Here is a 57,671-nt window from a genome sequence, read left to right on the forward strand (position 1 = left end):
CTTCCTTCAGAATCTGTAACTGGCACCTCTCCTAGATCATATTTGATAGATAGCTTAGCTACTACCTCTTGGTCATCTGTTGGGCTTACTGATGCTGTTATAGGCTCTGTGATAGATTCGATAGTCGCCTTTTTATTTCTAATAAGATCGGCTATAAATACAAATCCTATTAGTACTAAAGAATCATCTGTAACCCAGATTTGCTCTAGCTTTTCAGCATCTAAATCAGAATTCATGACCTTTTCCATAGCCTTAGCTGGAGATTCACTAGATTTTACAGATAGGAAGTTAACTGTCATTATAGAACCAACAGATTCTTCTGGATAGCCTAATAGCTCGTTAATAATAGTTCTCCTGGAATCTTCGATATGGCTTGTCATTAGCTTTTGAACCATATTTGCAGGTAATTCCTGGAGGGTATCTACAAGCTCATCTTCGTCTAGTTCTTTGATTAGGTCCTTAATATTTTCTTCTGATAAAATAGATAGGATCCTATCCTTATTTTCTGGTCTTAATTCTGTAAAAGCATCTGCCAAGAGATCCTTGTTTAAAAGCTTAATCCAAATTGCTACAGATTTTTCTGGCAAAATCTCTAGCTTATCGGCGATATCTACAGGGTTCATTTGGTTGATTTCTTCTTGTAAGTTTTTAAGATTATCAACATCATATCTTCTCTCTGCCATTTTTACCTCATTTCTCTTTTATGTATAATGGCAAAAAGAATCGCCACTATACTAGTATCCTATTATCTTAAAATCCGGGTCGGGCACAGCCTTATCCATTACTCCTCCTTAAACAAATTTGCCTATACCTTAATAAAGATATAGGCCTAATCTCATTTCTTATCTGTTCAGATTATACAGTTTTTATCTTTAAAATTCAATTTATGCAAATATTTTATCAATCAATACATCTACTTCTTTTAGAGACCTTATCTCATAGTCAATATCTAAATTCAATGTATTTTCCAAAGCATTTGGATTAAACCAAACAGTCTTAATCTTAGACCTAATACCTCCAAGCATATCTGATGTTAGAGAATCACCTATAATTACATAATCATCTAGATTTCTTGAACCTATATGGTCAAATACATAGTCAAAAAATCTCTCATCAGGCTTTTCGTATCCTACAAGTTCCGAAATAAAAGATTTGATAAAAATTTTATTTAGGCCTGACCCATCAAGCTTGCCTCTTTGGGCTGTAAGCGAGCCATTTGTCACAGCATATTGGTCATACTTGCCATGGAGTTTTTCGATAATCTCCTTACCATATGGATTAAAGACATAGGTCTTACCAAGCTCTTCTTGGTAGGTCTTATTAAAATCGATTGCTATAGATTCATCTATACCGTAATCAGCAAAGAAATTTTCAAATCTTCCCACAAGGACCTGTTCTCTACTTACCTCGCCTCTTTCAAGCCTTTCCCAATATGACTTATTTATAAGCTTATAGGTCTTAATCATTTCATCACTTGGCTTATCCAAACTATATATATCAAAACACGCAAAAATAGCCCTAGTCTCTGCCAGGTCAAAATTTAAAAGTGTACCATCTATATCCCATAAAATTTTCTTCATACAATCTCCTTACCTATTTATCTTACCACAATTTAAAGCTATAACTATTTACAAAATTCTTTATAAGTGATAAGCTTATTTTAAAAGAGAGGTGCTTATGAAAAAAACAATAAAAATATTACTTGGCCTTGTAGGTATCATCTTACTAGCCTTTATCCTTCTTTTAGTTTATCTGATGATTACAGAATATAAACCAAAAGATGTAGAAGAAATAGCAGTAACTGGAAGCAAAGACCAAAAACTAGAACAAGACCACGATTACAAGCTACTAACATGGAACATAGGTTATGCTGGCCTAGATAAGGACACAGATTTCTTTATGGATGGGGGCAAGATGGTCTTTCCTATATCAAAAGACATGTAGAAAAGGCCCTAACTGGCATAGCAGACTCCATAAACAAAATTGACCCAGACCTATGTCTGCTCCAAGAAGTAGATAGCGACTCCAAGAGGACCTATCACATAAATGAAGTCGAATTTTTCGACAATAAATTAGACGGTATTTCAACCTTCGCCTACAATTACAAGGTAAATTTCGTACCAATTCCCTTCCCTCCAATGGGCGAGGTAAATTCAGGAATCTATACAAATTCCAAATACCAAATCGAATCATCCTTTAGATACCAACAACCAATCCCACACAAGTGGCCTGTAAGGCTCGCCAACCTAAAAAGAGGCTTCAACGCATCCTACCTACCAATCGAGGGAACTGATAAGCAATTAGTCCTAGTAAATGCCCACCTGGATGCCTACGAATCAGGCTCAAATGGAAGGCTTGCCCAGACCAAACAAATTCTAGCCTTCATGGCAGAAGAATACAAAAAAGGCAACTACGTAATAGTAGGTGGAGACTTTAATCAAGAACTAAGAGAAGGTCACAAAACAGACACACCAGAAGACATGTGGCATCCATCACCATTCCCTTATGAGTATATGTCAGATGATTTTAAAACAGTCTTTGATGAAAACACAAACTCCTCAAGACTCAACCACAAACCATACGACCCAAACGACTCCTACGAATGCATAATAGATGGCTTTATAGTCAGCAAAAATGTCACAGTAAATAAAGTCGAAGGCCAAAAACTAGGCTTCGTAAACAGCGACCACAACCCAGTCCTCTTGGAATTCAAACTAGAAAAAGAAAATAAGTAAGACAAAGGCCCAAAGCATGATGCTTTGGGCCACAATTTTATAGATCAAGCCTATAAAGTTCATTTCCGCACTCTTTAAAGCCAAATTTACTAAATAAATTAAGACTAGGTTCATTAAAATCATAAATCTCAGCCTTTAAATATCTAAGTCCCTTATCTTTAGCATAATCGATCAAACTTTCCAAAACAAGAGAACCAAGACCCTTGCCCCTATAATCCTTATCAAGAACAAGAGCAACCATATTATCATCAAAAATAGCACAATCACCAATAAGCTTATTATCATATTCTATATAAAATAAGTCCCCGTGCTTAGATAAATAAGTATACATCCTAATAAGGTCATCCAGATCATAAGCTTTCTGGACTCCATCAACCATCTTCACAGTAAGTGGGTCTATGTACCAGGCCAAACTTATATCATAAGCAGGGAAATAATCTATTATTTCGATCTCTTTCATAAGTTTTTAAACCCTATACCAATCATTATCCAGAAGCTTTTCTATATTTTTTTCATTATTTACAAAAATCTTGCCCTTATATGGGATTTCGTATTGGTAGACTTTGCCTAGGTGGTTGATTTTAAGGATATTCTTATATGAATAGTCTATGCTTATATCCTCTATCTCATTCCAGGCCATGAATAGGAAGTCTTTTTTTAGTGAATTTGACATTTCTGATTCATAGATTCCCTTTGGGCCAAAATGTAAGATAAAGGTCCTGGTGCTGTCAAATACATAATACAAATTGCTTAACAACAATTTTATAAGACCCTTAGCGGCAGAATTATGCTTAAAAGCTACTAGATAGGCTCCCTCATCTCCAAAGGCTTCTTTTACTTTTTCCTCTATTTCTTCATTTGTATTAAATAATAATCCCATAATTTCTCCTATTTAAAAATAAATACTTCCTTGATGTCCTTATCAAAAACCTTGCAAATCTTATAGGCTGTCTCAAGGGTCGGGCTTATAGTATTATTTTCATAAGCCATAATAGACCTGCGCTTAAGACCTACCATTTTTGCCAGGGCATTTTGAGAAAGACCCAATTCCTTCCTAAATTCCTTGATCCTATTATCTATTTCTACTTCTATCATAGAAAGCCCTTCTTTTTTGTTACATTTATAGTACTACTTATGTTACTTTTATAGTACTATATCTATAAAATTTATACAAGTATAAATAAAAAATCTCTAAACATTTTCATGCAAGAGATTAAAAAATTATAAATCGAAATATTTTTTTATACCGGAAAATTATGTGTTCATAATTAGTATTAATAGCAAAACTTGCATCAAAATCATGAGAGGCAGACCCATTTTATAATAAGCCTTCTCGGTCTTATGCCTAAAAACCTTCATACCAATAAGACCGCCGATAGACCCTCCAATAAAAGATAGGCCTAGCAAGAAACCATTTTTAAGTCTCCGCTTATTTCTATTTGCCCTGTTTTTGTCAAAGCCAAAGGCTAAAAAGCTTATAAGATTGATAAGCCCTAAATAAATCAATAAGTAAGGCTTATCCTCAAAAAATCCGACAAAATCAAAAGAAAGACTCGCCATATCCTTTCTAAAAAGCAAGAACAAAACAAGCTCAATCACAAAGCTAGCAAAGGCAAAAACCTTCAGACTAAGCCCATCCTTAGCTGTATTCCTATCAAAGATTAAAATCGCAAGGATAAGTCCCAAGGACCCACCACAAATCCCTAGCAAATAAAGAATTAAGGTCAAAATATTTTTTAAAATTCCAGTCCCAAGATTCTTATAAAGAATATATAAAACAAGTCCTAGTATATTGATCAGACCAAGATAAACAAAAATTTTATCCATCAATCTTCTCTAATCTAAAAATATTAATCACATCAGCATCAGGACAAGCAAAACGCACATCCCCAGCCCTAGACTTAGGAAGTTTTCCCCCATAACGGAGAATATCCACCATAGGAAATAGAGTATGCATAGCAAGAGAACAAAACTCTCCCCTATCAGTATCAAAATCCCAAGTTTGTCCAATCTGATATCCCTTATGACAAGGGCAATCCCCCTTCTTATCAACTAAAGTAATTTTAATTTTTGGTCTCATAATCTTCTCCTAACCAATACCACCTACAAAAATTGAGCCATATAAAATGGTAGGTAGTATATGTCCTTTTCCTTCTTAAAATCTTTATTATGGATCACATACTTATTTACAATATTCTTGGAATATTTTTTGGAAAATTCATCCAGTGATGTGTGCTTCCTATAATTAGAAGATTTTACCTCTACAGGGCTAATCTTATTAGCCTCTGTTATCAAATAATCTATCTCATAAGTCCTCTTTGCAGTCTTGCCATAATAAGTATGGTAAAAGAGCTTATATCCTTTAGCTGCGAATGTTTGTCCGACAATATTTTCATAAAGCAGACCTAAATTAGATGACAATTTATTAGAAAGGATCTTCTTATATATGACATTATCTGTAAAATCCCTATCCTTAAACATAAGAGTAACCATTAGCCCAGTATCAGCTAAATAAATCTTAAACTTATCAAGGTTTAAATTTCTAGATAGGCCCGTGCTAGGATCATTGGCATTATAGGCTATCAGTACGGTTTTAGACGCTTTAAGCTCAGAAATCTCTTCTAACAAATCACTAGCCCTTGAATTTTTAATAACGCTTGACACTTGATACCTAGATGAAGCCCTAGCCAACTCAGCAGGTATCGAATCAAAAAGTGTAGATATTTTTCCACTTGGATCAATCTTATAAAAGTCCTGCTCATAAAGATTAATTATATCCCTTTTAATTTGGTCCACCATCCTAAAATTATTAGTATCAATATAAGCCTTGATAGCCTGAGGCATACCACCCACAAGCATATAAAGCCTAAAAAGCCTCATCATATTCCTATTAGCATCCTCACCAAGAGGCTTTTTGCTAGTGAAGAATTTTTCAAGCATATTATTAGTTACACCTTCACCAGTAGCCCATAAAAATTCCTCAAAGTCCATAGGAAACATCTCAATTTTCCTCTCTTCACTAGGAATTAAAATACCTACAACATTTTTCTTGATTGAAATTAGTGACCCAGTCTCAATATAATCATACCTACCATCGGCAACAAGCTTTTTTATAGATTGACGAGCAAGAGGATTAAATTGAACCTCATCAAAGATAATCAAAGACTCTCTCTCATGGAGATCTACACCATAGTTTAATTGCAGCTGTAAAAATAAATAGTCCAAATCATTAACATCTTTAAAAAGATCAATAATGTGGCCTGGTGCAAAAGCAAAATCAATCAAAATATAGGACTTATACTCAGCCTTAGCAAACTCTTCAGCAATAGTAGATTTCCCAACACGCCTAGCTCCTTCAATCAAGAGAGCTGTAGTCCCTTTGGAAGAATCCTTCCAATCTAGAAGGTCCTTATAAATCTTTCTTTTAAACATATAAACCACCTATCTTACAAATACGCATTATAATTTATATCATTATACCACAAATACGCAATAGAATAAATGCCATTTATCTACAGATACGCAATAGAAATAATACGATTTTACCGCAAATACGCATTAAAAATAAAAAAATATAATTATCACCTAAAATTCGGACAGAAGTTTTCGCAGAAAACCACCTTTCCCTTGCTTCGAGCGAAGTCGAAAAGTCTATTAGAATTACTATGCTGTCATTATTTATTCAAATCAAAGAACAACTATATATACTCTTCGCAAAAGTAACATTTTGTTCGTAGTATTTCTAATAATTTAAGTGTTCGTAATAGTTTTCTCCACTCGCAAGCTCGGTCGAAACAAGGGAAAGGTAGAAAGCTCGGACGTCATCAACCTCCCTTCTCGAACGTAGTGAGAGAACTCATAGCTATTTACATATAGAGTTCTATATTTACATCGGCATTAGGTAAATATGAACAACACCCTATAACAAAAGAAGTTTTCGAAGAAAACTACCACTTCCATAATTCTTCTAAAACAACAGATTCCTCCACTACGGTCGAAATAAGGGAAAGAGAAGGTATCTATATGAGCGGAAGAAAATATGACGTGGCAAAGAAAAACAACAATCTCGGTTCTCATTATTTATTACATTCATCGCTCAAATAGTTTCTTGTTGAAGTCGACTAAAAAGGGGCTTAAATAGCACCCAGCACTTATTTTCCATTAGCAACACTTACTATTGCATCAGTTAAAACCTTTGAAAAATTAATATTTAATTTATTTCCTAGATCGTTCGACCATTTAGGAATTGATAGGGTTTTTTTCACAAGTTCCTGGCTTGCAAAATAGTCCTTCAAGTCTACATATACCATTGATACAAAAGACTTATCCTCATCATAGTAGCCATCAAACTCTGGATCATCTTTAAAAGGAAATTCATCTTTGATTGTTAAATCCTTAATTGATGATTTGCTTGGAAGTCTGCCTTGTGTTTCCACAAGGTCACTTGCTAATATTCCTAGATAATCACTCGCCATAAATAAGGCATCTTCAATAGTATCACCTTGTGTACCTGCCCCTTCCAAATCTGGAAAGTAAACAAAGTAACCACTTTCTTCTGGTGTATAATAAAAAATTGCAGGATAAGAAACTAACATAATATACCTCTCCTTTTTTAGGAATTGGGACTATAAAAGCCCCGCATCCTTTAAAATACCACGCTCAGTTCCCTTTTTAAGTTCACCATGTGGTATGATAATAGGTCTTGGAAGTCCGGGCTTAGTCATTTTTACATGACTCCCTTTACCTCCATCTACTTTTATAAAACCATGTTTTTTAAGTAGCTTGACCATTTCATTTTGTGTCATCGGCATTTTTATACCTCCTGACACATTTATTATACTACGTATTAATACGTGGTGTCAATTCTAACTTCATCGAATGAACCTATTTCAATATTTTTGCAAAACAAAAGATTTCTCCACTCGCTACGCTCGGTATAAACACGGGTAGGCAGGGAAATTCGTTGCATTATAGTAAAATAAAAAAATCTGGATCGTCACTGCTCTCCTTCTCAAACGCAGTGAGAGAACCCATGGTTCTTTATGTATTTGGTTCTGTAACTACATCGGTATTAGGTAACTATAACCATAGCCTTATAACAACAAAAGTTTTCGAAGAAAACATCTCCTTCGCTTTCATCGACCTAAGACAAGCCCGTCGGCTCTCAGAGACATGTCTATTAGAACTTCTAGTCGTTATTACTTTCTTAAATCAAAGCACAACTACATATACTCTTCGTATAAGTAACATGTCGTTCATGGTTTTTCTTAAAATTTGAGTATACGTAATAGGTTTCTCCACTACGGTCGAAACAAGGGAAAGGTATAAAGCTCGGACGTCACCAACCTCCCTTCTCGAACGTAGTGAGAGAACTCATGGTTCTGTTTATAGATGATTTGGTAATTACATCGGCATTAAGTCTATATTGCTATCACCTAATATAACAATAAAAGTTTTCGAAGAAAACTATCTCTACCAAAATTCTTCTAAAACAACAGATTTCTTCACTCGCAGGCTAGGTCGAAACAAGGGTGTTGAAATATAGCTCGGACGAAACAAGGGAAGAAAGAAAACTCAGTTGTCGCCACTAACCTTCTCGAGTGAAACGAGAGAACTCATGGTTCTTTTAATAAAGGGTTCTGTATCTACATCGGCAATAGGTAAATATAACCATCACCTTATAATAACAAAAGTTTTCGAAGAAAACTATCTCTACCAAAATTCTTCTAAAACAACAGATTTCTCCACTCGCTAGGCTCGGTCGAAACAAGGGTGTGGAAATACAGCTCGGTAGAAACAAGTAAGCAGAAAAAAACTCCCCAAACCACAAGGGTCTGAGAAGTTTGTCTTATCTTAATAAGTCTGATCTGATGTAGCCTTCACGGCCGTTAAATCTTACCTTGGACCAAGCTACTCCGTCTTGGTAGATTTCTTCTATGAAGTCAACTTTACTTTCAGCTGGCACTGACAGAATAAAGTTTTCTTCAAATGAAGTTGGGCCCTCTCTTAGGTTGGCTAGAACATTTGTTGTCCTAGTTTGCTGATTAGGCTGATTATTATTAGTTTGAGCTTGGTTTTGCTCAGGTTTTTCAGCTGGCTTTTTAGCTTCTTCCTTCTTAGGCTCTTCTTTCTTTTTTTCTTCCTTAACTTCTTCGGCTGGCTTTTCTTCCTCTTTGCCTTCTATATTATCAAATACAGACTCTACTTTTACATCTCTTTTCTCATATACTTCTTCCTCTTTGCTGCATGATGCAAGCAAGGCAAGGGCACAAAGAGTTAAAATTATATTTCTTAATTTCATTTCTTTCTCCAAAAATCAAATATAGATCTTTTCTTCTTTTTAGCTTCCTTAATCTGGTCGTATCCTGAACCTATATACTCATCATCCAAAATCTTTTGTGGATTAGTCTGAGATAGGATTTTAAATTTATCCTCCCCAATTATATCAATTATTTCTCTTTTTTCATCCTTGATATTTGGGCTTCTCCACTCTGATTGGTGGGCATCAGTCCCTAAGAAATGGACCATATTTCTCTCAAGTAAAGTCCTTGTGGTCCTTTGACTTGAGACTATCGATGAGTAATTGACCTGGATTAGAGCACCCATCTTGATGAAATCTAGGAGATAGTCAGGATTTTCCTTGACATAGGCATATCTTTCAGCATGGGCAATGATTGGAACCAAGCCCTCCAGCTGAATATTAAAAATCAAATCCTTAAGGAATAGGGCCTTATTCATAAAGGGCAATTCCAATAGGACATATCTGCTATCAGCAAGTTTGTTTAGACTACCATCATTTATAAGCTTGACAGTATTAGGCTCTACCTGGATTTCATGCCCTGGATATATCTTAAAATCTATGCCTCTTTTTGCAATCTCTGCATTAAGAATGGCAGCTTTTTCTCTAATCTCGTCAGGATCAACCATATATCTAGACCTATCGAAGTGGCTTGTGGCAATAGTTTTTGTAAAGCCATTAGTCAGGTATATTTCTACCATCTTCAACGATTCTTCAATCGATCTAGACCCATCATCCACGCCATAGATAATATGGCAGTGTGTATCAATCATTAATAGTATCCCTTATAATTAAATTCTTTGACATCAGCAAAGGTAAGGATAGCACCAATAACCTTGGCATTAACCTTCTTTAGATTATCAAGTGCTCTAGATATTTCTTCCTTTTTGGTGTCGTTGGATTTAATTGCAAAAATCATACCATCGCAGAAGGTAGACACAATTGATGCATCTGTAAATAGACCTACTGGAGGTGTGTCTATAAATACATAGTCAAAAGACTGGGATAATTCATTGACCAAGTCTTTGATATGGTTAGAAGCCAAAATCTCAGCTGGGTTAGGTGGTGTAGGACCTGAAAGAAGCAAGAATAGATTCTCTTGGCCCTTATCCCTATAAAGAGCTCTATCAAGCTCAAGCTTGCCTGTAATAACATTGGTAAGACCCACGTTATTATCAATACCAGCCACACCCCCCACCTTAGGTGCCCTAAGGTCGAAATCTAGGAGGACAACCCTCTCGCCATTTTCGGCAAAAGATTGGGCAAGTTTATAGACTACAGTAGTCTTACCCTCACTAGGCTTAGAAGAAGTCATAGCAATTATTTTATTTTTGTGATCAATATCTGCAAACTGGATATTAGTTCTAACAGAACGAATAGCCTCATCATATAGACTTGAATTGTAATATGAATGTTTTTTAGCCATAATCTCCCCCCCTACTTTCTTACCTTGTGCTTATCAGGAATAAGACCAAGCACAGGAATATCAAATGCCTCAGTCACTTCTTCACTAGTTTTAACCCTAGTATTAGATAGCTCCATAATAAGGGCAATACCAATACCTAATATAAAACCAAGCATAGCACCAATAGCGGTATTTCTCATAACCTTTGGAGAAGATGGCTCTTCAGGCAAGGTCGCCTTATCTAGGATTTGAACATTGTCCACATTCATAATCTGAGTAATAGAATCCTTAAAGATCATAGAAGTCTCATTGGCAATATCTGCTGCTCTTTGAGGAATGGTGTCGACAACCTGGACAGAAATAATCTGAGTATCCTTCACAGGCTCGATAGATACCTTATTAGAAAACTCCTCATAATCCATATCAAGGTTAAGGTTAGCAATAACCTTATCAGCAATCCCTCTAGATTTAACAATCTCAGAATAGGTAGAAACTAGAGCCCTATTCGCATTAATCTGACTAAGCTCCACATCAGCTTGCGGATTATTTTGATCAATATTCTGTTTAGAGCTGCTAACAATCATAGAAGTATTAGCCTCATACTTTGGACTAATCACATACTTAGAAAGCCCAAAAGCCCCCGCTCCCGCCAGGATAGCAAGAATCAGAATAAGTAAGCTATGCTTAAGAATCTGCTTACCCAATTCCAATAAATCAATTTCTTGTTCGTTCATTAAAATCTCCTCGTAAATATTTCTTTGTATAATAATTTTAGTATGAAAAAATACTATATCTAACTACTATTTTATAATAAATTGACCTAAATTTCAATGATTATTTGTATTTATATCAATAATTCATCCATTTTTATAATTAATTCTACTAATGTAATGTGATTAATCCGTTATATAATCAAAGTTATTTTAAATAACACTATTTTAAAATTTTATCTATAGCATATTATTTTTGACGTTTTAATTGACTTTATGTCCTCTTATAATATGATATAAATAATCAAATGAAAGGAAATAGATATGAAAAAACTATCACTAGATAAATTAGCAGATACTATTAGTATAAATAGAAAAAAATTAAAGATAACCCAGCAAGACTTGGCTGATAAGACGGGTATAAACCGATCTATGATTAGCAGAATAGAAGCAAGTGACTATATGCCAAGTATAGACCAGCTCCTAGCTATAGCAGAAGTTCTCGATTTCGAGCCTGTGGACCTTTTTATAGAAGAGAAAAAATCACAAGCTCATAAGCCACTAGATAAAAAATATAAAATAGCTGTCGCAGGCACAGGCTATGTAGGTATGTCTATAGCTACCCTACTAGCCCAACACAATTCTGTAACAGCAGTGGATATCATTCCTGAAAAGGTAGATATGATAAATAAAAGGATATCCCCTATTCAAGATGACTATATAGAAAGATACCTAGCCGAAAAAGAACTAGACCTTGTGGCCACACTTGATGGAGAAGCAGCCTATAAGGATGCTGACTTTGTAATAATAGCAGCTCCGACAAACTACGACAGCAAAAAGAACTTCTTTGATACATCAGCTGTAGAGGATGTAATAGAATTGGTCCTAAAAGTCAATTCTGATGCTATGATGATTATTAAATCTACCATACCAGTCGGATATACCAAGCATATAAGGGAAAAATATCAGACAAATAATATAATATTTAGCCCAGAGTTCTTAAGAGAATCCCAAGCCCTCTATGACAATCTATACCCATCTAGGATAATAGTATCCTGTGATGATGACTCAAGAGAAGCGGCAGAAATATTTGCAACTCTCCTAGAAGAAGGAGCAATAAAATCAGATATAGATATCCTATATTTAGGATTTACTGAAGCAGAAGCAGTCAAGCTATTTGCAAATACTTACCTTGCCCTAAGAGTCTCCTACTTCAACGAACTAGATACCTATGCAGAAAGCAAAGGCCTAAATACAGAAGAAATAATCAAAGGAGTCTGCTTAGACCCAAGAATAGGCGACCACTACAATAACCCATCCTTTGGCTACGGTGGCTATTGCCTACCAAAAGACACAAAACAACTCCTAGCTAACTTCGACCAAGTCCCACAAAACATGATATCAGCAATAGTTGATGCAAATAGTACGAGAAAAGACTTCATAGCTGATCAAGTATTAGAAATAGCGGGAGCTTATGCAGCAAATAGTAAATGGGACCCTGAAAAAGAAGAAAATAAAATAATAGGTGTATATAGACTTACAATGAAATCTAATTCAGACAACTTCCGCCAATCTTCTATCCAGGGTGTCATGAAAAGAATAAAGGCAAAGGGAGCTGAAGTAATAATCTACGAACCTACCCTCAAAGATGGAGAAACATTCTTCGGGTCAAAAATAGTAAATAACATGAATAAATTCAAAAAAATTAGTGAGGCAATAATAGCTAATAGGTATGATTCAGAATTAGATGATGTAATAGACAAAGTATATACTAGAGACATATTTAAAAGAGATTAATAAGGAAAATTATGAACAACATAGACTTAAAAAATAAGACAATATTTATAACAGGGTCTGCTGGCTTTATTGGCAGCAACCTTGTTTTAGAACTTTTAAAAACACAATCCCCTATAAATATAGTGGGAATTGATAATATGAACGATTATTATGATGTAAACATAAAAAAGTGGAGACTAGAAAAAATTGAAAGATGTTTAGGAACTCATGATGATTCATCCTATACCTTCTACCAAGAAGATTTAGCAGATAAAACTATTATTGATAAAATATTTAAAGATCATAAGCCAGATATAGTTGTAAACCTAGGTGCACAAGCAGGAGTACGTTATTCAATCTCAAATCCAGACTCCTATATCCAATCAAATATGATAGGTTTTTATAATATTCTTGAAGCCTGCCGCCATTCTTACGATAATGGAGCAAAAGGAGTAGAGCACTTAGTATACGCCTCTTCATCATCTGTATATGGATCAAATAAAAAAGTACCTTATAGTACAGATGATAAGGTAGATAATCCTGTGTCCTTATACGCAGCAACAAAAAAATCTAACGAACTAATGGCCCATGCCTATAGCAAGCTTTATAATATCCCATCAACAGGCCTAAGATTTTTCACAGTATATGGCCCAGCAGGAAGACCAGATATGGCATATTTTGGATTTACAAACAAACTCCGTAATGGAGAAACCATAAAAATATTCAACTACGGTAATTGTAAAAGAGACTTCACCTATATCGATGATATAGTAGAAGGGGTAAAAAGAGTAATGCAAAAAGCACCAGAAAGAAAAAATGGTGAAGATGGATTACCAATCCCACCATACAAGGTATATAATATAGGAAATAACAATCCAGAAAATCTCCTAGACTTCGTAGAAATACTACAAGAAGAGCTAATAAGAGCAAAAGTCCTACCAGAAGATTATGACTTTGAATCTCACAAAAAATTAGTACCAATGCAACCTGGCGATGTACCTATCACATACGCCGATACAAAACCACTAGAAGAAGATTTCGGTTTTAAACCTGATACCAGTCTTAGAGAAGGTATTAGGAAATTTGCTGAGTGGTATAAAGATTTTTATAAAATATAACTTTACTTCAAAAAGCCACCATGTAACTCTAGTTTTCATGATGGCTTTTGTTAAACGTATATATATTTCATATTTTTTCAAATTCATTCTTTCTATCTTCTAATTTAAGGGATTTCATTTCTCTAATCCATTTTAAGACATCTTTTGTATTTTCACCAAAGCCTCCTTTACCATGAGCCATTTCAATCAACCAAATGGATCCACCATTTACATTTGCTTCAATTAGAACTGGCTCACCATCTTCATCGATTGTAAAGTCCCAATTATAGGATCCTAGCTGTGGTAATGCTTGATGCATTCGTTTAGCCGCCTCAATCACTTTCTCTACCCCAACTATCTTATGACCCTCGAATATAAGTTTTGTATCTGGATGTTCATTAAATTTATCACAAAACTCCGTAAAAGCAGTTTTATGCAAAATACCGTCATTGTCTAATGCAATGAATATGCCTCCTGCATGGGCATTATCAATATTAGCATTACCTCTACCAATCCTCATAATAACAGGCATAGCTTCAATTTTATTATTCCATCTATACGTTATTATTCTAAATGTATTAACACTCTTTGGGTATATTTCTTTTATAGATTCATGACAGGATATAACTTCTTGAATAACAAAATTACTACCTAGATTGCTTAGAACATCCTCAGCCTTCTTATTGGTTAAAGTATCAATCCCATTTCTAAAATTAGCAATAAAACAATCACTACCACTATCTGAATCAACAGACGGTTTAATGAATACTTTGCCTAAGTTCGATAATTTATTAGTAAATTCAATTTTAGATAACAAACTATAATTATTGTCTCTATATAGCCCATAACAGCATGATAATAATATTTCAGGAGTCTTGATACCTACAGATTTAGCAATTAATGGCAATAAATTCTTATCCTCTATAGCTTTTGAATAATCCTTATTTATATTCATAAAGTGTTCAAATTCAGGAATAAATAAAAGCTCAGGAAAAAAATTCTCATCAAAATTTCCAGTATAAGCAGTGAAATATTTATGCCAATCTAAAGATACTTTCTCTCCATAGTTATTTATATATAATTCATTAACTTTTTTAATCTGATCCTCTGTTAAATGAACCTTCCCTAAAATATTTTGTCTTCTTTGATCAGATATTTTATTTATTTCATTTTTTCTTGATCTTCGAATCCTATATTTACCATATAATTCTAATATCATATTTTTTAGGTTACTTCGTAATCTTATATTCATAAAATCTCCTATTACAAAAACTATTATATTACAAGATTGACTTTATGCTTTCCTTTATTTTTTCAATTAGTTTTATAATGTAACTCTTGTAGAAAATCGCATTTATAAGCAACGTCATAAAAATACCAACAGCGGTTACTATAATTGCTTGTAATATCCATGAAATCCAAGAACCTGCATATATATTAAGTAACATATACGCTATTATAAATAAGATAATCATTAATATATCTACTGACATTTGTTTAATAAATAATTTCAGCGACCAGTAAATTATATTTCTAGAATTATAATATGCCATCCAAATAGTTTGATATAACATAGCAATAAATGTTCCTATTGCAACACCAACTAATCCTAAAGTATTAACAAGCATTATAGATAAAACTATATTTAAAATAGCAGCGATTATATAGTTATTCTGAGTTTGTTTATAATGACCAGCTGCTAATATCATTAGATTGTATGGTAATCTTAAGCATCTTACTGCATTCGCTATAACCATTAAAAAAGCAAATAATGGCTGAATATATTTCGCATCCCTAATACCTAAAGTATAAATTTCGACAAAAGGCAAAATCAATACTAAAGTAACTCCAAAAATTAAAATTGTAGCTGTATGGACTGTCCACTCAACCCGGCCAAAAATATCCTTTAACTTTTCAAATTCTTCTTTTGCAAGTAATTCTCCCATCAATGACTGCATTCCTCCAGCCATTGATACGAGAAGTACTCTGATTCCTTGAGTTATCATATTATAAACGGAATAAATTGATACTGAACTAAGTCCAATAAACATTGTAAGAATAATACTGTCTGTTCCATCCAGTATAACAGCAGCAACATGTTGAGCTATTCCATTCCATTTTTGTTTTATAGGCTCTCCTGAGTATTTAATACTCCAATCTATATTGTAATTTTTCTTAACATATATAGAAAGCAAAAATGGTCTAAACAGATATATTAAAGATGTAGTTAGCTTTACTATATGGATAGAAGCCCCTAATTTTATTAATATAAAACAGGCTATAGTGTTTAATATCAATGTAACAGTTTGGATATTAAAAGAAAAATACCCTCTTTGATTTGCAGTTATGAGCAAGCTATTAACAATTCCAAAATAATATTGAGCAAATGAACTTATGCTTATTACAAGAATCATAGTAGCAGTATACAAGAATCCAAAGTTACTTTTAGCTACTAGTGGATATACTCCCATAAGTATAATTACATAAACTAAAAGAATTCTTGCTAGTCTAGAAAAGAACTTCTGACCTGATACTACAATCTTGCTGATTTCAACATGATCTTTTTCTGCCAATGGCTTGTATAGAGATGACTCAATTACAGCTCCTACTCCCAACTCCAGAAATGCTATTATAGCTAGAAATTGTGTTATAGAATTAATTAATCCATTTACCTCGGATCCATATGTATGTAGAATTAATCTAGGTACTATAAATCCACAAATAATTGTAGTCAATTGAAATATTAATGATGAACTTGTGTTAAAGGCTAAAAGTTTTCTTCTATTCATTAGGATTATTTCCTTATATCATTGAGTTTTAGCAGGTAGATTTATCCAACTACCTAACTTAACATCCCATTCAAATGGTTCAATTTTATCAAAGCCACTCCCATCGAAAAATGTTAATTCTCCAAAATAAATCTTATCATTGCTTAAATATAAATCCACCCTAACATGTGGTATTCCTTCAGATAAAATCTCTGCAATTTCTTTCATTTTATCAAAATGATTTGGTTTAGATGGTTTTACTTTAGCATTAGGCATATTAAATGTGAAATCTAACCAATTGAAATCCATATCAAAAAAATCTCCCGTTGTTTCTTTATCAGTATTCCTATCCTGATATATTCCAACTACTTTTGCTTTACCATCAAAACAGTAAAATTTATAATCTCTCAAATTTGTACCTGTTTCATCGGTCATGTATTTTTCAGCAATAATCTTTCTAGAGACATCTTTATACGGCCATTCCCTACCTAATAAGTAGTAATCTTGTTTTAAGCCTTTTCTCAAGTTTCTTTTAACTTTTTTTATATCCAACTTTGATTTATCTTTACATATACACAATCCAAGACCCGAATTATGATTACACTTTAGTACAAACTGGTTTGGAAGAGATTCGAAATCAATATCATCAGGATTATCCCAGACACCAATCAGTGGAATAAGATATTCATCTCCAATTTTTTCGGATATATAATCTCGCACTTTGTACTTATCAACCATAATAGTATATTCTGGTTTTCTATTATAAAGTTTTAACCATTGTAACTTTTCATTGAATGTTGTTGGGTTATCTAAATTCAATCCATACCCCATAGATGCATCAAAAAGCTTTACTAAAAATTTTGCATCGTCCGTGTCACTCAATATTCCGAGTTTAGAATTTACCCTAATTCTAACCTTGGGATTAATTAAATAATTTATAACATTTTCAAAAACATAACTCATACTAATTCTCCTCAATAATTTTAATGAATGTATTTTTATATGAGCTCTAACGATTTACATAAATGATTTATATGGAACCACTCCCAACCCATTATTAAATAAACCATATATATAAAGTGCTGAGAATATAAAAGTAAATATAATTATGTATAATCTTCTATATTTAGACTCATATACAATATTAGGTATTGATAAAGTAAATAATATTGAAAAATAATTTGTAACTCTAGTAAATAACGAAAATGATATCGCACCCATTTGTATATAAATGGCTCCAAAAGAAGACTCATATCTCATAATTTCACTGTTAACTTTATTTTTCTTTAATAATACGCCTATAAAAATTACAATAAATGCATAGAAGAATAGAAGTTTAATTCCTTCACCACTAACCGCCACATTAGAGTAATTATTACTATACAAATTATATATTTTAGGTAATAACATACTAAATCCTAAATAAGATAAAAGTATATATATAATATTTAATTTAAAAGATGTCGATTTTTTTCTATTATACGATAATACATATGTCAAATAAAAAAATATTGCTGTTTTATGGAACGAAATAGCTAATAAAACTAAGATAAAATATTTTATCAATTTATTTTTTTCTAAAAACCTAAAGGCTAGAAAACATAAAACACATGCAATGGATTGGCGTAAAATACACATATTGAAACCAATAAATTCTAATCCAGAATATATCAAAAAACTTAATGCCGGATATTTTGAATCCTTATATATAATAATTGAGAAAATACCAAAAGTTATACAAAATACGATAACTTCAAATATTCTAAAATTTCCAGTAAATAATGCAATAATTTTATTTAACAGAACATAACCCGGATCATAAATATGATTTGTAATAAAAAATTTCATACTAAAGTTAGGGTATAAATTTGAAAAGTAACTTCTGTAATTAATAACATCAACACCAAGTTCTTCATGCCTAAATATCCCAATTGAAAGTATTAATAAAAAACACACTATAAAACTTATATCTCTTAATTTTATTCTGTAGTCAAATATTCTTATATTTTTAAATGTTGTTTCTAAAAAAATATTAAATAATAATACTAACAGAAGTATAAAATATATCTTCAAATAATTCTCCTATAAATATTTTAATGATAAATTACTCATTTAATTTTAGACTTTCTAAATATTCTATCCAAGAGTTTAAAACAAAGGTAGATTTATACTGATTTGCATTTTTTTTACTTTCTTTAGAATACTTATCTTGTAATTCCTTATCTTGTAAAACATCTATGATAGCAGAGCTCAATTCTATATAACTACCTGTTTCTACTAAGAGTCCACTTTCATCATCATTTATAAGCATTCTAGGACCTCCACATGGGCAGTCAGTTGATATAGATGGGACTCCTGCTGTTAGTGCTTCCATAAGAGCATTTGGCATTCCTTCATAATCTGAAGATAAAACAAAAATCTCAGCTCTACTAAGAACACCAGGTATATCATTTGAATTTCCGCATAATTTTATATTATTACTCAGCCCCTTTTTATCGATAATGTTTTGCAATTCATTTCTTAATGATCCCTCACCATATATATATAACTTAGCATATTTACATTTTTTAACAACTATTTCAAATGCATCAATAAGCATCTTATGATTTTTTTGCTCTTCAAGTCTTCCGCATGTGACTATCGTATTCTCTTCAATGTTTCTTTGAATCTTAAAAAAATCATCTTTAACAGCATTATAAATTATCTTTGATTTTCTCTGTAGTTTTTTTGGAAACCAAGCTTGAGCTTCATGGGTTTGGAATACACATCCATCAGCTATAGGCATTATATAGTTACCAACAAACTTACCTAATTTACCTGCATATTCTTTTTCTGGATCATTTCTTACTGAAACAATACATTTTGTTTTTAAACCTATGGAAGACAATATAGCTCTAAAGTTTGCTTCAGCCATAAATGAAATTAAAAAATCAGGGTTTTGGGTCTCAAGTATTTTCCTTAGCTTGTGAATAAGGAAAAAATTTCGTTTTATCCTATTTCCAGTATCTTGTTTGTCTAATAAATTAATCCTATTTATGTTTTTAGGAAAATCATATTCATTGTTACCTTCAAAGGTTGTAATTACTGTCGTTTTGTAATTTTGTTCGTGAAATCCAGTTGCCAATTGTAATATTGCACGTTCTGCTCCACCTTTTTCTAGGTTATTTATATAAAATACTATATTTGGTTTTATATCCATAATATGTCCTTAAAATATATACTTATATTTAGTAAAATCACAAATTCAAATAAAAATTTTGCAGAGACTTCGAAACTTTTATAATATTGAACTCACTATCAACTAATTCATCATACAAATTTTTATGTTTAATATTCTTTAAACTCAAAATTTTATTTGCCCATTTTTTTAAAGAGTCGTTATTGTTTATAGGGATAAATTCTAGATTTTCAGTATATTTTACCTCTTTTGTAATTTGATCAGAAGCTATACACTGTAATCCTGACGCTTGTGCTTCAACTAAAGAAACAGGTAATCCCTCATAAAGTGATGGAAGTATAAACACATCGAAAGCTTGTAATACTCTATTGATATCATTTCTAACACCTAAAAAAGTTATCTTATTCTCTATTAATGTACCCCTAATACTTTCATATATATTTTCTTTTACACCTTTTCCAGCAAGAACTAAATTAGCGTTAGAGTCTTTTTCTGCAATTATTTTAAATAATTCAATAATAAATTTGTGATTTTTAGGATAAGTATAATTAGCTACATGACCTATAACAAACTTATTGTTCAAATTTAATTCATTTCTGACATTCTTCCTAATACTTTCATCAAAAATGAACTTTTTCATTTCAATTCCATTATAAATGATTGAAAAATTAGAATTCTTACCAAATAACCACTCCCCTGACTCTGTTGAGCAAGCAAAATTATAATCAGAGAATTTTACAATATCTCTATGTAGGTAATCCACGATTATTTTTTTAACTCCAGTCCCTGATGATGTTGAATGGCTATGTGCTATTGTTATCAATCCATATTTCTTTGCAATCTTTAGATAAATGGATGCAGTACTATCTAAATGGCCATGAATAATTTGCCACTCTCCTTTACTTAGGAGCTTATTCCATGAAATTTTATTATCTATTATATTATAAATCTTGAATCTAGGAAGGTGATAAATTTTACCTCCCAGGCTTTGTATTTCATCGTCATAATGGCACCTATTATTGGTATGAACAGCAAAATCAAATTGCACCTTTGTCCTATCTATGTTCCTATAAATATTCATTATTAGAGTTTCAGCACCACCTCTATCCATTCCACCAATTACATGCAATATTCTTTTTATATTACTCACAATATCTCCTAATTTTATTTCTTGATATTATAAAGTAGAATTATAAATATATCTTAATTCTTTCTCTACAATTAGCGAATCATACTTTTTTATTTTTTTTAAATTATATTCTCGCATATTTAATCTCATATCTAAGGAGTCAACTAATCTCATAATTCTATCGTTTAATTGATGCTTATCATTAACATCAATTATAAATCCTCCTAAATTATCATCAATAAGGTCTCTGTTTCCTCTGATATCAGATACAATACACGGAAGTCCACATGCCATTGCTTCCATTACTGATCTAGGGAGTCCTTCTCTTAGTGATGTAAGCAAAAATATATCTGATGATTTCATTAATTCTATAATATCATCCCTGTAACCAAGAAAAATTATTTTACTTTCAACACCCTTTTCTTTAGCATATTTTTTAAGTTCGACCTCACTAGGCCCAACTCCACATATCAAATATTTAATGTTTTCTTGATCCTTAACCAAAGATAAAGCGTCTATGACAGCTTTATAATTTTTATTCTTTTCAAGTCTCCCAGCAGATATTAATACAGTATCATCAAATTTCAGTCCTAATTTTTTTCTAATCTCATTTTTTGATACATCAATGTTTTTGATACTTATTGTATCAATACCTACTCCATGTACTTTGAAAATTTTACCATTGTTTTTTAATTTAAAATTTTTTGCTGCTTGATAATCCTCTTCATTTATAGTAATAATCACATCAGTAAATCTAGCCAATATTTTTTCAGAAAATTTGAATACTAAATTTTTTAAAAAAGACTGCCCTTGAAAAAAATGAAATCCGTGAACTGTATATATTATTTTATCAACATTGTATCTTGTACCAACTAATCTCCCTATTAGGCCACCGATAGGAGTATTACAATGAATTACGTTTATATTGTTATTTTTTATTACTTCACTTAGATTCTTATACGCTACTATATTATCCTTAATATTTAGCAAGTCCCTATACGTATGAGAATCAAACATTTTTACTGGCAATTCACATTTTAGCTCATTTGGATTACTCCTATTTATTCCAAAATATACCGTATACCCCATGTCAATAGCAGCTTTTAAGCATGGTCTACTAACGTTCGTTAATTTTACATCTGTTCTACTTAATTGTTCTTGTACTGTTGGTTTAGGACTATTTGATAAAAACACATATCCCTTCAATTCATCTCTCCTCGAAAAAAAACTCAAATTTAATGGTTCTTATTGCTCTTTCAGCAATAGATATAGCATCTTTGGGATTCGAAGCTTGCGATATTACAAATCCTGCTCTATCTCCGCTACACTTTATATCATTGAGATTTTCATTAACTTTTCGAACTAAAGTAACATCTTTAATTCCAGACATATTCTTTGCTTCATTTAATCCATGGATGAATTTAATTTTACCTTTATTATATTCAATATATCTAATAGCAGCCGCTAAATTAAGGTTCTTCTCTAAATTAATATCTTCACCAATCGATAATTTAATACAAGCTTCAACCATATTTACACCTGTAGAATAAGGAACTAAATGTGTTGTTATATTATCTCCACCCAATCTAGCACCAATTTCTACTATCTTTGGCCCATCTTTTGTTATTTTAATTTCAGTATGTGACGGTCCATCTATGATACCAATTGCTCTATTAGCCTCAATAGCAACTTTCTTTATTTTTTCAACAATTGAATGGTCTAACTGTGATGGCTGACTATGACCCATCTCCACGAAATATGGAGCACCAGTAGTTAATTTATCAGTAACCTGTATAACATTACAAATTCCATTTTTAGAGATTGTTTCAACGCTGACCTCTGGTCCTTCCATGTATTCTTCTACAACTATATTACCAGAAATCGAGTTATGCATACAATAATCATATATTCTTCTTAAATTATCTGATTCATAATTATCGATTAGTCTTATACCTCTGCTTCCTGAATTATCAGCAGGCTTCACTATACACCTATAATTATTTTCTCTAATTTTATTGATTGCTTTAATATAACAATCATAATTAGATACTGAAAAATACATAGGTATAGGAACATTATTCTTTTTTAAAACGTCTCTCATTTTAGACTTATTAGTAGCATTTATTGCTGCACTTTCATTTATTCCTATTAAGTTTAGTTCTTTTGCAACTTTAGCTACAGTAGTCATAGGTCTATCACTAGCAATCGTAATAATCCCGTCAATTTTATTTTTCTTAGCTTCTTCTAATACTTTTTCTGTATCTGTAGTGCTCACTACAATTTTCTTATCTGCATATGAAAAACCTTCTGCATTAGGATTCATGTCAACTGCTATAACATATAGTCCCATTTTTTTTGCTTCCAAGATAGCAGGAATTTGTAAAATACTTGCACCTAAAATCATTAATTTTTTCATATTTAATACCATCTTAAATTATGTTTTCAGTAATTTTAATCTTCAATTATATTTAAATTTCTGTTGACATTGTTCCTTTTTAATAATGTTAGTATAGTCAAAAAAATAATCTTAATATCAAACAATAAGGATAAATGTTCAACATAGTAAATATCATTTTTTAGTTTCTCTTTTGTCAAAACAGAGTTTCGATTAATGGCCTGGTTATACCCTGTAATTCCTGGTCTAACAGTGAGTATTTTTTTTTCTTCTTCCGTATATTTGTCCAAATACATAGGTGTATCAGGTCTTGGACCTATAAAACTCATGTCACCTAATAAAACATTTATAATTTGTGGAAGTTCATCTATACTTGTTTTTCTAATGAATTTTCCAAATTTAGTAACTCTTGGGTCATCATCTCCATTATATGTTGAACCATCTTCTAACCTTATATCTGGTGCATTTACTTTCATTGAGCGTAACTTATACATCTTAAATGGTTTTCCAAAAAGTCCAGTTCTTTCTGCCTTATAAAATATTGGTCCTCGATCTTCTATCTTGATAAAAATAAAGGAAATAAAAATAATTAGCATAACTGGTATCAATAAAATTAATGAAAATATTATATCAAAAATTCTTTTCGTTAACCTAAATGGCAGTGACCCTGTTGCCACCATATTACTTGACATAATTAAACAACTCCTGATACTTACTGTTATCTAAATCATTCTTATAATCTTGCATCATTAATCTAAAATCTGAAAACTTAGGAATGTAGCCAAAGTCATCCTTAGCTTTTTTCATAGAAAATAAATATGAGCTGGTATTATTTTGTATGTCTGGTCTATAAGATATTTTAGATTTTTTTTCTGGATTAGGTGCCCAAATATCTGCTATAATTTCTGCTTGCTCTTGTAATGTTACACCTTTTCCAGATGACATATTGTAAAGTCCTTGAGTTTTTTCGCTTTTTATAGCCAAATAGAAAGCATGAGCTACGTCTTTAACATAAGCTATATCTCTACTTAAATTTTTATCACCAAAAATGCATATGTCCTTCCCTTCTTTTGCATTATCAATAAAAATTTTTAGACCTGATTTTTTTATTTTCCCATTAACGTAAATAGAGTCGTGAGGTCCTACACCATAAACTGGTGGAAATCTAAACCAAGCATTTTTCATACTATATTGATTATTATAATATTGCATAACATCATTAGCAGCATTCTTAGAAAAAACATAAACAGCATGATCTCCTTCGTATATATAATCTCGAGGTTCATCCTCAGTTATAAGTTTTTTGCCCCATGCGCCTCTAACATCTGCATATGAACAAGTAGATATAACTCTTTTTATTTTATTTTTTCTGCAATATTCAAGAAGATTTATTGTTCCAATAGTATTTACTTCAAAATATTCTGCAGCATTTTCAACATTTTCTAAATCTGCTTTAGAATTTGCTGGTAACAACCCTCCCAATAATATTACTCCATCTATATTCTGAGTTGGAAGTGAGTTAAAGTCTTCAGGCTTAGTTAAATCTAAATTGATATATTTCACACCTAATTTATCGTAATGTTCCCTAAACTTATTATTTCTCCCTGTTACTATAATATCACAACCTTGTTTCAGAAATTCTTCTACGGTATAAACGCCAATAAAACTCGACGCACCTATAATCAAATACATAAATCATGCTCCTCATTATTAGTTATAATCACAAGTATTTATTTAAAATCATTTTGTAGCTATTTATTACATAATCAACTTCTTCATCTGTAAGCTTGGTATGAAGAGGTAGTGTTATTTCATTTTCATATCGCTTATAGGCATTTGGGTAATCTTTTATATCAAAGCCTAGATTTTTATAAGCTGTTAATAGAGGAAGTGGTTTATAATGTACGTTACATGCTATTCCCGCTTTTGCCATTTCTTCTATTATTGAGTTTCTATCTTCTAAGCTTATTCCAGGTACTCTTGTTATATAAAGATGACCTGATGATGAATGAATATCATTATAATGGTCCAAGACTTCTATGCCTATAGGCTTAAATGCTGCATCATATTTCTTAATGATTTCCCTACGTCTTTTTAAAAGCTCTGGGTATCTTTTAACCTGTGCTAGACCTATTCCTGCAAGGACATCTGTCATATTACATTTAAACCATGGACCAATTACATCATACTCCCATGAACCTAGCTTAGTTTTGCTTAAGGCATCTTTTGATTGACCATGTAGGGATAGAAGTTGATATTGTTTGTAAAGTTTTTCGTTATCTAGTCCTTCTCTATCTTTCCATGTAGAGTATCCACCTTCAGCTGTAGTGAAGTTTTTAACAGCATGGAATGAGAAGTTTGAAAAATCTGCTACTGATCCTGTCTTCCTCCCCTTATATTCCGCTCCCAGAGAGTGGGCAGTATCAGCAACTACGATTATCCTTCCAAAATTTTCTTGAATTTCATTATTTGGTTTAAATAGATTTTTCTTTCTTTCTACTATTTCAAAAATTTTGTCATAGTCACAAGGTATTCCTGCAAGATCAACAGGAATAATTACCTTTGTCTTTTCTGTAATGGCTTCTTTTAGCTTTTCATAATCCATCTCTAGACTATCTTCCTGAGTATCTACCATCACTATTTTAGCGCCTACATGATCTATTACTGATGCTGATGCTGTGTAAGTATAAGCACTGGTTATAACCTCATCTCCAGATCCAATACCTAGGACTCTTAGGGTCATCTCAGCTGCAGCTGTCTGTGAATTTAGGCATACACCTATATTTGTATCAGTAAATTGATTTAATTCTTTTTCTAGTTTTTTAGTTTTTGGTCCTGTTGTTATCCATCCAGATTTGAGTGCATCAACTACCTCATCTATCTCTGCTTGTGATATGTCTGGTGGCGAAAATGGTATTTGCATCTTAACTCCTTTGTTTTCCTATAAAAGTAGTAATAAGTTTATTAATTATCTCTACTATATCATCATTATCTAAGTGTTCTTCATTGATTACTGACTCTAGGTCTTTGAAGAAGTCTTCCCTTGAGAAATCTAGTGGCTTTCCTACTGATATTCCTTCGTGGACTGTTTCTGATAGGTTTTCCTCATCCATTAGCTTTTCTTCGTAGAGCTTCTCTCCTGGTCTAAGGCCAGTGTAGACTATCTTCATATTTATATCTGGTTCATAGCCTGATAGCTTGATTAGCTGCCTAGCTAGGTCATCAATCCTAACAGGATCTCCCATATCTAGGACGAATATTTCGCCGCCCTCTGCTATGGAGCCTGCTTGTAGAACTAGTTTTACAGCTTCCTTAATTGTCATAAAATATCTAATAATATCAGGATGGGTGACTGTGACTGGTCCACCTTCTGCTATCTGTCTTTTGAATAAAGGTATTACTGAACCATTCGACCCAAGTACATTTCCAAAACGTACTGCAACAAACTCAGTTCTTTGTGATTTTCCCGCTAATTCTATAGAAGGGTCGACTATAAAGATGTGGTCGCCATCTCTTGCTACTATTTTGCTAAGCATCCTATAATTTTGATTTTCTCTTACATCGTTTAGGCCTTGGATTATCTTTTCACAGACTCTCTTTGTAGCCCCCATTATAGATGTAGGGTTTACAGCCTTGTCTGTGGATATTAGGACAAAACGCTTTGTATTATAGATTAATGATAAGAGTCCTACTATATAGGTACCTCTGACATTGTTTTTTATAGCCTCCATTGGGCTTACTTCCATGAGAGGTACATGCTTGTGGGCTGCAGCATGGAATACTATGCTTGGCTTATATGTTTCAAATACTTGTTTGACTCTGTTGTAGTCTCTTACAGACCCAATTAAGGTTAGTAAATTAAGGTCTTTGTGAGTTCTTTTTAATTCTTGCTCTATGTCGTAGGCATTGTTTTCGTATATGTCGAAAATTATGAGAAGCTTTGGACCATATTGGGCAATCTGCCTACATAGCTCTGATCCTATCGAGCCTCCTCCTCCAGTGACGAGAACCACCTGGTCATTAAGGTATTCATAGGTTTCGTTAGAAAAAATCTTAACTGGTTCACGACCTAGAAGGTCTTCTATATCTACATCCTTCATCTTGGATACTGATATCTTACCAGACAATAATTGATAAAGTCCTGGCAAGACCTTTACCTCTGCATTTGTATCGCTACATATGCTAAGAATTTCTTTCTTATCTCTTTCTGCAGCTGATGGTAAGGCTACTAGGATTAGGTCTACTAACTCCTTATCTACCAACTCTTTTATCTTATCTCTACCACCATAGATAATGGTGTTGTCTATATAGCGACCTTTCTTGCTTGGGTCATCGTCTATAAATCCTACTACCTTAATCCTTGTATTTTCTTGGACATTGGATTTATTAATGTCTTCCTTGATTGTTTGACCAGCAGATCCAGCTCCGATTATTATTGCCTTTTTATATGAAGGATCTCTCCTGAGAGTATTATACTTGGCTTGAATAAGGAGCTTTTTTGCAAACCTTAGGGCTACTGTGCCAGTATATTGCATAAGATATCCAAATATGAAATATGAGGCAGGCATTCTCTCGAATAATAATGTGATACCTATAATATGAGTGAGTAGTGATAAAATACAGGCCAAGCTAATCTGAATAAGTTCATTATATGAAGCATATTGCAAAATCATCTTATAAAGTCTAAATAATGAATAAATAAGAATTGTAATAGCTGTATTTATAAAAGCATATTTAGTAAATGCCGACAAGTACCCTATAGGTATGGCTGAAAAATCCAAATCAAACCTGAAATACAAGGCAAAAAAGTATGAAAGATTGATTATTATAATGTCAAAAAATAATAATATTAAAAACTTAATTAATATTCCCTTTTTATCCTTCATTGTTTCTCCTTCCAAATCCAACTTTAGTTTTAGCTGTATTAATGAATTTTTGTATTTCTCTTATATTAGCAAAATAAATTAGTATCAAATATATGATTCCTGGAATTATAATAGATATCGCTAGTGATATTACTAAATTTAATCCTGCCATCAATTTGTAGTGTAAACTATAAGCTATGGCAGCCATAAGAAAAGATGATAAGACTATCTTCAGCATTGATGATAAGCTCTCTTTATAATCAAATTTATCAAACTTGATATAATAAACCACGCTTATTATTATAGAAGCTACTGCTGTAGATATGCTTGTAGCATAAGCTAGACCATCTATACCATATTGTTTTACTAATATTATATTTAGTACAAAGTTTATTACTTGTTGGATTAGAATTATTATTAGTGGAGATTTGGAATCTCCTATCGCATAAAAAGCGTTGGACAATATTCTCATAAAAGATATGAAGATTATGTATGGACCATAAGATACAATAAGCGATGATACTATACTTGTATCTAAAGATGTGAAAGCATGCCTTTCATAAGCTAATTTTATAATTGGATTAGCTAGGGCCATAAGTCCAAATGTGGCTGGTATAACAAGGGCCATAGTAAGTATAGCTGACGAAGAAAGTTTTTCTTTCATTTTGTCGAGTTTTTTGGAATGAGCAAAGTTAGCTATTTCTGGAAAGGTAATTGTAGCTATGGTTAGTGTTATTACTTCTACTATGAAGTCGAGCATATTTTCAGTATAAAATACCTTTGCTACTCCGTCTATACCAACATAGGCTGAAGCCATTGATTTATCTACAAGTAATGATATCTTATTTGCAGCGCTTGATATTATTATAGGAATCATTATTAAAATCATCCTATTTATATCAGGATCAGCAAAATTTATTTTTAAACTATATTTAAAGCCTTTTTTTCTGCTTGCAAATGGAAACCTTATAAATTGTAAGACATTAGCTATCAAACTTCCTATTATAAGTATATAAGGATTGTTGAAGGTACCTGTCATTATTGTTGATGAAATAATTATTACATTAAGTATCAATCCTGATATGACTGGGTCTATAAAGTTTCCTTTTGCATTTAAATAGCCTCTCATAACAGACGAGTATAAAAATGTAAATATAGATACAGACATTATCCTGGTCCAGGATATGGCCATTTCTAAAGAAGAGCCAGACAGTTTTGGAGAGAATATTTTTGCTATCGATCCTGCAAATAAAACGATTAATACAAAGACTATTATTCCACAGGCCATCAGCACATTGATTAAATTTGATGTGAATAGATCTGCTTTTTCATCTCCCCTGTCATTTTTTACCTTAGTATAGATTGGTATGTAGGCAGATACTATTCCAGCCACAACTGTGTACATCATTATATCTGGAATAGTTGTAGCTGTGACATATATTGATTTAATCTCTCCAGCACCAATAACAGCAGCCATTACTGATTCTCTTACAAAACCAAATATTTTTGTAATAACAGTCAATATCATTATGATTACTGTCATCTTTCCCATATCTTCCCCTACTTGTTATTTTCTTCTATACTTTCCTTAACTTTATTTTTAGAATCTTCATTTGGTACCATCATATACAATCTAGAATCTGGCATTAGGGCTGATGGTAGGTCCATTGTGCCTTTTCCTTCTAGAGCTTGGCTTCTTATCTTCCATGATGTGCCCTCGTCTAATTGTCTATTGACTAATTCTATCATTTTATCATAAGGCATATTTGTGTTTACTGATTTGAGTGCTACACCTGCTATATCTCCGAAGTTTAGGAGCATTTGTGGGCTGAGCATCTTTCTTATAATTCCCTCTATTATCCTGGTGTGGTTCTTGCCTCTGTCAAAGTCTCCAGCTGCTTGGTGGTATCTATCTCTAGCAAATACTAGGGCAGCTGTACCGTCTAGGTGGTTTTTGCCTTGGACAAAATTGTAGCCACTTGCTGAAAATGCCCTTGGGTTTTCTACTTCAATTCCACCTAAGAGGTCTATTAAGTCTTTTAGGGTGGTGAAGTTGACCTTGGCATAGTAGTCTATATCCTCCCCAAAGAGGCTCTCTAGAGTTGCTATTGACTTGTCTACTCCATATAGGCCGGCGTGGGTTAGCTTGTCCTTGCCTATGCCTGGGATATCGACGTAGGAATCCCTTGGTATGGTTGTGATTAGAACCTTGCCTGCTGTTGGGTTGACACTTATTATAAGGTTGACATCTGATCTAGACACTGTGGATAAAGATCCGTAGGTGTCTATACCTGATATATAGACATTAAAGGAATCATCTTTTGCGACTTCTTCCTTTTCCTTTTCCTCGCTCTTGCCTTCTACTAGGACTGAGTCTAGGATTCTGGTCTGGTCTGCGAAGTCTTCGATATTTTCTTCTATGATTTGTCTAAAGCCTTCATTCAGGAGGATTACTTCCTCTTTGCCGCTTAATAAGCTTTTGGCTAGGGTTATATAGTCTACGTATTTGACCTTGGATAGATTACCCTGATATTTGTCATTATATTCGCTTATTATCTTATCTATAGTTTCTTCATTGTCTGCCTCTGATGTAGCTATTGTAGCATCTTTGATATCCTCTAGGCTCTTATATGATGAATCTTTCCTTACTATATAGGACATCTGTGTTTTTGTGATGTTCTTATTTTTATTTATTTCATCGATTGTCCTGATGGATGTATTAGCATAGGAAATAGCGACTCCCTGGCCTACGACAATAAAAAGAAGGGCTATCAAATAGAGCACATTAAAAGCGCCTTTGATTTTACCCTTGGTATATAAAAGAATATAGATAAGCATAAGCAAAATAGAGCTTCCTATTACTAGTAGCCTGTATTTCATTGGTAGAATATTGTATCTATTGATAAAATAAGCAAAGGCTATGTTCATCAATAATGAAATTATTATTATAATTTTTGGAAGATGTTTTTTTATGCTTTCCATTAGTTTCTCCTGTGTTTAGTCTACCTATATTATCTTTTATTATAAGTTTTTTGCAAGATAGTAAAAAGCTTAACAAAATACTATGTGAATTGATTAAATTCATGTTAAGACATATTGGTATATATTAAATTATAATATAAGATTGTGACTTTGTAAACAAAATCAAGGGTTCGTTTATGTTATTCGCCAATAAAGTCAAGAAAACTAAAATCAGTTGTTTTTTCTTGTGGGTTTGGGATGGAATTGGTTTGTTTTATGCGAAAACTTTATCTCCCCTCGTTTCGACCGAGCATAGCGAGCTGAGAAATCTGAGATTTTTTTATTAATATTTTTAAAGATATATTTGTGCTTTGATTTTAGTAAATAATAACGCCGGAGTAGTTCTAATAGACTTCTCGACGGAGCTCGAAGAAAGGGAAATGTAAGATACACCTACTGCCGATGTAGATACGGAACCCTATATATACATATCTATGAGTTCTCTCACTCCGTTCGAGAAGGGAAGGTGTCTGTTCGGAGAGGCTTCTCAGGACGAGCCGACGGGCTTGCCACTACTGTCGAAGCAAGGGTATTTTAAGTTTTCTGCGAAAACTTTTGTTTTTATGAGGTAATGGTTGTATTTACTTAATGCCGATGTAGGTACAGAACCCTTTATATAAAGAACCATGAGTTCTCTCACGAAGTTCGAGGACGGAGGTTGGCTGCGACCGAGCCATGTTTAAACACCATTTTTTCGACCGAGCTTGCTCTCCTCCCCTTGTTTCGACCAAGCTTGCGATTGGAGAAATCTTATCCTTTACATTTCAAACGCAAGAATTTTGCGTTTGCTTTTGTTCATTCTCGTTTGTTTATCAAACTTAAAAGCCCTCTTGTGTTTATTTTAGAGGGCTTTATCTTTTTATTGGTCTTTTATTTTTACTGCTACCATTCTTGCTTTGGCTCTTGTTTCTCCTTTTGCTTCTAGGGTCATTTCTATTATTGCTTTTCTTTCTCCTAGTTCTGCTAGGCTTGACCTGATTATGATTTCTTCATCCATTGGAGTTGGTTTTTTGAAGTCTACTTCTAGCCTGGCTGTGATGTATCTTTGGATTATGGTATCTTTATTTAGTTCTAGTCCTTGGGCGTGGTGGTTGAAGTAGGCTGCACTGGCTGTGCCGTGACAGTCAAATAGCATTGCTATCATACCGCCGAAAAGGTTGAATGGGACTCCTCCTGTGTACATCTTATCTGGTTTTACCTTGCATATTACTTCTTTTCCATCATCAGTTGGGTAGGATTTGAGGTGGAGGCCTTCTTTATTTTGAACACCACATCCCCAGCAGTGTTGGTATTTTTCGCCGTAGGTCTCTTGGATTGCTACTTTTTCTGTCATTTCATTTCCTTTCCATACTATCTATATTGTTTCTATATGTCTATTATATTTGATTTTATACCCATAAATATGAACTTTATAAACAATACTACAACGCAAAAAATCGCCCGATTATTGAGCGATTTAGATGTGGTTAGATTAAATTGTTTTTAACTATTTATTAAATAGTTCTTATTTGAATTTATTTCTTCTTACCCTTTTCAAGGATTTTCATTAAGTTTTCCTTGCCATTTTTGAGGTTTTCTTTGAAGATTTGCTGGATATTTTCCTTGCCTTCTTTTGTTGAGATGTCTTCTAATTTCATCTCTCCCTTAAAGACTTGCTCCATGATTGCTATATAGGCTGTTCCTAGGGCCGCTGTGATTACTCCTGCTGTGCCTGCAGATATAGCACCTCCTGCTATAGATCCTGCTCCTGGGACTAGTTTTATTATATTGGCTACAACTGTTCTTCCCAAAAGTGTGGCACCTCCTGATCCCAAGGTGGATGATACTAGTGCTGCGATAACTGATTTATTGATATCGAAGCCAAATATGACTGTAATTGATGCTATCATTGCGATTTGGGTTGGGATTAGTAAAGTAGCATCGGCAAAGGGAATTGGGGCTGCACCTTGACCTGTGGCAGCTAGGGCCGCTGCAGCTACAGCCTTAACCGCTCTTGACTTTTTTGCTTCTAAATTTGCTATCTGTACGTGTTGGAGGGTGTCTTGGAGCTCTTCTGGCAGAGCGTGTCCCATGATATTTATAAGCCTCTCTAGGCCGAAAGATTTGACTGTGCCTACATCTTCTATCTCAAAGTCCTTGGCAAGAACTGGCACAACTTGGATTATATCTAGATTTTCATCCTCAATTATTGATCGTAATTTCTCGGCATTTTTTTTTGAAATTGACTGGGTTAGGACAATTATTATTGGCACTTGGGTCGTCCTATTCTCATGGGTGAGCTCTCTTATCCACTCGATTTCTTCTGGCTCTACTCTATTTGAGCTGGTGTTTATGCAATACCAGATGCAGTGAATTGCCTCATTGATGTCATTTTTGCTAAGGCCCTTATTAATAGTAGATATTATCTCAGCTTTGACCTCTTCCTGGACATCTTTGCCAAGCTCAAAGCCCTTGGTATCGTAGATATTTAGAGGGACTCCCTCCTTGCTTATCTTTCTCATGTGACTTGTTACAGGCTTACCCAGTCCCTCCTCGGCTAAGTTGTCCTTAAAGACAGCATTGATAAGGGTAGACTTACCAACTCCAGTCTTTCCAGCAACTATTATATTTAGCTTGTTTAAGTTATTTATCTTTTCTTTTATTAGATCAATTGCTTCCTGGGCAATGTTTATAGGATCTAGAACCATGGGTCCTCCTTTATAATTTTAAATTCATACCGCTAATCTGGTATAATTATTTTGAAAGCGAACGATAAGAAAATGAATTACTTATATAAATACTATACTCCAAGAAATTTTGATAATATAATTATGACTTCTGAAGAAAATATTCTTACTGGTCTTTATTTTGAGAAGGCATTTCCTTTTGACGAGGATGATTTTATAAAAAATAAGCCCGATATTTTTAAGGAGACCATTAGCTTTCTAGATTTATATTTTAAAGGAATAAATCCAGGTTTTATCCCTAAATTCACCTTGCCTCATATGAGTGATTTTAGAAAAAGTGTAATAGAAATCCTCCTTACTATCCCCTATGGCAAGGTCATGACCTACAAGGAAATAGCAAGCCTTATTGCCAAGAAAAGAAAAATAAAAACTATGTCAAGCCAGGCTGTGGGTGGAGCTGTTGGAGCCAATCCTATTTCTATAATCATCCCCTGCCATAGAGTAATCGGGAGCAACATGTGCCTAACAGGTTATGCAGGAGGGATAGATAATAAGTACGAGCTACTGAAGCTAGAAGGCCATGCTATGGCTAAGTTTAAAATGCCAAAGAAAGGAAAATTCTTATGAAAAGATGCTCTTGGGTAAATCTTAATAACCCTGCCTATGTGAGCTACCACGATAAGGAGTGGGGAAATCCTAATTTTGATGAAGACTATCTATTTGAGATGCTTATTTTAGAAGCCTTTCAGGCAGGTCTTTCTTGGGAAATCGTCCTAAATAAAAGAGAGGCCTTCCGCAAGGCTTATGATGGATTTGATTTAGAAAAAATACTAAGCTATGATGAAGCAAAGATAGACGAGCTTCTAAATAATCCTGATATAATTAGAAATAAGCTAAAGATAAGGGCTAGCATTACAAATGCTAAGGTTTTTAAACTAATTGAAGAAGAATTTGGATCTTTTTATGCTTACTTAAAAGGCTTTGTAGGAGATGAGATAATCTATGAAAATGATAAGACCACTTCAGAAATCTCTGACAAGCTCTCAAAGGACCTTAAAAAACGCGGCATGAAATTTGTAGGATCTACAACAATATATTCATTCCTCCAGGTGGTAGGCTTTATAAATTCCCATGATGATGAATGTTTCCTAAAGAAAACTCCCTAACTTAGATTTTCTAAGCTGGGAGTTTTTTCAGTCCATATTCTTAAGTTTAGTAAAGTCTTTAAACTCTTCAGGATCTTTCGCCTTAAATAGTGGATTTATCTTCCATTCTCTTTTTATGCTTGTTGGAAGGGTTGGCTTGCCTAAAGATAGGCTTTCTTTTGCTTTTTTTATTTCTTCATCCATGAAATCTTCTTTGATTATATTTTTGGATGATGTGAGATGTTTTATTGTGTATTCGTGGGCTGGATAGACTAGGGTTTCTTTTGGGAGGGACCTTATTTTATCGATTGTCTTAAAAGATAAGTCAAATCTTCCTGTAAAGACTCTTCCGCAGCCTGATGAAAATAGGGCATCTCCGCAAAATAGCCTTCCATCTACCAAATAGGAAATATGGTCATAGGTGTGGCCAGCTGTCTTTATTACTTTGAAATCATAGTCTAGAAGGCTAAAAGTATCTCCTTCTTTTAGGGTCTTATCATTTAGATTTTCTGTTTCTATAGGTCCAAAAACTCTAGCCTTTGGATATTTTTTCTTAAGCTCTTCTACCCCACCTACATGGTCTAGGTGCTTGTGGGTAAGTAAGATTGCCACAAGATTTTTACCGTCTAAATATTCAAGGGCAGGCTTGGCCTCGCCTGGATCAACTAAAATTATGTCATTGTCTTTTTCTAAGGTCCAAATGTAATTGTCTTCAAATGCTTTTATATAAGATACTTTCATATAAACTCCTTTGAATGACTTATACCCAATCTTTTTACCTTTTATCCATTGGGATGTATTCCTTCTTGTCATTTAAAGACTTATAGGCAGGCCTTATAATCTTTTCATCTTCGATTTGCTCGAGTCTGTGGGCACACCAACCTACTGTCCTTGCTATAGCAAAGATTGGTAGGTAGAGGTCTTTTGGAATATTTAGCATATCGTAGACAAAACCTGAGTAGAGATCGACATTGGCACATGGCAGATAGGCCATGTTTTTCCTATCATTGATAAGCCTTGCCCCAATATTTTCAACCCTTTCTATAAAGAGGAAGTCCTTCATCCTGCCCTTTATCTCTGCTATCTCTTTGGCCTTCTCTTTTAGAAGAAGCTCCCTAGGGTCTGATAGGGTATAAACTGCATGGCCTAGGCCATATATTAAGCCCTTCTTGTCAAAGGCCTTTTTATCTAGGATATCTTCTAGATAGGCTTTAATCTCTGACTCATCTTCAGTGTTTTTAATGTTTTCCCTAATATTATCAAGCATCCTGCTTACCTTTATATTGGCTCCTCCGTGTCTAGGGCCCTTGAGTGAGGCAAGGCCTGCCACAATTGATGAGTAGGTATCTGTGCCTGATGAAGATACAACGTGGGTTGCAAAGGCTGAGTTATTTCCTCCACCATGCTCTGCATGAATTATAAGCAAGAGGTCTAGGATTTCTGCTTCCTTCTTGCTATAGGCTTGGTCAGGCCTTAGCATAGAAAGAATATTTTCTGCAATTGACTTATCTGGGCTTGGATTGTGAATTATGAGCGACTCTCTGCCAAATTTATGTAATTTGCCTGGTAGGAATATATGGCAAGGAGGGGAATTTTGGCGATGAGCGATAGGGATTGGCCTAGGACATTTTCTATAGAAGTGTTATCTGGGTCCTTGTCATAGGTATAAAGGGCAAGCATTGACCCCATCATCTTGTTCATTATGTCTGTACCTGGGAGGTTAAGAATAGTATTTTCAAAAAATCCCCTAGGTAGGGTCATATTTGATGCTAAAATTTCCTTAAAGCCATCAAGCTCATCTTTTTGGGCTAGGCTATTAAAAATCAAAAGATAAATAACTTCCTCAAAGCCAAGCCTGTGGGTATCTTCAACATCTTTTACAAGCTTTGTTAGGGGATAGCCCCTGTAGTAAAGCTCGCCATGGGTGGGGATTTTCTTGCCATCTTCTATCTTATAGCCACAAACATCCCCCACCTTGGTTATGCCAACCAGGACTCCTGTCCCATTTTTATTCCTAAGGCCCCTTTTTATATCAAATTTGTCATAGAGGCTCTTGTCTATGTTGTTTAATTCTTTGATAGGACCTGCGTATTTATTAATTTCCATCCTAGGCCCCTAAATTGTCGATTATCGCTTGGGTGATTTCTTTTGTAGTGGCAGAACCACCCAAGTCTCTTGTGTAATTTGTCTTATCTGATAGGGTCTTATAGATTGCATCTCTTATCATTTTGGCCTTAGCATTTTCTCCTATATCATCTAGCATTAGGCAGAGGGTTAAGAGCATGGCAATAGGATTTGCAAGATTTTGACCAGCTATATCAGGGGCTGAGCCGTGGATTGATTCATAAATTGCAATGTCCTTACCCTTATTTACTCCTGGCATAAGGCCAAGACCGCCTACAAGACCTGCTCCAAGGTCTGATAGGATATCGCCGTAGAGGTTTTCTGTGACAAGAACATCAAATCTATCTGGGTGCATGACCATCTGCATAGCCGTGTTATCGACTAGGATTTCTTCCATTTCTATATCTGGATAGGCTTTTGCGACATCCCTTGCCACATCTAAAAAGAGTCCGTCGGTTAGCTTCATTATATTGGCCTTGGTTACGACACTCACTTTTTTCCTGTTTTGAGCTTGGGCGTAGTCAAAGGCAGCTCTTATAATTCTTTCTGACTTATCTCTTGTGATTATCTTTATAGAGTGGGCTTCATTTTCTGAAATTTGCTCTTCTACTCCTGCGTAGAGGTCCTCTGTATTTTCCCTAAAGATTACCATGTCTACACCATCAAATTTTAACTCTAATGGACCTGGGGCCTTGATTGGTCTGATATTAGCGTAAAGGTCAAATTTCTTCCTTAATTCTACATTTATAGACCTAAAACCATGGCCAATCGGTGTTGTGATTGGGCCCTTGATGGCGATTTTGTTTTTATTTATGGAATCAAAGAGAGCTTCTGGTATATAGGTGCCTTCCTTTTCAAATACGGAAAGGCCTGCATTTATCTCTTCAAATTCTAGGTCTAGGTCTAGGGCCCCAACCACTTCCTTCATAGCTTGGCTTATTTCTGGGCCTATACCATCACCCTTTATTAGTGTTACTTTCATACTTACTCCAATACTAAATTTTTAGCATAAGCTAGGTAGCCTCCTTCTAGGAGAACTTGCTTTTCTCTTTCTGAAAAATCGGATTTTAATTTTATCTTGATATTTTTTGTCAAATCTTCTAAGAAATAGGAATCTTTTTCTATAGATTCTTTCATATTTACAATTCTAATATCATCGTATTCGTCGATTTTATCATAGTCTGCAGGGTCTTCAAATACTAGTGGAAGAATTGCGTTATTTATGAGGTTTGACCTATGAATTCGGGCAAAGGACTTGGCAACGACTGCCTTTATTCCTAGATATAGAGGAATTAGGGCTGCGTGCTCTCTAGATGATCCTTGGCCGTAGTTTTCGCCTGCAAGGATCACTCCACCGTCCATGTCTTCACATCTTTTCTTAAAGTCGTCGATTTTAGTTGTGAAGGCATATTCGGATAGGTAGGCAATATTTGACCTAAATGGCAAGAGCTTGGCATTTGATGGACAAATATCATCGGTTGTTATTCCATCTCCTGCCTTAAAGACTACCTTTTTATCTATATCGCTTGCCTTGCTTGCCTTTGGGAAAGGCTTGATATTTTTTCCTTTTATAGTTTCTTTTATTCTTTTGGTATGGTCATCTTCTGGTCTTATAAAATAGGCATCTGTATGGTTAAAGTCTACGTCTTTTGGAAAATTTTCCTGATAGTCAAGCTCGCTAGGATCTGCTATATAGCCTAGGACTGCACTTACTGCACAGGTTTCTGGACTTGCAAGATAGATTTTTGCATCCATGGTGCCAGACCTCCCCTTAAAGTTCCTATTAAAAGACCTTAGGGAAACGCCGTCTGATTTTGGTGCCTGACCCATACCTATACATGGACCACAGCCTGATTCTAGGATTCTTGCTCCAGCTTTTATCATTGTAGCAAGGGCACCATTTTCTGAAATCTTTTCTAAAATTGTAGCAGAACCTGGTGATATAACTAAGGATACATCTGGATGGACCTTCCTTCCATCAAGAATTGCCGCTACCTTCATTAGGTCCATATAGGATGAATTGGTACAAGATCCGATAGCAACTTGGTCAAGCTTTATCTTTTCTAAATCACCTACCACTGCATATTGGTCCGGATAATGTGGCTTGGCTACAGCTGGCACTATCTTACTTAAATCTATGTCTATAGTTTCATCATAAAAGGCTCCTGGGTCAGCTGATATTTCCACATAGTCTTCTTCCCTATTTTGGCTCTTAAGATAAGCCAAGGTATTTTCATCTGATGGGAAAATCGAGGTGGTCGCACCGAGCTCTGCTCCCATGTTGCAGATGGTTGCCCTGTCTGTTACAGAAAGACTCTTGACCCCATCACCTGTATATTCCATGATATAACCTGTTCCACCCTTTACGGTGAGCTTGCCTAGGATATAGAGAATTATGTCCTTGGCATTGGCATTTTTATTTAGCCTGTTGGTTAAATTCACCCTAAAAACCTTAGGGACTTTTACAAAATAAAACCCCCTAGCCATGGCAACAGCTACTTCAAGGCCTCCTGCCCCTATAGCAAGCTGGCCAAGGCCACCGGCTGTAGGTGTGTGAGAGTCAGATCCTAAGAGGGTTTGGCCGGGCTTTGCAAATTGTTCTAGATTTACCTGGTGGCAGATGCCTGCTCCAGCCTTTGAAAAGGTAATACCGTATTTGTTGGCAGCCGACTTTATAAATTCGTGGTCGTCAGCATTTTCAAAACCTGCTTGCAAAATATTATGATCTATGTAGGCAAGAGAGTTTTCTGTGGCGACATTTTCTATATCCATTGCCTCAAGCTGGAGGTAGGCCATAGTACCTGTCGAATCCTGGGTAAGGGTTTGGTCGATTTTTATTGCGACTTCTTCCCCTGTTTTAAGCTCTCCTTTTAGTAAATGATTTTTAAATATTTTCATAGCTAATGATAAAGCCATATGAACTCCTTTTTACTTTAATGTGATATCGTATAGTGGGTATTATACTTTGAATTTTTAAAAATACCATCTAATATTTATCCATGAATTATTAAAGAAAAATCACCCCGCCACAAAAGATGATCTTAAGCGACAGAGTGATCTATGAAAATTATTTTTTAGTATAGTTTGGAGATTCTCTTGTGATTTGAATATCGTGTGGGTGGTTTTCTACAAGAGAAGCTGGGCTTATTTTGACAAATCTTGCTTTTTCTTCTAATTCTACTAGATTTTGGGCACCGACATATCCCATACCTGACCTTAGGCCTCCTAGAAGTTGGTAGATAACATCACCTACTGATCCCTTGTAGGCTACCCTACCTTCTACTCCTTCTGGGACATATTTTTTGGTATCATTTTGGAAATACCTATCACTTGAGCCTGATTTCATAGCTGCAAGAGAGCCCATGCCACGGTATTCCTTAAATTGCTTACCTTCAAACATGATTGTCTCTCCTGGAGATTCTTCAGTACCAGCAAATAGGGATCCTGCCATTACTACACTTGCTCCACAAGCAAGAGCCTTTGTAATATCACCAGAATATTTAACACCACCATCAGCTATTATTGGAATGTCGTATTCCTTAGCTGCCTTATAGCAATCGATAATGGCTGATATTTGTGGAACACCAACACCAGTTACAACCCTAGTTGTACATATTGAACCAGGACCTATACCTACCTTTACACAATCTACTCCAGCTTCTATGAGGTCTTTGGTAGCTTGGCCTGTGGCAACATTGCCGGCTATAACTTGTAGTTCAGGATATTTAGCTTTTATCTTTCTTACAGCATCCATAACTCCCTTTGAGTGGCCGTGTGCTGTATCTAGGGCGATGACATCGACTTTTGCCTCTACTAGGGCATCAACCCTTTCCATCATATCGCCTGTAATACCAACACCTGCACCGACTAATAACCTATCGTGTTCATCACGAGCTGAGTTTGGATACTGGCGAGTTTTTTCAATATCCTTGATGGTAATAAGACCCTTAAGTTTGAAATCCTCATCAACTATAGGTAGTTTTTCAACCTTGCCAGATTCCATCTTTTTGACAGCATCAGTCATTGAAATACCAACATGACCCACTATCAAGCCATCTTTTGTCATTATATCATCAATAATTACACTTGGGTCTTCTTGGAATCTTACATCACGGTTGGTTAAAATTCCCTTAAGATACATCCCATCATCTACTATTGGCACTCCTGAAATCTTGTAATTTGACATAATTTCTAGGGCATCCGCAAGGGTATTGTAAGGATGAAGGAAGAATGGATCAGTTATAACCCCATGCTCGCTTCTTTTTACCCTGTCGACTTCTCGAGCTTGCTCTTCTATGGACATATTTTTGTGGATGATACCTATGCCGCCTTGTCTAGCCATAGCTATGGCCATCCTAGATTCTGTAACTGTATCCATGGATGCAGACATGAGTGGGATATTGAGCTTGATTTTCTTAGTCAATCTTGTTCCTACTTCAACTTCATTAGGTAGGACCTCTGAAGGACCTGGTACTAATAGTAAATCATCAAATGTTAAGCCGTCTCCAATAATTTTCATAATAACCTCATTTCTTTTTTGAATTTACCTAGCCAGTACTGGCTAAATATAAGCTGGAATAATTATTTTTCTTACTATACTTTGATATAATTTTAAGTCTAGCATTAAGATAAAAAAAAGAAGCCAAAAATAAATTTAGCTCCTTTAGTAATTATTCTCTTGCTTTTTTTGATGCGTAGGCAAAAACTATGGTATCTGGTCCTGTGTGAGCTCCTATGGTTAGGCTCATTTCATAGAGATTTACCTTAGATATACCTAAGTCTTCTATTTCCTCTTTAATAATTTCTGCTTCTTGCCTATTTGATGAATATGATAGGTAAACTTCATCACAGATACTTGTGTCAATATTTTCTTCAATATCTTTTAGGACCTTAGATATAGCTTTTTTTCTACCCCTAACATTCTTATATTGGGTTATCTTTCCATCCTTATCTGTAACTAGGATTGGTGCAATTTTCATAGCTTGACCTATGATTGCCTTACCTTTTGAAAGCCTGCCGCCCTTTTGTAGGTACATTAGGTCATCAACTACAAATTCTACCCATATATATGGTATTTTCTCCTCAAGGATTTTTTTAATCTCAATCATATCTAGGCCCTTGACCTTTAATTTGTAAGCCATATCTAAAATTAGACTTTCTTGAGTCGAACCTGCAAGAGTATCCACTATTTCTATTCTTCTATCTGGAAATTCTTCTCTTAGGTTTTCACAAGCTATAGAAGCATTTGCAAAAGATGAAGATAAGCCAGATGAAAATCCTACATACAAAATATCCTTGCCTGCTTCAAGTACTTCTCTGAAGTATTCCTCATAGGTTAAAGGATTGGCTGCAACTGTCGTGTGCTTTTTACCTTCTTTAACAAGCTCGTAAAATCTATCTAGGCTAATACTCTCTTTATTTATGCCATATTCAACCCCGTCTAGAACTGTATTTATTGGGATTAAACTAATGTTTTTATCTTTTATTTCTTGCATATCAAAATCTATACAAGAATCTCCTAGTAAACAAAAATCGTTCATATAATACCTCTATCTTTATATAATCAAATTTAGATTCTTGCTATATATTATACCATAATTTGCTTATAAAGATATTATTTGACCTGAAATTATTTATAATATATAGATTATATAATTTTTTAGAGGAATTATTCTCCTATAGCATTTCTATAAAGGCGGCCATTCTTGTGTTGAGTTGACCCAGATCTTGGGATGAGAAGTCTGTTTCTACGTAGGTATATGGGATATTTTTTTCTTCCTGGACAAATCTTTTTATTTTTTCTCTTTCCACATTATAGGTGTGGCAAGCTACAAGGTCCATTTCCACAACACCATCTGCCTTATATTCATCAATTAATCTGCCTAGAAGTTCAAATCTATTGGTATCAGGGCTCATTACTGAACAACCTATGTCTATGTACCTATCGGCAAGTGATTTTATTAGGTCATCAGCTTCTAAATCTACATTTCTATCGAAATTTTTCTCTCCTGAGCAGTTCTCAAAGGCTACTATAACTCCCCCATTATCCTCGATGGCCTTGATTACCTTTTCTGTAGCTCCTCCCATTGGACAGCCTGTTACAACAATTCTTGGTTTTTTCTCCCTAGCAGATGGGTCATATTCATCGACTATTCTCTTTGCAAGAGCATTTATTTCATCTGCAAGACCTTTTTTATCCATTTTAAATTGGGTACCGTAGGTGACATGAAAAAGATCTAGACCTGACATCGGTGTTGGGTCAAGCTTCATGGTCTGGGCAACATTTTTCTGGGCATCTCTTATGTCATTGCCAAGCTTTATAGCTGATCTTAATTTCTCTTCTGTGATTTTTTCGCCTAATTTATCTTCAATATAGGTCTTAAATTCTGCTACTTCATCTGCCCAATATCTCTTAGCCTTTTCATCTTGTTTATTTGGTAGGTTCATCATATAGACTGGCTTTATTTCATCCATTAGCTCATACATTTTCTTTTTGCCATCACAGGTTGTCTCACCTACTATCACATCAGAAAAGTAGAAGAATGGGCACTTATCAGTTTTGGCGAAGCCGTAGGAAGATTTTATAAGCGGGCAGAGATTAGATGGAAGGTCTTTTTCTGCTTCTGGAATGGTCTCATCGCTAGTTGAGCATAGGCCTACCGTTGCTGCACCTGCTGCCCAAGCGATTTCAACTGGAAAATATGTACAATAAGCTCCTACTAGGGGTATATCCTTATCCTTTAGTTCCTTTACACTTAAAAAAGCATTTTTCCTCGCATCAGCAAATTCATCAAATATTTCTGGTAAATCTTTTATTACTTCATTCATCTTTTTTTCTTCTCCTTAGCTAAGTATGCTGCTCCAAGAGAGCCAGCAAATTGTCCAATTTCTACATTTTTTACTTCTTTGCCAATTAGATCTGAGAGGACCTCTGCAAAGTAGGATACATTTGAAAGGCCACCCGTTAGGATAAGCTCATCGCTTTCTCCAATTTTGTTATACATCTGCCTGACCTTTTGGGCGACAGAGCCTACAATTCCTGCTGCTATATCTTCTTTCTTCCTACCCTCGCCAATAAGGGATGTTATTTCTGTTTCGGCAAAAACCGTACACATAGAAGAAATTGCGATAGGCTCTCCAATCTTGGCTAAATCAAATAATTCATCTATGCCAAGGCCTAACTTATTAGCCATGACCTCGATGAATTTGCCAGTTCCGGCAGAGCACTTGTCATTCATCTGAAATTCTGATACTAGCTTATCTTCAATGAGGATGGCCTTAGTATCTTGGCCACCAACATCAAGAACAGCTAGATTATCAGACCCTGACAAGACCCTAGCCCCTCTGGCATGACAGGTTATTTCTGTAATTACAAAGTCAGCGTAATCAACACTCACCCTACCATAGCCTGTAGCTGTGACACGGGTCTGATCGCTTGTTACATCTATGCCCCTTTCAAGAAGCCTAGTTTTTATATCATTTGCTACTTCCCTAGAGGACCAACCTGTTGGGCTTACAAAGTTAAAGGTCATATCGCCTATTACAGAGACCTTGCTTGCGGTTGATCCTATGTCTATGCCTACAAAATTCATTTGACTTCTCCCAGGTCATAAATTTTATCAAAAGCGACCATCTTATCTTCTAAAATCTTTTTTATTTGATTTATATCTGTCATTTCTGCCTCAAAGGCTAGGCCGCATCCTGCTGATATCTCATTAGGGATAGGGATAAGCCTTCCTGCGAAATTATTAGCTTTAGCAAAATCCTCCATCATCATGGCATCAGTTGTTGTATCAAATGTTATTACTATCATCTTTTTCTCCTAAAATCTCCTTAAGGGCTAAGATTACTTGGTCAATCTCTTCTTTCTCATTAAAATATGAAAAGGAAAACCTCACAAGACCATCATAATCAGTCCCCAAGGCCTTGTGACAAAGGGGAGCACAGTGGGCACCAGACCTTGTGGCTATGTCATAGTCATCAGATAAAATTTGAGCTAGCCTATCTGAAGGAAGTTTTGACGACCTAAGAGCCACTATCCCAACCCTTTTAGTCAAATCCACAGCTCCAAATATTTCAATATCTGGGATTTCTTCAAGTCTCTTTGTAAAATATGCAAGTAAGTCAATATCTTTCTCTCTAATATTAGCGAGACCTATTTCATTTATGTAATCTAGACTAGCATTTAAGGATAAGATCCCGTGGCCATTTAAGGTGCCTGCTTCTAGGGCATCTGGCATCTGAGCCGGATGATTTTTATCAAATGATGCAAAGCCAGCACCGCCCACCTTAATTGGTTTCGGAACAAGGCCATCCCTTATGTAAATTCCTCCAATGCCCTGCATGGCAAAAAGTGCCTTATGACCAGTAAAACAAAGGCAATCAATACCGTATTTTTTAACATCTATATCAAGAAGGCCCGCACTTTGGGCAGCATCTACGATTAAGATAAGGTCATGCTTTTTACAAAGCTTAGAAATAAAAACTAAATCTGTGATATTGCCAGTGACATTTGAAACATGGCTTATGATTATGGCCTTGGTATTAGGCTTAATCATGGCTTCTATCGAATCATAATCAAGTAGGCCCTCTTTCCTATCCTTTAAATCGATAAAGGATATTTCTGCTCCTTCAGCCTCATTAAGATACAAGGGACGGAGGACTGAATTATGGTCAATGACAGATGTTATAACGTGATCTCCCTTGCCAATAAAAGAAGATATAGCAATATTTAAAGCCTCTGTAGCGTTGGATGTGAAGGCAATCCTTCTAGGGTCTTTTATATTAAAGAGCCTTGAAAGTTTTTTCCTAGTATCTAAAACCATATGAAGACTTGCTAGACTTATTTTATTAAAACCCCTGGAAGGATTTCCAATTTTATCAAAATTTTCCATAAGCCTCTCCTTGACAATGCCTGGTTTTGTAAGACTTGTAGCTGCATTATCTAAATAAATCATATTTTTCCCCTATCTTTCTTTCCTCACTATTATCTAATATATCAGCTTACTTGTCAAACGTTTTACTAGCTTCGAATATTTATATTTCAATTCTTTGATAATGCTTATCAAATTCCTATGGTATTGTTTACAAGTTCTTTTTCATTTTTAATAAAATTTGGTAAAATATTATAAGGAGGCCTTATGAAAAATTTAGAAGTGTGCGGCGGTTGCAATGCAAAAATTGCCGCTGGTAATTTAGATTCCCTATTAAAGGATATAAATCCCTATAGAAGGGATGATATAATAGTTGGCTTTGACAAGAAAGATGATGCAGCTGTTATAGATATAGATGGTAAGACTTGTATAATTCAGACCTTGGATTTTTTCCCTACCATGGTCGAAGACCCTTACCTTTTTGGGCAAATCGCCGCTGCCAATGCCCTAAGCGATGTCTATGCCATGGGTGGAGAGGTGATTTCTGCACTAAATATAGTAACCTTCCCTCTGGAAGAGGACTTTGCTATATTAAGAGAAATCCTTCGTGGTGGCAATGATAAGGTTACTGAGGCTAAGGCAAGCCTTACAGGAGGCCATTCTATCCATGATAAGACCATAAAATACGGCCTATCTGTGACAGGCAAGGTAGAAAAATCTAAAATTTGGAAAAATAATACTCCAGAAGATGGCGATGTCATCTTACTTACTAAAAAAATCGGCACAGCCTTAGTCACTGCTAATTATGCCCAGGGCCTTGTAAGTGAAAATGACTTTAAGGCTTGTGTGAGCCAGATGGCTAGGCTTAATAAGTATGCTAGGGATATATTTGTAAATTACCATATCCACGCCGCTACAGATATCACAGGCTTTGGACTTTTAGGGCACCTGTCAGAGATGGCAGGAGATGACTATTCTATAGTAATAGATAGCAAAAAAGTACCTATCTTAAGTCCAGCAAAGGACCTTGCAGGAGAATTTCTCTACACTTCAGGGGGACAGAATAACAGATCCTACCTATCAGATAAGGTCGAGTTTATGATTGATGACTTTGCCATGGAAGAAGTCCTCTTTGACCCACAAACTTCAGGAGGCCTGTGTGTGGCAGTAGAAAAATCAGAGGCAGAAAAAATTAAAAATGAATTTGAAAAACAAGGTCTAGAAATTTGGCAAATCGGCCAAGTTATGAAGAAAAGATCTTACCCTATAATTGTAAAATAAGGAGATGTTATGAAAAAAATTGATTGTTTAGGAAAAGTTTGCCCAATACCAGTAATAGAAACAAAAAAACTTATTAAGGAAAATCCAGATGAAACATACTTCGAAATCCTTGTAGACAATGAAGTTGCTACGCAAAATCTAGCCAAGATGGCCAAGGAATTAAAAATAGAGTCATCTTGTGAGAAAATCAAGGATGGGGTCTATAGGGTAAGTCTAAAGAAAAACCCTGAAGAATTTTGCGAAATCATGGAGGATGCCCAAGCTATGAATACATCATCATATGTTGTAGCTATATCTGATGATAGGATGGGAAATGGCGACGAAGACTTTTCTAAGAGCCTACTTGAAGGCTTTATCTATGCCCTTACAGAACAAGATGTACTTCCAGAAAAAGTGATTTTCTATAATAGGGGTGTCTTTTTGACTAGCGATAATGAAAAAACTATAGAAGATCTCAAAAATCTCGCTGACAAGGGTGTAGAAATCCTTTCTTGTGGACTTTGCCTAGGCAATTACAAGCTTAAGGAGAAACTAGCTGTAGGAGAGATTACAAATATGTATAAGATTGTAGAAATCTTAAGAAGTCACCACGTTGTTAGCCCATGCTAGGAGAAGAATTTATCCTCTTCTCCTTCGCTAAATTTGAAGACCCCGCCAGGGCCCTTGATAAGGTCAAAGATTTCAAAAAGGCAAGGCTCATACCCCTACCTCCAGAAATAGATGCAGGCTGTGGCTTTGCCCTAAGAATTAAGAAAGAAGATTTGGATAAGGCTTTGAAAATACTTACGAAAGATGATTATGACAGAATTTATTTAATGGGAAAAGATAAAAATGGAAGGAGGCTAATAGAAAAATATGTATTTTGACAATGCAGCAACAAGTCTCCATAAACCAGATGCAGTAAAAGAAAAAATTATCGAAATATTAGAAGCTGAATCTTTTGGTAATCCATCAAGGTCAGGTCACCTTTTATCACAAAATACCATGATGGCAATTTATGAAAGCAAGAAGGCTTTTGCAAGACTCTGCCATATAGGAAATCCTTCAGATATCCTCTTTAGCCCAAATGCTACTTATGCCCTAAATTTTGCTATCCTTAGCCTTATAGAAAAGGATGACCATGTAATAACGACGACTACAGAGCACAATTCTGTCCTTCGTCCCCTCTACCAAAGTGGTGCTAGCCTTTCATTTTTGGACTTTGATGAAAATTTCAATCTAAAATACCAGGACCTTCCAACCTTGCTTAAAAAAAATACAAAATACCTTGTAGTAAATTCTGCATCAAATCTTTTAGGCAATGTCAACGACCTTGATAGGTTATATGACTTTGCAAAAGAAAATGAGCTTATAATGATTGTAGACCTAGCCCAAAGCCTGGGACTTGTTGATATTGATATAGGAAAATATGAAAATTCCCTCTTTGCTTTTACCGGCCATAAGTCCCTCTACGGCCTAAGCGGGACTGGTGGCCTTATTAAAAATGGAAGCTTTGCTTTCAAACAAGTCTTTTCTGGCGGAAGCGGTATAAATTCATTTGCTAAAAGCATGCCAGCTTCCTTCCCGCAAATCTTTGAGCCAGGGACACAAAATTTTGTTGGACAAGTCGCCCTAAAAGCAGGAATTGATTATATCTTAGACGAAGGAATAGATAAAATTAATAATAAAACTCTTAGCTTAGCCAAAAGATTTTATAAGGGAATAGAAGAGATCAAAAATATAAAATTCTATTCTAAAGAATGGAAATACCTAGAAAGTCCAATCGTATCCTTTAATATAGGAGATATACCATCTGATGAAATAGCTTTAATCCTAGATGAGGACTATAATATCCAGGTAAGACCCGGAGCCCACTGCGCTCCCCTAATCCACAAGCACTTTGGCATAGAAAATCAAGGTATTCTTAGGTTTTCATTTTCATATTTTAACACTAATGATGAAGTGGATACTGCTATAGATGCTATCAAAGAAATCTCTCAAAATATTTTATAAATATCTGGATGAAATTTTAAAATAGGAGTTTATATAATGAATACCCTTAAAATAGAATTTAGTGATGAAGAGATAAAAAGCTTAGAAACTCTTGCAAAACAAGAAAATCTCTCTCTAGCAGCTTGGGCTAGATACACTTTGATTGAAAAAAATTAAAGAAGATTTTGATAACGAATTAATAAAGGATTATTTATTAAACAAAGATAAGATGAAATTCTACTCTGGTGACCAAGTGAAACTTGATCTTGGCATATAAAACTAATAGACCCAAATCGGGTCTATTTTCATATCTTATTCTAATTAAATTTCTGGCTTTGGCCAGATTTTTTGTTTTTAATCATCAAGATTTCAGCCATTATGGATATAGCTATCTCTTCTACTGATCCATTGTCTATATCAAGGCCTATTGGGGTGTAGATCTTATTTAACTTATCCCTATCATAGCCCTCTTCTTCTAGGTCTTTGAAGACAGATATTACCTTAGCTTTTGATCCTATCATTCCTAGATATTTGTATTCCTTATCTAGGATATTTCTTAAAACTTCAGCATCCTGGCTGTGGCCCCTGGTGCAGAGGACTATATAAGTTTTTTCTTTATCGAAGTCTATTTTCTCTATAGCTTCATCAATTGACTCTGCCAAATATTCCTTTATGCCTGCAAAGTCAGGAGAATCTTTGAATTCTTCCCTATCATCTATTACTGTTACTTCAAAATTAGTCTTAGTAGCAATCCTTGCTAGCTTTTGTGATACATGGCCTGCACCAAAGATTATAAGGCGACTTGATGCCTTAAAATATTTGACAAAGCCACGAGAATTGCCCCCACAAGACATCTTAAGCTCTCCATCTTTTGAAAGATTATAGTCAAATTCAAAAGATTTACCATCTTTAAAGCCTTCGATAGTCCTTCTAATCACATCTGCTTCGATTTTGCCTCCACCTATTGTCCCAAAAGATCTTCCATCAGATAAAACAGCCATGAGAGAATTATCCTCACCTGGGGTTGACCCCTTATTTTCAATAAGAAAAACAAGGCTAGCGTCTTTGCCTTTTTTATTTTCCTCATAGATTATCTCTAAAATTTCAGCTTTCATAGGCCCTTCCTTCTTTTTAATATCAAAAGTCCTTCCAACGCTCCACCACCGATTAGCCTTGCCTTATCTGATATGGTTTTGGCATTTTTAGGTATCACTCTTGGGTCTACATCACCGATTTTCATTCCTTGATAAACTTCTAATCCTTCATTTATCATGCCACGAACCATCCCATCAAGGCCAGCTAGGACATCTTTGCCGGAAACTTCTGCTACGACATCACCCTTTTTTACAACAGAACCCAAATCTTTTATTATGTGGACCTTGCCAGAAGCAGGGGATCTTAGTATTCTTTCTGTGGTAAAGCCATTGATACTACCAGGATTACCTGTATTTGCAGCTGCAGGACCCTCAAAAATTAGCCTACCTAGGTCATGGCCACGATTAGTTTCTATTACTAAATCTACATCACGCCCTGCCTCAAAGCCTGGACCCAGACCTATGGTAATGGGTGCCATATCCTTATTTGTGCCTAGATTTTTCTTAGCAAGGATACCATCAATTACACATATAGGCCTTAGTTCTTTTATATATTTTCCTTCAGGGTCTACTGCGACAGCTATAAGATTATCTTTAAAGGCCCTCTGGATTTCTTCTATATTTTCACATCTTACAGCCCTTATATCCTCTATTTGGATCTCTCCTTCAAAAATTGCCTGGGCTACCGCCACATTTCTTCTTATACAGGTTGGTCTTTCTATCTCAAGAACCAAAACATCAAAGCCTACCCTATTTAATTTCTGGATAGTCCCTGTGGCGACATCTCCTCCACCCCTTACTATTACTAGATTTTTATTCATGGTCACGCCTTAATTTCTCGTAGGCTTCGATGGTATCTATATCTAGAAGCTCATCTTCTGAACCTATCTCTACCTTATTGGTTGGATTGTCTTTGGCAAAAATCATACCACCTTGGTCTTCTTTTAGGCTTAAGAGCTTATCCCTAAAGCTTGGTGGGAAAATAACAGGTGCTCCTCTTCTAAGACCGACAACTGGATAAGTCATTTGAGGATTTTCCTTAAAGCTTTCTATTAATTTCTCACAAGTTTCCTTAGTTAGGAGTGGTTGGTCTGCTACAAAAAACATCATCGCAGCATCTTCTTCACACGCATCTACCCCTAATTTGATTGATGAAGACTTGCCAATAGCATTATTATCATTTTCTAGACTAACAAAGCCCCTATTTTTAGCATCTGCTAGGATTTCTTCATAGGATGATGCAACTATGACCTTGTCAAAGTCTAGAGATTCCAAGAGGTCTAGGGTGTGCTCATAAATCTTTTTACCCTTAAAATCTAACATTAGTTTATTTTTGCCCATTCTTTCTGAAAGACCAGATGCCATTAGTATTGCGTTAATTTTCATAAAATTTACCCTCCTTTAGTGATCCATATCTTAGTTTAATGTCAGCAACGTCAAATTCTTTCTTAAATTTTTCTATATTATAATAATCTTCCTTGCTTTCTACTTGATTAAAGAAAAAATATTTCTCCTTTTCAAATACCTTATAAAAGCCCTTGTCATAGGCTATTAATTTATTAATCATCTTAGAATCTATAATACCAGTCCCTATATTTTTTGAAAAGCCCTGGAAATTATAAATAAAATCACTACTTGCCAGCTTTCCAATAATTTTAATTGGTAGGATACCTATAACTTTTGTTGTTAGATCATAGATTACAGGTTCATGTGGATACCAAAATTTAAGAGGCAAGTTTCTACAACCATCTGCTTCTATCAAAACATAATCAAAATCACCTACGATTTTCGAAAGATTTTCATAGCCAATACTTGCTAGCTTATCCTTGTCAGGGACTTTTTCTCCTAGGCAGATTATTTTGGCTTTCTTGTCATCAAAATAATCATCAAAGCTCGTAAAAATCCTATCAAAACCTTTTTTAGGCAGGGCGATTTTGGTCGAAGTTGTGACTAGGACCCTTCCCTTTTTTGACAAGCTAAGGGCAAGACTTGCCATAAGACTAGTCTTGCCCCCTGCTCCTGTTATGGAAATTATATCATGCTTTTTTATATCAAATATTTCATTTATTTTATTCATTAAAGTTCTTCTTTGGCTTGCTGTAGGCGGTTTCTACCATTGGAAAATCCCTGCGGAGGATGCCATCTAGCTTATAATAGGCTCCTTGAACAGCTGGAGCTATCGGAATTGTCGCAATTTCCCCTACACCCTTAGCACCAAATGCCCTATCTAGGAGCTCATCATCTGGCTTAGCCACAAAGGTCGTTTCTATTTCAGGTATCATAGGTGCTCTCCATAGGCCAAGATTACCGTATTTGGCCTTGACCTTGGACTTATCTAGTTTGAAATCTTCTGTAAGAGCATAGCCTAGTCCCATGACTATACCACCTTCAAGTTGGCCTTCTATGGCCTTTGGATTGATAACCTTGCCTGCATCTGTCGCAGCCACTACCTTTCTTATTGTTCCATCATCATTTAATATTACCACATTTGTAGAAAAACCGTAAGCTATGTGGCTAACTGGATTTTCTTTGTCAGAATTCAGTGGGTCTGTTGGGTCAAAATATTCGTGGAAGTATTCCTTGCCTTCAAGCTTACTTATATCATCAACCTTATCCAAATCTATTTTTAATTTTTCTGTAACTTTCTTTATAGCTTCTCCAGAAATCAAGGTTTGACGAGATCCTGATGATGTACCAGAATCTGGTGAATTTCCTGAATTTGGATGAATTATATTTACCTGATCAAAGCTTAAACCTAGGACATCTAGGGCCATTTGCTTAAATACTGTTTGAGCTCCTTGGCCAAGGTCACTTGCAGCACAATAAATATTTACCTTGCCATCTTCTATTCTTATCTTTGCCCTACCCTTATCAGGAAGTCCAACACCTACACCGGCGTTTTTCATAGCGCAGGCAATACCAGCCCTGTCGATATTTTCTTCATAGACATCCTTTACTGCCTCTAAGGTTTCTACAAGGGCTGTAGATGAATCTGCAATTTGGCCATTAGGAAGGACTTCTCCAGGTCTTATGGCATTTTTGTAGCGGATTTCCCATGGAGAAATGCCTACCTTTTCTGCTAAGAGATTTATATTACTTTCAAAGGCAAAGTTTGATTGGCAAACTCCAAAGCCCCTGAAGGCACCTGCTGGTGGGTTGTTTGTGTAATAACCATAGCCATCAATTTGCGTATTTTCATAATGGTATGGACCAACTGAGTGGGTACAAGCACGCTCTAAAACAGGTCCACAAAGGGAAGCGTAGGCACCTGTGTCCATTTTTATTGTTGCCTGCATGGCTAAGAAATTGCCTTCTTCATCACAACCAAGTTTGAATGTTCCTATCATTGGGTGTCTTTTTGGATGGAATTTTAGTGATTCATCACGGCTAAATTTAATTTTTACCCTAATTTGGAATTTGTAGGCTGCAAGGGCTGCAAGGTGTTGGCAGGAAACGTCTTCCTTACCACCAAAACCTCCACCTATAAGTTTATTTTCAACTACCACACGTTCTGGTTGATCTTCCCAACCAAACATTATTAGAGTTTCTTTTCTGGTATCATAGACAGATTGGTCTGTAGTATAAAGCTTGACCCCATCTCCCATTGGCTCAGCAATTGCACATTCTGGCTCAAGGAAAGCATGTTCTGTAAAAGGTGTGGTATAAGTTTCTTCTACTATATATTTACATTTCTTAAAGGCTTCCTCGGCATTGCCACGGCTTACGTGACGTTCTTGGCAAAGGTTGCCTGTAGGGTGAACAAAAGGAGAATTTGGATCTTCTGCTTCTGCAATAGATGAAACCGGAGTCAGCTCTTCATATTCAATCTCAACAAGCTTCTTAGCTTCTTCTAAAATCTTGTCATTTTCGGCAACTACTAGACAAATAGCATCTCCCTGGCTTCTTGTAACATCGCCCTCAGCTATAAATACATCCCAATCTTGGAAGATATGGCCTACCTTATTATTTGGCACATCAGCAGCTGTCAAGACCCCATAGACGCCTTCTAGGGCTTCTGCCTTACTTGTATCGATTTTTAGGATTCTTGCTCTTGGATACTTGCTCCTAATAGCAGAAGCTACCTTCATATCATCAAAAATCATATCATCGACATATTCGCCGATTCCTAGGACCTTGTCATGGGCATCTATTCTTATAAATTCATCCCCAACCTTGACCCTTTCATACTCATCTGTGGTCATTTCAATAGATCCGTTTATAATTTCTGAGGCAAGCTTGATGCCCTCGATTATTTTGACATAACCTGTGCACCTGCAAATATTTTGCTTGATACCTTCTTTTATCTCATCCTTAGTAGGATTAGGATTCTTTCTAATAATAGCTGCCCCACTCATTACCATTCCTGGTATACAAAAACCACATTGAACAGCTCCAGCCTTTGAAAAGGCATGGACAAAGGCTTTTTTTTCAAGGTCTGTTAGGCCTTCTATGGTAAGGATTTCCTGATCTTTGAGTTTAGATAATCTTTGGGTACAGGCAAGTTTTTTGGCATCGCCAACTATGACTGAACAAGTCCCGCAAGCTCCTTGGGAACATCCATCTTTTACAGATGTAATATGTAAATCATCTCTTAAAAATCTCAAAAGGTTCTTATCTTCATAAGTTTCATAAGTATTTCCATTTATCTTCACAAGGAAAGGCTCCACATTCGGGAGTCTTTCGCCAATTAATATATTTGTCATCTAAAATTTCCTCTTTATAAATTTTCCTCTGCCCTTTTCGGCTTTATATTCACTATTTTCTAAGATGACTTCTCCCCTAGAAAGGACCATCTTTACTTTAAAATCACTTTCAAAGCCCTCATAGGTCGTGTAATCACAGTTGGAGTGGCGATTTGTCTGACTTATAGTGTATTTTTCCTGGTCAAAAACAACTATATCTGCATCTTTTCCAACTTCTAGACTTCCTTTTTTGTAGCCTAGGCCAAAGATTTTTGCAGGATTAGTACATAGTAAATCTCTTAGCCTTTGTGGAGAAACGCCTCTTTTTAAACCTTCTGTAAGTACTACTTCCATCCTCTCCTCAATTCCAGGAATCCCACCTGGGGCATTTAGGAAATCATCCTTGTAAGGAAGCTTCTCACTTTCATAGAAGAATGGACAATGGTCAGTAGCAATTACATCAACTGTCCCATCTATAATTCCCTCCCAAAGGGCATCTACATCGGATTTTTTCCTAAGTGGTGGAGCGCATATATACTTAACACCCTGGCTTTCCCCGCCTTCTAGATATTTTTCATCGGTTAGGGTCAGATATTGGGTGCAGGTCTCACAGTATAGGTTTTTGACACCTCTTGCCCTTGCCTTCCTGATTTCTCTAAGACCTAGGGCTGATGAAGTATGAACTATATAAAGTTTTGGAAAACCAGCCACTTCGCTTAGATAAATAAGCCTATTAATAGCTTCTGCCTCAGCCTCAGCTGGTCTAGTCTTGGCATGGTAGATTGGAGCAAGATTGCCTTTATTTTTCGCTTCTTCTCTAAGATCTGCAATCATCCCGTCATTTTCACAGTGGACACAAACAACAGTTCCAGTTTCCTTTGCTTTTTGAAGGACCCTTAACATATGCTTATCATCTAGCATGCCACCGTAGGTTGTATAAATCTTTGTAGAAACGATTCCTTCGTCAAAAAGTTTTTCTATTTCATCTAAAATATCATCAGTTACTTCTTGGATAGCTCCATGGAAGGAATAATCAATTACTGCATTACCCTCAGCCATCTTGTGATATTTTTTAATCTCATCTGAAACAAGGCTTCCCCTAGGTCCAAAGGCTATATGGTCAACTATTGAAGTTGTTCCTCCAAAGCTAGCGGCCCTGGTGCCTGTATAAAAATCATCGATTGAAATAAATTTGCCAAGATCAAGTGATAAATGTGTATGAACATCCACCCCACCAGGCATAGTTAGCTTTTCATTGCAATCTATAACCCTATCAGAATCTCTTTTTATATTTTCAGCAATTTCTACAATTTTTTCATCTTCTATATAGATATCACGAAGAAGAAAATCTTCTTCTCCAATAATTTTCGCATTTTTTAATAAAATACTCATCAAAACTCCTTATAAATGATATGTAACATATCACTCTTAAAAATAAACTAAGCAAATAACGTTTGCACTTATATATATTCTATCATAAATAGTCAATTTTGATAAGGGGTTTTTGAAAAATTTTTGTTTTTATTTATTTTTTAATTCTAATTTATGAAAGGTTCAAATTTACTAATAAATGACATATAATTTAATGTTATCTTTATTAAGATAACGAGATTTAAAATATAGATATTTTATTGATTTTTATACTTTTACTAATATAATGAAAGAAAGAAAATGTTTTAAGGAGAAAATCATGAAAAATAACAAACTACTCATCCCTGCCCTAGCTGCTCTCTTACTCACTCCAGCAATTTTAACCTCACCAAAATCTTATGCAAGTGAGCCTATAGAAGCAGATAGAAGTGAAGATTCTATTAAAAAAGATATCGCTTCCAAGAAAAGCGAATTATCTAAGCTTAATGAAGAAAAAACCAAAACAGAAAATGAACTAAACAAAATAAATGAAGACCTTGACAAGCTAAAAAAGGAAAAAACTGAAACTGAGAATTCTTTAAATGAAAAAGAAATAAAGATCAAATCAAATGAAACCCTCATCGATGAAAAAGCAAGCAAGGAAAAACTTGATAAGGAAATATCTGATTTAGAAGGACAAATCTCTGAAAATAATAAATCCCTAGATACTGCCAAAGAAGAAGACAAGAATATCCAAAAGCAAATTGATGATATTGAAGCTAAAGATAAAAAAGAAGAAAATCCTAAGCAAAATGAAATAGATGCAGCAGCTGAAAAGAAAAAAGCTGAAGAACTAGAAAAACAAAGAAAAGAAGAAGTACAAAAAGCTAAAGATCTTAATAGGATTTATAACGATGCAAAGCAAACTCTGATAGAGGTAAAGGTTCAACACGGTATTTTAGAATACAAGTATAATGTCAAAAACGAATTTCTAAATCAAGTTTTAGCAAATCCAGAAATTTACAAGGCAGAAGATGTAGAAAAATACAAAAAAGAAGTAGAAGATTTGAAAAATGACTACGAGGCTACAAAAATAAAAATTAAAGAC

The 57,671-nt window shown here is 34.9% G+C and carries 58 protein-coding genes (2 of these 58 running past the window's edge); 11 read left to right on the forward strand and 47 right to left on the reverse strand.

Annotation, left to right across the window (positions count from 1 at the left end; translation table 11 throughout):
• On the reverse strand, positions 1-683 hold the 5' portion of the coding sequence (mgtE, locus tag ACCQ42_RS05235; RefSeq protein ID WP_265212736.1) for a magnesium transporter. 643 nt of this gene lie to the left of the window's left edge; 683 of the gene's 1,326 nt are visible here — the first part of the coding sequence; its start codon is at positions 681-683; the stop codon falls past the left edge of the window.
• Positions 684-884: 201 nt separating this feature from the next.
• Positions 885-1,580 (reverse strand): HAD-IA family hydrolase, encoded by a 696-nt coding sequence (locus tag ACCQ42_RS05240; RefSeq protein ID WP_265212735.1) that lies wholly within the window; start codon positions 1,578-1,580, stop codon positions 885-887.
• A gap of 97 nt (positions 1,581-1,677) precedes the next feature.
• Between ACCQ42_RS05240 and ACCQ42_RS05245 the strand changes: the two genes are divergently transcribed.
• Both ACCQ42_RS05245 and ACCQ42_RS05250 read left to right on the forward strand, forming a co-directional pair.
• Entirely contained in the window at positions 1,678-1,944 is a 267-nt protein-coding gene (locus ACCQ42_RS05245; RefSeq protein WP_410035560.1) for a hypothetical protein, read from the forward strand.
• 56 nt (positions 1,945-2,000) lie between these two features.
• The gene (locus tag ACCQ42_RS05250) at positions 2,001-2,735 is read left to right on the forward strand and encodes an exonuclease/endonuclease/phosphatase family protein (RefSeq protein WP_410035599.1); all 735 of its coding nucleotides are present in this window, start codon (positions 2,001-2,003) and stop codon (positions 2,733-2,735) included.
• Between the two features lie 37 nt (positions 2,736-2,772).
• Here the strand turns inward: ACCQ42_RS05250 and ACCQ42_RS05255 are convergent, their stop codons facing one another.
• The 12 genes from ACCQ42_RS05255 to ACCQ42_RS05310 form a co-directional block, all read right to left on the reverse strand.
• On the reverse strand, positions 2,773-3,195 hold the full coding sequence (locus tag ACCQ42_RS05255) for a GNAT family N-acetyltransferase (RefSeq protein WP_410035561.1): 423 nt from the start codon (positions 3,193-3,195) through the stop codon (positions 2,773-2,775).
• A gap of 6 nt (positions 3,196-3,201) precedes the next feature.
• A complete protein-coding gene (locus ACCQ42_RS05260; RefSeq protein WP_410035562.1) occupies positions 3,202-3,615 on the reverse strand; it encodes a histidine kinase in 414 nt (137 codons plus the stop codon).
• Positions 3,616-3,623: 8 nt separating this feature from the next.
• On the reverse strand, positions 3,624-3,827 hold the full coding sequence (locus ACCQ42_RS05265; RefSeq protein ID WP_106461120.1) for a helix-turn-helix transcriptional regulator: 204 nt from the start codon (positions 3,825-3,827) through the stop codon (positions 3,624-3,626).
• A gap of 162 nt (positions 3,828-3,989) precedes the next feature.
• Positions 3,990-4,562, reverse strand: coding sequence for a DUF1294 domain-containing protein (locus tag ACCQ42_RS05270; RefSeq protein WP_199792148.1), 573 nt, complete (start codon positions 4,560-4,562; stop codon positions 3,990-3,992).
• Positions 4,555-4,815 (reverse strand): TIGR04076 family protein, encoded by a 261-nt coding sequence (locus tag ACCQ42_RS05275; RefSeq protein WP_106460380.1) that lies wholly within the window; start codon positions 4,813-4,815, stop codon positions 4,555-4,557. The genes ACCQ42_RS05270 and ACCQ42_RS05275 overlap by 8 nt, the downstream gene beginning before the upstream one ends.
• A 23-nt stretch (positions 4,816-4,838) precedes the next feature.
• The gene (locus ACCQ42_RS05280) at positions 4,839-6,167 is read right to left on the reverse strand and encodes an ATP-binding protein (RefSeq protein WP_106460381.1); all 1,329 of its coding nucleotides are present in this window, start codon (positions 6,165-6,167) and stop codon (positions 4,839-4,841) included.
• 719 nt (positions 6,168-6,886) lie between these two features.
• Complete coding sequence (locus ACCQ42_RS05285) at positions 6,887-7,330, reverse strand: type II toxin-antitoxin system HicB family antitoxin (RefSeq protein ID WP_106460382.1); 444 nt, start codon at positions 7,328-7,330, stop codon at positions 6,887-6,889.
• A 30-nt stretch (positions 7,331-7,360) separates the two neighbouring features.
• The gene (locus tag ACCQ42_RS05290; protein ID WP_267895192.1) at positions 7,361-7,540 is read right to left on the reverse strand and encodes a type II toxin-antitoxin system HicA family toxin; all 180 of its coding nucleotides are present in this window, start codon (positions 7,538-7,540) and stop codon (positions 7,361-7,363) included.
• A 1,043-nt stretch (positions 7,541-8,583) separates the two neighbouring features.
• Positions 8,584-9,036 carry an SH3 domain-containing protein gene (locus ACCQ42_RS05295; RefSeq protein ID WP_410035563.1) on the reverse strand — a complete coding sequence of 151 codons (453 nt, stop codon included), beginning with the start codon at positions 9,034-9,036 and terminating at the stop codon, positions 8,584-8,586.
• Positions 9,033-9,806 (reverse strand): tyrosine-protein phosphatase, encoded by a 774-nt coding sequence (locus tag ACCQ42_RS05300; RefSeq protein ID WP_265212718.1) that lies wholly within the window; start codon positions 9,804-9,806, stop codon positions 9,033-9,035. The genes ACCQ42_RS05295 and ACCQ42_RS05300 overlap by 4 nt, the downstream gene beginning before the upstream one ends.
• Positions 9,806-10,459 (reverse strand): CpsD/CapB family tyrosine-protein kinase, encoded by a 654-nt coding sequence (locus ACCQ42_RS05305; RefSeq protein WP_410035564.1) that lies wholly within the window; start codon positions 10,457-10,459, stop codon positions 9,806-9,808. Before ACCQ42_RS05305 ends, ACCQ42_RS05300 begins: the two co-directional genes overlap by 1 nt.
• Positions 10,460-10,470: 11 nt before the next feature.
• Positions 10,471-11,172, reverse strand: coding sequence for a YveK family protein (locus ACCQ42_RS05310; protein ID WP_265212715.1), 702 nt, complete (start codon positions 11,170-11,172; stop codon positions 10,471-10,473).
• Positions 11,173-11,472: 300 nt separating this feature from the next.
• On the opposite strand from ACCQ42_RS05310, the gene ACCQ42_RS05315 reads away from it, so the two are divergent.
• Entirely contained in the window at positions 11,473-12,945 is a 1,473-nt protein-coding gene (locus ACCQ42_RS05315; protein ID WP_410035565.1) for a nucleotide sugar dehydrogenase, read from the forward strand.
• 11 nt (positions 12,946-12,956) lie between these two features.
• Entirely contained in the window at positions 12,957-14,042 is a 1,086-nt protein-coding gene (locus tag ACCQ42_RS05320) for a GDP-mannose 4,6-dehydratase (protein ID WP_410035566.1), read from the forward strand.
• Positions 14,043-14,109: 67 nt separating this feature from the next.
• Here the strand turns inward: ACCQ42_RS05320 and ACCQ42_RS05325 are convergent, their stop codons facing one another.
• From ACCQ42_RS05325 to ACCQ42_RS05400, 16 genes are all read right to left on the reverse strand, one after another.
• Positions 14,110-15,273, reverse strand: a complete 1,164-nt coding sequence (locus tag ACCQ42_RS05325; RefSeq protein WP_410035567.1) for a sugar-transfer associated ATP-grasp domain-containing protein — start codon at positions 15,271-15,273, stop codon at positions 14,110-14,112.
• Between the two features lie 28 nt (positions 15,274-15,301).
• A complete protein-coding gene (locus ACCQ42_RS05330; RefSeq protein ID WP_410035568.1) occupies positions 15,302-16,810 on the reverse strand; it encodes a polysaccharide biosynthesis C-terminal domain-containing protein in 1,509 nt (502 codons plus the stop codon).
• Between the two features lie 18 nt (positions 16,811-16,828).
• Positions 16,829-17,752, reverse strand: a complete 924-nt coding sequence (locus tag ACCQ42_RS05335) for an ATP-grasp fold amidoligase family protein (protein ID WP_410035569.1) — start codon at positions 17,750-17,752, stop codon at positions 16,829-16,831.
• Positions 17,753-17,806: 54 nt separating this feature from the next.
• Positions 17,807-18,862 (reverse strand): EpsG family protein, encoded by a 1,056-nt coding sequence (locus ACCQ42_RS05340; RefSeq protein WP_265212705.1) that lies wholly within the window; start codon positions 18,860-18,862, stop codon positions 17,807-17,809.
• A 31-nt stretch (positions 18,863-18,893) separates the two neighbouring features.
• Positions 18,894-19,988, reverse strand: coding sequence for a glycosyltransferase family 4 protein (locus ACCQ42_RS05345; protein ID WP_410035570.1), 1,095 nt, complete (start codon positions 19,986-19,988; stop codon positions 18,894-18,896).
• A 37-nt stretch (positions 19,989-20,025) separates the two neighbouring features.
• Positions 20,026-21,117, reverse strand: coding sequence for a glycosyltransferase family 1 protein (locus ACCQ42_RS05350; protein ID WP_410035571.1), 1,092 nt, complete (start codon positions 21,115-21,117; stop codon positions 20,026-20,028).
• A 27-nt stretch (positions 21,118-21,144) separates the two neighbouring features.
• Positions 21,145-22,302 carry a glycosyltransferase family 4 protein gene (locus ACCQ42_RS05355; protein ID WP_265212701.1) on the reverse strand — a complete coding sequence of 386 codons (1,158 nt, stop codon included), beginning with the start codon at positions 22,300-22,302 and terminating at the stop codon, positions 21,145-21,147.
• A gap of 1 nt (position 22,303) precedes the next feature.
• Complete coding sequence (locus tag ACCQ42_RS05360; protein ID WP_410035572.1) at positions 22,304-23,512, reverse strand: ATP-grasp domain-containing protein; 1,209 nt, start codon at positions 23,510-23,512, stop codon at positions 22,304-22,306.
• 35 nt (positions 23,513-23,547) lie between these two features.
• Complete coding sequence (locus ACCQ42_RS05365) at positions 23,548-24,183, reverse strand: sugar transferase (protein ID WP_265212697.1); 636 nt, start codon at positions 24,181-24,183, stop codon at positions 23,548-23,550.
• Positions 24,173-25,183: an NAD-dependent epimerase/dehydratase family protein gene (locus ACCQ42_RS05370; protein WP_410035573.1), complete on the reverse strand. Its 1,011-nt coding sequence runs from the start codon at positions 25,181-25,183 to the stop codon at positions 24,173-24,175. Before ACCQ42_RS05370 ends, ACCQ42_RS05365 begins: the two co-directional genes overlap by 11 nt.
• Before the next feature lie 28 nt (positions 25,184-25,211).
• Positions 25,212-26,414, reverse strand: coding sequence for a DegT/DnrJ/EryC1/StrS family aminotransferase (locus tag ACCQ42_RS05375; RefSeq protein WP_410035574.1), 1,203 nt, complete (start codon positions 26,412-26,414; stop codon positions 25,212-25,214).
• A gap of 1 nt (position 26,415) precedes the next feature.
• Positions 26,416-28,377 (reverse strand): polysaccharide biosynthesis protein, encoded by a 1,962-nt coding sequence (locus ACCQ42_RS05380; RefSeq protein ID WP_410035575.1) that lies wholly within the window; start codon positions 28,375-28,377, stop codon positions 26,416-26,418.
• Entirely contained in the window at positions 28,367-29,908 is a 1,542-nt protein-coding gene (gene murJ, locus ACCQ42_RS05385; protein ID WP_410035576.1) for a murein biosynthesis integral membrane protein MurJ, read from the reverse strand. The genes ACCQ42_RS05380 and murJ overlap by 11 nt, the downstream gene beginning before the upstream one ends.
• Before the next feature lie 8 nt (positions 29,909-29,916).
• The gene (locus ACCQ42_RS05390; RefSeq protein WP_265212687.1) at positions 29,917-31,338 is read right to left on the reverse strand and encodes an LCP family protein; all 1,422 of its coding nucleotides are present in this window, start codon (positions 31,336-31,338) and stop codon (positions 29,917-29,919) included.
• An 898-nt stretch (positions 31,339-32,236) separates the two neighbouring features.
• Entirely contained in the window at positions 32,237-32,710 is a 474-nt protein-coding gene (locus tag ACCQ42_RS05395) for a hotdog domain-containing protein (protein ID WP_410035577.1), read from the reverse strand.
• Positions 32,711-32,891: 181 nt separating this feature from the next.
• Positions 32,892-34,064 carry a YcjF family protein gene (locus ACCQ42_RS05400; RefSeq protein WP_410035578.1) on the reverse strand — a complete coding sequence of 391 codons (1,173 nt, stop codon included), beginning with the start codon at positions 34,062-34,064 and terminating at the stop codon, positions 32,892-32,894.
• 72 nt (positions 34,065-34,136) lie between these two features.
• On the opposite strand from ACCQ42_RS05400, the gene ACCQ42_RS05405 reads away from it, so the two are divergent.
• Positions 34,137-34,670, forward strand: coding sequence for a methylated-DNA--[protein]-cysteine S-methyltransferase (locus ACCQ42_RS05405; RefSeq protein WP_410035579.1), 534 nt, complete (start codon positions 34,137-34,139; stop codon positions 34,668-34,670).
• Positions 34,667-35,209: a DNA-3-methyladenine glycosylase I gene (locus ACCQ42_RS05410; RefSeq protein WP_410035580.1), complete on the forward strand. Its 543-nt coding sequence runs from the start codon at positions 34,667-34,669 to the stop codon at positions 35,207-35,209. The genes ACCQ42_RS05405 and ACCQ42_RS05410 overlap by 4 nt, the downstream gene beginning before the upstream one ends.
• 27 nt (positions 35,210-35,236) lie before the next feature.
• On the opposite strand, the gene gloB is transcribed toward ACCQ42_RS05410, so the two are convergent.
• From gloB to ACCQ42_RS05465, 11 genes are all read right to left on the reverse strand, one after another.
• The gene (gloB, locus tag ACCQ42_RS05415) at positions 35,237-35,929 is read right to left on the reverse strand and encodes a hydroxyacylglutathione hydrolase (RefSeq protein ID WP_410035581.1); all 693 of its coding nucleotides are present in this window, start codon (positions 35,927-35,929) and stop codon (positions 35,237-35,239) included.
• A gap of 34 nt (positions 35,930-35,963) precedes the next feature.
• Entirely contained in the window at positions 35,964-36,668 is a 705-nt protein-coding gene (locus ACCQ42_RS05420; RefSeq protein WP_410035582.1) for a citrate/2-methylcitrate synthase, read from the reverse strand.
• Positions 36,669-36,715: 47 nt separating this feature from the next.
• Entirely contained in the window at positions 36,716-37,294 is a 579-nt protein-coding gene (locus ACCQ42_RS05425; protein WP_410035583.1) for a citrate/2-methylcitrate synthase, read from the reverse strand.
• Position 37,295: 1 nt separating this feature from the next.
• On the reverse strand, positions 37,296-38,294 hold the full coding sequence (locus ACCQ42_RS05430; RefSeq protein ID WP_106460408.1) for an isocitrate/isopropylmalate dehydrogenase family protein: 999 nt from the start codon (positions 38,292-38,294) through the stop codon (positions 37,296-37,298).
• A gap of 2 nt (positions 38,295-38,296) precedes the next feature.
• Entirely contained in the window at positions 38,297-40,228 is a 1,932-nt protein-coding gene (locus ACCQ42_RS05435) for an aconitate hydratase (protein WP_106460409.1), read from the reverse strand.
• 151 nt (positions 40,229-40,379) lie between these two features.
• A complete protein-coding gene (gene guaB / locus ACCQ42_RS05440; RefSeq protein ID WP_106460410.1) occupies positions 40,380-41,831 on the reverse strand; it encodes an IMP dehydrogenase in 1,452 nt (483 codons plus the stop codon).
• 151 nt (positions 41,832-41,982) lie between these two features.
• Positions 41,983-42,852: a DegV family protein gene (locus tag ACCQ42_RS05445; RefSeq protein ID WP_410035584.1), complete on the reverse strand. Its 870-nt coding sequence runs from the start codon at positions 42,850-42,852 to the stop codon at positions 41,983-41,985.
• A 136-nt stretch (positions 42,853-42,988) separates the two neighbouring features.
• Complete coding sequence (locus ACCQ42_RS05450) at positions 42,989-44,140, reverse strand: double-cubane-cluster-containing anaerobic reductase (RefSeq protein WP_106460412.1); 1,152 nt, start codon at positions 44,138-44,140, stop codon at positions 42,989-42,991.
• Positions 44,137-44,904 carry an acyl-CoA dehydratase activase gene (locus tag ACCQ42_RS05455; protein ID WP_410035585.1) on the reverse strand — a complete coding sequence of 256 codons (768 nt, stop codon included), beginning with the start codon at positions 44,902-44,904 and terminating at the stop codon, positions 44,137-44,139. The genes ACCQ42_RS05450 and ACCQ42_RS05455 overlap by 4 nt, the downstream gene beginning before the upstream one ends.
• The gene (locus tag ACCQ42_RS05460; protein ID WP_410035586.1) at positions 44,901-45,125 is read right to left on the reverse strand and encodes a putative Se/S carrier protein; all 225 of its coding nucleotides are present in this window, start codon (positions 45,123-45,125) and stop codon (positions 44,901-44,903) included. The genes ACCQ42_RS05455 and ACCQ42_RS05460 overlap by 4 nt, the downstream gene beginning before the upstream one ends.
• Positions 45,106-46,269 carry an aminotransferase class V-fold PLP-dependent enzyme gene (locus tag ACCQ42_RS05465; RefSeq protein ID WP_410035587.1) on the reverse strand — a complete coding sequence of 388 codons (1,164 nt, stop codon included), beginning with the start codon at positions 46,267-46,269 and terminating at the stop codon, positions 45,106-45,108. The genes ACCQ42_RS05460 and ACCQ42_RS05465 overlap by 20 nt, the downstream gene beginning before the upstream one ends.
• A 183-nt stretch (positions 46,270-46,452) precedes the next feature.
• On the opposite strand from ACCQ42_RS05465, the gene selD reads away from it, so the two are divergent.
• The 4 genes from selD to ACCQ42_RS05485 are packed head-to-tail and all read left to right on the forward strand — an operon-like array spanning position 46,453 to position 49,458.
• Positions 46,453-47,466 carry a selenide, water dikinase SelD gene (gene selD, locus ACCQ42_RS05470; RefSeq protein ID WP_106460416.1) on the forward strand — a complete coding sequence of 338 codons (1,014 nt, stop codon included), beginning with the start codon at positions 46,453-46,455 and terminating at the stop codon, positions 47,464-47,466.
• A 9-nt stretch (positions 47,467-47,475) separates the two neighbouring features.
• The gene (yedF, locus tag ACCQ42_RS05475) at positions 47,476-48,075 is read left to right on the forward strand and encodes a sulfurtransferase-like selenium metabolism protein YedF (protein ID WP_106460417.1); all 600 of its coding nucleotides are present in this window, start codon (positions 47,476-47,478) and stop codon (positions 48,073-48,075) included.
• Positions 48,069-48,332: a putative Se/S carrier protein gene (locus ACCQ42_RS05480; RefSeq protein WP_106460418.1), complete on the forward strand. Its 264-nt coding sequence runs from the start codon at positions 48,069-48,071 to the stop codon at positions 48,330-48,332. Before yedF ends, ACCQ42_RS05480 begins: the two co-directional genes overlap by 7 nt.
• Entirely contained in the window at positions 48,322-49,458 is a 1,137-nt protein-coding gene (locus tag ACCQ42_RS05485) for an aminotransferase class V-fold PLP-dependent enzyme (RefSeq protein ID WP_410035588.1), read from the forward strand. The genes ACCQ42_RS05480 and ACCQ42_RS05485 overlap by 11 nt, the downstream gene beginning before the upstream one ends.
• 296 nt (positions 49,459-49,754) lie before the next feature.
• On the opposite strand, the gene ACCQ42_RS05490 is transcribed toward ACCQ42_RS05485, so the two are convergent.
• From ACCQ42_RS05490 to hydA, 6 genes are read right to left on the reverse strand one after another with little or no spacing between them, the layout of a single operon-like run.
• Entirely contained in the window at positions 49,755-50,552 is a 798-nt protein-coding gene (locus ACCQ42_RS05490) for an XdhC family protein (RefSeq protein WP_410035589.1), read from the reverse strand.
• Positions 50,549-51,352 (reverse strand): selenium-dependent molybdenum cofactor biosynthesis protein YqeB, encoded by an 804-nt coding sequence (yqeB, locus tag ACCQ42_RS05495; RefSeq protein ID WP_311531182.1) that lies wholly within the window; start codon positions 51,350-51,352, stop codon positions 50,549-50,551. Before yqeB ends, ACCQ42_RS05490 begins: the two co-directional genes overlap by 4 nt.
• Positions 51,345-51,917 carry a nucleotidyltransferase family protein gene (locus tag ACCQ42_RS05500; RefSeq protein ID WP_410035590.1) on the reverse strand — a complete coding sequence of 191 codons (573 nt, stop codon included), beginning with the start codon at positions 51,915-51,917 and terminating at the stop codon, positions 51,345-51,347. Before ACCQ42_RS05500 ends, yqeB begins: the two co-directional genes overlap by 8 nt.
• Positions 51,907-52,608 carry a selenium cofactor biosynthesis protein YqeC gene (gene yqeC / locus ACCQ42_RS05505; RefSeq protein WP_410035591.1) on the reverse strand — a complete coding sequence of 234 codons (702 nt, stop codon included), beginning with the start codon at positions 52,606-52,608 and terminating at the stop codon, positions 51,907-51,909. The genes ACCQ42_RS05500 and yqeC overlap by 11 nt, the downstream gene beginning before the upstream one ends.
• Positions 52,601-55,234, reverse strand: a complete 2,634-nt coding sequence (xdh, locus tag ACCQ42_RS05510) for a selenium-dependent xanthine dehydrogenase (protein ID WP_410035592.1) — start codon at positions 55,232-55,234, stop codon at positions 52,601-52,603. The genes yqeC and xdh overlap by 8 nt, the downstream gene beginning before the upstream one ends.
• Positions 55,235-56,605: a dihydropyrimidinase gene (gene hydA, locus ACCQ42_RS05515; RefSeq protein WP_410035593.1), complete on the reverse strand. Its 1,371-nt coding sequence runs from the start codon at positions 56,603-56,605 to the stop codon at positions 55,235-55,237.
• Positions 56,606-56,903: 298 nt separating this feature from the next.
• On the opposite strand from hydA, the gene ACCQ42_RS05520 reads away from it, so the two are divergent.
• Positions 56,904-57,671: the beginning of a hypothetical protein gene (locus tag ACCQ42_RS05520; RefSeq protein ID WP_410035594.1), read on the forward strand. The gene runs 1,233 nt beyond the window's last position; only the first 768 of its 2,001 coding nucleotides appear in the window; its start codon is at positions 56,904-56,906; its stop codon lies off the right edge, out of view.

Origin of the sequence: Anaerococcus kampingae, from assembly GCF_046365475.1 — a bacterium.
Classification (GTDB): Bacteria; Bacillota; Clostridia; order Tissierellales; family Peptoniphilaceae; genus Anaerococcus; species Anaerococcus kampingae.

Coding starts and splice junctions, on each gene's coding strand:
- ACCQ42_RS05240 (WP_265212735.1), bottom strand. CDS start 1,580: ATGAAGAAAATTTTATGGGATATAGATGGTACACTTTTAAATTTTGAC.
- ACCQ42_RS05245 (WP_410035560.1), top strand. CDS start 1,678: ATGAAAAAAACAATAAAAATATTACTTGGCCTTGTAGGTATCATCTTA.
- ACCQ42_RS05255 (WP_410035561.1), bottom strand. CDS start 3,195: ATGAAAGAGATCGAAATAATAGATTATTTCCCTGCTTATGATATAAGT.
- ACCQ42_RS05260 (WP_410035562.1), bottom strand. CDS start 3,615: ATGGGATTATTATTTAATACAAATGAAGAAATAGAGGAAAAAGTAAAA.
- ACCQ42_RS05270 (WP_199792148.1), bottom strand. CDS start 4,562: ATGGATAAAATTTTTGTTTATCTTGGTCTGATCAATATACTAGGACTT.
- ACCQ42_RS05275 (WP_106460380.1), bottom strand. CDS start 4,815: ATGAGACCAAAAATTAAAATTACTTTAGTTGATAAGAAGGGGGATTGC.
- ACCQ42_RS05280 (WP_106460381.1), bottom strand. CDS start 6,167: ATGTTTAAAAGAAAGATTTATAAGGACCTTCTAGATTGGAAGGATTCT.
- ACCQ42_RS05285 (WP_106460382.1), bottom strand. CDS start 7,330: ATGTTAGTTTCTTATCCTGCAATTTTTTATTATACACCAGAAGAAAGT.
- ACCQ42_RS05290 (WP_267895192.1), bottom strand. CDS start 7,540: ATGACACAAAATGAAATGGTCAAGCTACTTAAAAAACATGGTTTTATA.
- ACCQ42_RS05295 (WP_410035563.1), bottom strand. CDS start 9,036: ATGAAATTAAGAAATATAATTTTAACTCTTTGTGCCCTTGCCTTGCTT.
- ACCQ42_RS05300 (WP_265212718.1), bottom strand. CDS start 9,806: ATGATTGATACACACTGCCATATTATCTATGGCGTGGATGATGGGTCT.
- ACCQ42_RS05305 (WP_410035564.1), bottom strand. CDS start 10,459: ATGGCTAAAAAACATTCATATTACAATTCAAGTCTATATGATGAGGCT.
- ACCQ42_RS05310 (WP_265212715.1), bottom strand. CDS start 11,172: ATGAACGAACAAGAAATTGATTTATTGGAATTGGGTAAGCAGATTCTT.
- ACCQ42_RS05315 (WP_410035565.1), top strand. CDS start 11,473: ATGAAAAAACTATCACTAGATAAATTAGCAGATACTATTAGTATAAAT.
- ACCQ42_RS05320 (WP_410035566.1), top strand. CDS start 12,957: ATGAACAACATAGACTTAAAAAATAAGACAATATTTATAACAGGGTCT.
- ACCQ42_RS05325 (WP_410035567.1), bottom strand. CDS start 15,273: ATGAATATAAGATTACGAAGTAACCTAAAAAATATGATATTAGAATTA.
- ACCQ42_RS05330 (WP_410035568.1), bottom strand. CDS start 16,810: ATGAATAGAAGAAAACTTTTAGCCTTTAACACAAGTTCATCATTAATA.
- ACCQ42_RS05335 (WP_410035569.1), bottom strand. CDS start 17,752: ATGAGTTATGTTTTTGAAAATGTTATAAATTATTTAATTAATCCCAAG.
- ACCQ42_RS05345 (WP_410035570.1), bottom strand. CDS start 19,988: ATGGATATAAAACCAAATATAGTATTTTATATAAATAACCTAGAAAAA.
- ACCQ42_RS05360 (WP_410035572.1), bottom strand. CDS start 23,512: ATGAAAAAATTAATGATTTTAGGTGCAAGTATTTTACAAATTCCTGCT.
- ACCQ42_RS05365 (WP_265212697.1), bottom strand. CDS start 24,183: ATGTCAAGTAATATGGTGGCAACAGGGTCACTGCCATTTAGGTTAACG.
- ACCQ42_RS05370 (WP_410035573.1), bottom strand. CDS start 25,183: ATGTATTTGATTATAGGTGCGTCGAGTTTTATTGGCGTTTATACCGTA.
- ACCQ42_RS05375 (WP_410035574.1), bottom strand. CDS start 26,414: ATGCAAATACCATTTTCGCCACCAGACATATCACAAGCAGAGATAGAT.
- ACCQ42_RS05380 (WP_410035575.1), bottom strand. CDS start 28,377: ATGAAGGATAAAAAGGGAATATTAATTAAGTTTTTAATATTATTATTT.
- murJ (WP_410035576.1), bottom strand. CDS start 29,908: ATGGGAAAGATGACAGTAATCATAATGATATTGACTGTTATTACAAAA.
- ACCQ42_RS05390 (WP_265212687.1), bottom strand. CDS start 31,338: ATGGAAAGCATAAAAAAACATCTTCCAAAAATTATAATAATAATTTCA.
- ACCQ42_RS05395 (WP_410035577.1), bottom strand. CDS start 32,710: ATGACAGAAAAAGTAGCAATCCAAGAGACCTACGGCGAAAAATACCAA.
- ACCQ42_RS05400 (WP_410035578.1), bottom strand. CDS start 34,064: ATGGTTCTAGATCCTATAAACATTGCCCAGGAAGCAATTGATCTAATA.
- ACCQ42_RS05405 (WP_410035579.1), top strand. CDS start 34,137: ATGAATTACTTATATAAATACTATACTCCAAGAAATTTTGATAATATA.
- ACCQ42_RS05410 (WP_410035580.1), top strand. CDS start 34,667: ATGAAAAGATGCTCTTGGGTAAATCTTAATAACCCTGCCTATGTGAGC.
- gloB (WP_410035581.1), bottom strand. CDS start 35,929: ATGAAAGTATCTTATATAAAAGCATTTGAAGACAATTACATTTGGACC.
- ACCQ42_RS05420 (WP_410035582.1), bottom strand. CDS start 36,668: ATGCTAAGGCCTGACCAAGCCTATAGCAAGAAGGAAGCAGAAATCCTA.
- ACCQ42_RS05425 (WP_410035583.1), bottom strand. CDS start 37,294: ATGGAAATTAATAAATACGCAGGTCCTATCAAAGAATTAAACAACATA.
- ACCQ42_RS05430 (WP_106460408.1), bottom strand. CDS start 38,294: ATGAAAGTAACACTAATAAAGGGTGATGGTATAGGCCCAGAAATAAGC.
- ACCQ42_RS05435 (WP_106460409.1), bottom strand. CDS start 40,228: ATGGCTTTATCATTAGCTATGAAAATATTTAAAAATCATTTACTAAAA.
- guaB (WP_106460410.1), bottom strand. CDS start 41,831: ATGAAAATTATTGGAGACGGCTTAACATTTGATGATTTACTATTAGTA.
- ACCQ42_RS05445 (WP_410035584.1), bottom strand. CDS start 42,852: ATGAACGATTTTTGTTTACTAGGAGATTCTTGTATAGATTTTGATATG.
- ACCQ42_RS05450 (WP_106460412.1), bottom strand. CDS start 44,140: ATGAATGAAGTAATAAAAGATTTACCAGAAATATTTGATGAATTTGCT.
- ACCQ42_RS05455 (WP_410035585.1), bottom strand. CDS start 44,904: ATGAATTTTGTAGGCATAGACATAGGATCAACCGCAAGCAAGGTCTCT.
- ACCQ42_RS05460 (WP_410035586.1), bottom strand. CDS start 45,125: ATGATAGTAATAACATTTGATACAACAACTGATGCCATGATGATGGAG.
- ACCQ42_RS05465 (WP_410035587.1), bottom strand. CDS start 46,269: ATGATTTATTTAGATAATGCAGCTACAAGTCTTACAAAACCAGGCATT.
- selD (WP_106460416.1), top strand. CDS start 46,453: ATGAAAAATTTAGAAGTGTGCGGCGGTTGCAATGCAAAAATTGCCGCT.
- yedF (WP_106460417.1), top strand. CDS start 47,476: ATGAAAAAAATTGATTGTTTAGGAAAAGTTTGCCCAATACCAGTAATA.
- ACCQ42_RS05480 (WP_106460418.1), top strand. CDS start 48,069: ATGCTAGGAGAAGAATTTATCCTCTTCTCCTTCGCTAAATTTGAAGAC.
- ACCQ42_RS05485 (WP_410035588.1), top strand. CDS start 48,322: ATGTATTTTGACAATGCAGCAACAAGTCTCCATAAACCAGATGCAGTA.
- ACCQ42_RS05490 (WP_410035589.1), bottom strand. CDS start 50,552: ATGAAAGCTGAAATTTTAGAGATAATCTATGAGGAAAATAAAAAAGGC.
- yqeB (WP_311531182.1), bottom strand. CDS start 51,352: ATGAATAAAAATCTAGTAATAGTAAGGGGTGGAGGAGATGTCGCCACA.
- ACCQ42_RS05500 (WP_410035590.1), bottom strand. CDS start 51,917: ATGAAAATTAACGCAATACTAATGGCATCTGGTCTTTCAGAAAGAATG.
- yqeC (WP_410035591.1), bottom strand. CDS start 52,608: ATGAATAAAATAAATGAAATATTTGATATAAAAAAGCATGATATAATT.
- xdh (WP_410035592.1), bottom strand. CDS start 55,234: ATGACAAATATATTAATTGGCGAAAGACTCCCGAATGTGGAGCCTTTC.
- hydA (WP_410035593.1), bottom strand. CDS start 56,605: ATGAGTATTTTATTAAAAAATGCGAAAATTATTGGAGAAGAAGATTTT.